The sequence below is a fragment of the Streptomyces sp. NPDC006516 genome, assembly GCF_040611875.1.
In the GTDB taxonomy this organism is placed as follows: domain Bacteria; phylum Actinomycetota; class Actinomycetes; order Streptomycetales; family Streptomycetaceae; genus Streptomyces.
Map to the genome: position 1 here is coordinate 167265 of NZ_JBEXPD010000008.1, position 55976 is coordinate 223240.

At 70.6% G+C, this 55976-nt stretch carries 48 protein-coding genes, 1 tRNA gene and 3 pseudogenes (2 of these 52 cut by a window edge); 27 read left to right on the forward strand and 25 right to left on the reverse strand.

Features of this window, described 5'->3' with window-relative positions; translation table 11 throughout:
* The 5 genes and pseudogenes from ABZY45_RS22355 to ABZY45_RS22375 all read left to right on the forward strand — a co-directional run.
* On the forward strand, nt 1–262 hold the 3' end of the coding sequence (locus ABZY45_RS22355) for a TatD family hydrolase (protein ID WP_356742321.1). Its footprint begins 605 nt before the window's first position; only the last 262 of its 867 coding nucleotides appear in the window; its start codon lies off the left edge, out of view; the stop codon is at nt 260–262.
* Between the two features lie 256 nt (nt 263–518).
* Nucleotides 519–869 (forward strand): annotated as a pseudogene (locus ABZY45_RS22360) (ubiquitin-like domain-containing protein); the annotation flags it as partial.
* A 75-nt stretch (nt 870–944) separates the two neighbouring features.
* A complete protein-coding gene (gene rsmA, locus ABZY45_RS22365) occupies nt 945–1817 on the forward strand; it encodes a 16S rRNA (adenine(1518)-N(6)/adenine(1519)-N(6))-dimethyltransferase RsmA (protein WP_356742322.1) in 873 nt (290 codons plus the stop codon).
* A complete protein-coding gene (locus tag ABZY45_RS22370) occupies nt 1814–2713 on the forward strand; it encodes a 4-(cytidine 5'-diphospho)-2-C-methyl-D-erythritol kinase (protein ID WP_356742324.1) in 900 nt (299 codons plus the stop codon). Before rsmA ends, ABZY45_RS22370 begins: the two co-directional genes overlap by 4 nt.
* A 73-nt stretch (nt 2714–2786) precedes the next feature.
* Nucleotides 2787–4172 carry an acyltransferase gene (locus ABZY45_RS22375; protein ID WP_356742326.1) on the forward strand — a complete coding sequence of 462 codons (1386 nt, stop codon included), beginning with the start codon at nt 2787–2789 and terminating at the stop codon, nt 4170–4172.
* Here ABZY45_RS22375 and ABZY45_RS22380 read toward each other — a convergent pair.
* The 3 genes from ABZY45_RS22380 to ABZY45_RS22390 form a co-directional block, all read right to left on the reverse strand.
* Nucleotides 4160–4420, reverse strand: coding sequence for a Txe/YoeB family addiction module toxin (locus ABZY45_RS22380; protein WP_356742327.1), 261 nt, complete (start codon nt 4418–4420; stop codon nt 4160–4162). The two genes, ABZY45_RS22375 and ABZY45_RS22380, sit on opposite strands and share 13 nt — an antisense overlap.
* Nucleotides 4417–4668, reverse strand: a complete 252-nt coding sequence (locus ABZY45_RS22385; RefSeq protein WP_356742329.1) for a type II toxin-antitoxin system prevent-host-death family antitoxin — start codon at nt 4666–4668, stop codon at nt 4417–4419. The genes ABZY45_RS22380 and ABZY45_RS22385 overlap by 4 nt, the downstream gene beginning before the upstream one ends.
* A gap of 89 nt (nt 4669–4757) precedes the next feature.
* Entirely contained in the window at nt 4758–5426 is a 669-nt protein-coding gene (locus ABZY45_RS22390; protein WP_356742330.1) for a lipoprotein, read from the reverse strand.
* A gap of 147 nt (nt 5427–5573) precedes the next feature.
* Here ABZY45_RS22390 and ABZY45_RS22395 point away from each other — a divergent pair, with 147 nt between their 5' ends.
* From ABZY45_RS22395 to ABZY45_RS22415, 5 genes are all read left to right on the forward strand, one after another.
* On the forward strand, nt 5574–7391 hold the full coding sequence (locus tag ABZY45_RS22395) for an ABC-F family ATP-binding cassette domain-containing protein (RefSeq protein WP_356742331.1): 1818 nt from the start codon (nt 5574–5576) through the stop codon (nt 7389–7391).
* A 62-nt stretch (nt 7392–7453) separates the two neighbouring features.
* On the forward strand, nt 7454–9307 hold the full coding sequence (locus ABZY45_RS22400) for a PQQ-binding-like beta-propeller repeat protein (protein ID WP_356742333.1): 1854 nt from the start codon (nt 7454–7456) through the stop codon (nt 9305–9307).
* Nucleotides 9308–9641: 334 nt separating this feature from the next.
* Entirely contained in the window at nt 9642–11459 is a 1818-nt protein-coding gene (locus ABZY45_RS22405) for a PQQ-binding-like beta-propeller repeat protein (protein WP_356742334.1), read from the forward strand.
* Between the two features lie 58 nt (nt 11460–11517).
* The gene (locus tag ABZY45_RS22410; RefSeq protein ID WP_356742336.1) at nt 11518–13422 is read left to right on the forward strand and encodes a PQQ-binding-like beta-propeller repeat protein; all 1905 of its coding nucleotides are present in this window, start codon (nt 11518–11520) and stop codon (nt 13420–13422) included.
* Between the two features lie 246 nt (nt 13423–13668).
* Nucleotides 13669–14361, forward strand: coding sequence for a LuxR C-terminal-related transcriptional regulator (locus ABZY45_RS22415; RefSeq protein WP_356742337.1), 693 nt, complete (start codon nt 13669–13671; stop codon nt 14359–14361).
* Between the two features lie 53 nt (nt 14362–14414).
* On the opposite strand, the gene ABZY45_RS22420 is transcribed toward ABZY45_RS22415, so the two are convergent.
* Together ABZY45_RS22420 and ABZY45_RS22425 are read right to left on the reverse strand one after the other, a co-directional pair.
* Nucleotides 14415–14702 carry a hypothetical protein gene (locus ABZY45_RS22420; RefSeq protein WP_356742339.1) on the reverse strand — a complete coding sequence of 96 codons (288 nt, stop codon included), beginning with the start codon at nt 14700–14702 and terminating at the stop codon, nt 14415–14417.
* A gap of 14 nt (nt 14703–14716) precedes the next feature.
* Nucleotides 14717–16387, reverse strand: a complete 1671-nt coding sequence (locus ABZY45_RS22425) for a sodium:solute symporter family protein (RefSeq protein ID WP_356742341.1) — start codon at nt 16385–16387, stop codon at nt 14717–14719.
* A gap of 236 nt (nt 16388–16623) precedes the next feature.
* Here ABZY45_RS22425 and galT point away from each other — a divergent pair, with 236 nt between their 5' ends.
* Genes galT through galK form a run of 3 tightly spaced genes read left to right on the forward strand, consistent with a single transcriptional unit; the run spans nt 16624 to nt 19828 of the window.
* Nucleotides 16624–17676: a galactose-1-phosphate uridylyltransferase gene (gene galT, locus ABZY45_RS22430; protein ID WP_356742342.1), complete on the forward strand. Its 1053-nt coding sequence runs from the start codon at nt 16624–16626 to the stop codon at nt 17674–17676.
* Nucleotides 17673–18656 carry a UDP-glucose 4-epimerase GalE gene (gene galE / locus ABZY45_RS22435; protein WP_356742344.1) on the forward strand — a complete coding sequence of 328 codons (984 nt, stop codon included), beginning with the start codon at nt 17673–17675 and terminating at the stop codon, nt 18654–18656. Before galT ends, galE begins: the two co-directional genes overlap by 4 nt.
* Nucleotides 18653–19828: a galactokinase gene (galK, locus tag ABZY45_RS22440; RefSeq protein ID WP_356742345.1), complete on the forward strand. Its 1176-nt coding sequence runs from the start codon at nt 18653–18655 to the stop codon at nt 19826–19828. The genes galE and galK overlap by 4 nt, the downstream gene beginning before the upstream one ends.
* Here galK and ABZY45_RS22445 read toward each other — a convergent pair.
* Nucleotides 19818–20255, reverse strand: a pseudogene (locus tag ABZY45_RS22445) (GNAT family N-acetyltransferase); the annotation flags it as partial. The gene galK and the pseudogene ABZY45_RS22445 sit on opposite strands and share 11 nt — an antisense overlap.
* Before the next feature lie 268 nt (nt 20256–20523).
* On the opposite strand from ABZY45_RS22445, the gene ABZY45_RS22450 reads away from it, so the two are divergent.
* On the forward strand, nt 20524–21321 hold the full coding sequence (locus ABZY45_RS22450) for a response regulator transcription factor (RefSeq protein ID WP_356742347.1): 798 nt from the start codon (nt 20524–20526) through the stop codon (nt 21319–21321).
* Here the strand turns inward: ABZY45_RS22450 and ABZY45_RS22455 are convergent.
* Nucleotides 21280–21777 (reverse strand): MarR family transcriptional regulator, encoded by a 498-nt coding sequence (locus tag ABZY45_RS22455; RefSeq protein WP_356742348.1) that lies wholly within the window; start codon nt 21775–21777, stop codon nt 21280–21282. The two genes, ABZY45_RS22450 and ABZY45_RS22455, sit on opposite strands and share 42 nt — an antisense overlap.
* Before the next feature lie 88 nt (nt 21778–21865).
* Here ABZY45_RS22455 and ABZY45_RS22460 point away from each other — a divergent pair, with 88 nt between their 5' ends.
* Entirely contained in the window at nt 21866–22666 is an 801-nt protein-coding gene (locus ABZY45_RS22460; protein WP_356742349.1) for a trans-aconitate 2-methyltransferase, read from the forward strand.
* A gap of 4 nt (nt 22667–22670) precedes the next feature.
* On the opposite strand, the gene ABZY45_RS22465 is transcribed toward ABZY45_RS22460, so the two are convergent.
* The 3 genes from ABZY45_RS22465 to ABZY45_RS22475 form a co-directional block, all read right to left on the reverse strand.
* Nucleotides 22671–23273 (reverse strand): Uma2 family endonuclease, encoded by a 603-nt coding sequence (locus tag ABZY45_RS22465; protein ID WP_356742523.1) that lies wholly within the window; start codon nt 23271–23273, stop codon nt 22671–22673.
* 100 nt (nt 23274–23373) lie between these two features.
* Nucleotides 23374–24060, reverse strand: a complete 687-nt coding sequence (locus ABZY45_RS22470; protein WP_356742350.1) for a TetR/AcrR family transcriptional regulator — start codon at nt 24058–24060, stop codon at nt 23374–23376.
* Complete coding sequence (locus ABZY45_RS22475; protein WP_356742352.1) at nt 24057–25043, reverse strand: fatty acid desaturase; 987 nt, start codon at nt 25041–25043, stop codon at nt 24057–24059. The genes ABZY45_RS22470 and ABZY45_RS22475 overlap by 4 nt, the downstream gene beginning before the upstream one ends.
* A gap of 316 nt (nt 25044–25359) precedes the next feature.
* Here ABZY45_RS22475 and ppc point away from each other — a divergent pair, with 316 nt between their 5' ends.
* Nucleotides 25360–28089, forward strand: a complete 2730-nt coding sequence (gene ppc, locus ABZY45_RS22480) for a phosphoenolpyruvate carboxylase (RefSeq protein ID WP_356742353.1) — start codon at nt 25360–25362, stop codon at nt 28087–28089.
* A gap of 27 nt (nt 28090–28116) precedes the next feature.
* On the opposite strand, the gene ABZY45_RS22485 is transcribed toward ppc, so the two are convergent.
* From ABZY45_RS22485 to ABZY45_RS22515, 7 genes are all read right to left on the reverse strand, one after another.
* Entirely contained in the window at nt 28117–28587 is a 471-nt protein-coding gene (locus ABZY45_RS22485; RefSeq protein WP_356742354.1) for a hypothetical protein, read from the reverse strand.
* A gap of 75 nt (nt 28588–28662) precedes the next feature.
* A complete protein-coding gene (pth, locus tag ABZY45_RS22490) occupies nt 28663–29256 on the reverse strand; it encodes an aminoacyl-tRNA hydrolase (RefSeq protein WP_356742356.1) in 594 nt (197 codons plus the stop codon).
* Nucleotides 29257–29367: 111 nt separating this feature from the next.
* Nucleotides 29368–29955, reverse strand: a complete 588-nt coding sequence (locus ABZY45_RS22495; RefSeq protein ID WP_356742357.1) for a 50S ribosomal protein L25/general stress protein Ctc — start codon at nt 29953–29955, stop codon at nt 29368–29370.
* Between the two features lie 217 nt (nt 29956–30172).
* A complete protein-coding gene (locus ABZY45_RS22500; RefSeq protein ID WP_356742359.1) occupies nt 30173–31150 on the reverse strand; it encodes a ribose-phosphate diphosphokinase in 978 nt (325 codons plus the stop codon).
* Nucleotides 31151–31269: 119 nt separating this feature from the next.
* The gene (gene glmU, locus ABZY45_RS22505; protein ID WP_356742525.1) at nt 31270–32745 is read right to left on the reverse strand and encodes a bifunctional UDP-N-acetylglucosamine diphosphorylase/glucosamine-1-phosphate N-acetyltransferase GlmU; all 1476 of its coding nucleotides are present in this window, start codon (nt 32743–32745) and stop codon (nt 31270–31272) included.
* 120 nt (nt 32746–32865) lie between these two features.
* Nucleotides 32866–32937 (reverse strand) — tRNA-Gln (locus ABZY45_RS22510).
* A gap of 15 nt (nt 32938–32952) precedes the next feature.
* Entirely contained in the window at nt 32953–33816 is an 864-nt protein-coding gene (locus tag ABZY45_RS22515; protein WP_356742360.1) for a hypothetical protein, read from the reverse strand.
* A gap of 154 nt (nt 33817–33970) precedes the next feature.
* Here ABZY45_RS22515 and ABZY45_RS22520 point away from each other — a divergent pair, with 154 nt between their 5' ends.
* Nucleotides 33971–35287, forward strand: coding sequence for a histidine kinase (locus ABZY45_RS22520; RefSeq protein WP_356742361.1), 1317 nt, complete (start codon nt 33971–33973; stop codon nt 35285–35287).
* Nucleotides 35288–35352: 65 nt separating this feature from the next.
* Here the strand turns inward: ABZY45_RS22520 and ABZY45_RS22525 are convergent, their stop codons facing one another.
* Together ABZY45_RS22525 and ABZY45_RS22530 are read right to left on the reverse strand one after the other, a co-directional pair.
* The gene (locus ABZY45_RS22525; RefSeq protein WP_356742363.1) at nt 35353–35871 is read right to left on the reverse strand and encodes an SUKH-3 domain-containing protein; all 519 of its coding nucleotides are present in this window, start codon (nt 35869–35871) and stop codon (nt 35353–35355) included.
* Nucleotides 35872–35881: 10 nt separating this feature from the next.
* Nucleotides 35882–36403, reverse strand: coding sequence for a YwqJ-related putative deaminase (locus ABZY45_RS22530; RefSeq protein ID WP_356742364.1), 522 nt, complete (start codon nt 36401–36403; stop codon nt 35882–35884).
* A 238-nt stretch (nt 36404–36641) separates the two neighbouring features.
* Between ABZY45_RS22530 and ABZY45_RS22535 the strand changes: the two genes are divergently transcribed.
* The 3 genes from ABZY45_RS22535 (at nt 36642) to ABZY45_RS22545 (ending at nt 41208) form a co-directional block, all read left to right on the forward strand.
* Entirely contained in the window at nt 36642–37619 is a 978-nt protein-coding gene (locus ABZY45_RS22535; protein WP_356742366.1) for an SMI1/KNR4 family protein, read from the forward strand.
* A complete protein-coding gene (locus tag ABZY45_RS22540) occupies nt 37616–40123 on the forward strand; it encodes an SUKH-4 family immunity protein (RefSeq protein WP_356742368.1) in 2508 nt (835 codons plus the stop codon). The genes ABZY45_RS22535 and ABZY45_RS22540 overlap by 4 nt, the downstream gene beginning before the upstream one ends.
* A 188-nt stretch (nt 40124–40311) precedes the next feature.
* Nucleotides 40312–41208, forward strand: coding sequence for a cellulose-binding protein (locus ABZY45_RS22545; RefSeq protein ID WP_356742371.1), 897 nt, complete (start codon nt 40312–40314; stop codon nt 41206–41208).
* Nucleotides 41209–41370: 162 nt separating this feature from the next.
* On the opposite strand, the gene ABZY45_RS22550 is transcribed toward ABZY45_RS22545, so the two are convergent.
* The gene (locus tag ABZY45_RS22550) at nt 41371–42813 is read right to left on the reverse strand and encodes an NCS2 family permease (protein ID WP_356742374.1); all 1443 of its coding nucleotides are present in this window, start codon (nt 42811–42813) and stop codon (nt 41371–41373) included.
* 331 nt (nt 42814–43144) lie between these two features.
* On the opposite strand from ABZY45_RS22550, the gene ABZY45_RS22555 reads away from it, so the two are divergent.
* Nucleotides 43145–43759, forward strand: a complete 615-nt coding sequence (locus ABZY45_RS22555) for an XRE family transcriptional regulator (RefSeq protein WP_356742375.1) — start codon at nt 43145–43147, stop codon at nt 43757–43759.
* A 25-nt stretch (nt 43760–43784) separates the two neighbouring features.
* Here the strand turns inward: ABZY45_RS22555 and ABZY45_RS22560 are convergent, their stop codons facing one another.
* Nucleotides 43785–45401 (reverse strand): MFS transporter, encoded by a 1617-nt coding sequence (locus ABZY45_RS22560; RefSeq protein WP_356742377.1) that lies wholly within the window; start codon nt 45399–45401, stop codon nt 43785–43787.
* Nucleotides 45402–45740: 339 nt separating this feature from the next.
* On the opposite strand from ABZY45_RS22560, the gene ABZY45_RS22565 reads away from it, so the two are divergent.
* Both ABZY45_RS22565 and ABZY45_RS22570 read left to right on the forward strand, forming a co-directional pair.
* Nucleotides 45741–46529: an ABC transporter ATP-binding protein gene (locus tag ABZY45_RS22565; protein ID WP_356742378.1), complete on the forward strand. Its 789-nt coding sequence runs from the start codon at nt 45741–45743 to the stop codon at nt 46527–46529.
* Complete coding sequence (locus ABZY45_RS22570) at nt 46526–49108, forward strand: FtsX-like permease family protein (protein ID WP_356742379.1); 2583 nt, start codon at nt 46526–46528, stop codon at nt 49106–49108. The genes ABZY45_RS22565 and ABZY45_RS22570 overlap by 4 nt, the downstream gene beginning before the upstream one ends.
* 83 nt (nt 49109–49191) lie before the next feature.
* On the opposite strand, the gene ABZY45_RS22575 is transcribed toward ABZY45_RS22570, so the two are convergent.
* Nucleotides 49192–49566: a type II toxin-antitoxin system VapC family toxin gene (locus tag ABZY45_RS22575; protein ID WP_356742381.1), complete on the reverse strand. Its 375-nt coding sequence runs from the start codon at nt 49564–49566 to the stop codon at nt 49192–49194.
* A complete protein-coding gene (locus tag ABZY45_RS22580) occupies nt 49566–49805 on the reverse strand; it encodes a type II toxin-antitoxin system prevent-host-death family antitoxin (RefSeq protein WP_356742382.1) in 240 nt (79 codons plus the stop codon). Before ABZY45_RS22580 ends, ABZY45_RS22575 begins: the two co-directional genes overlap by 1 nt.
* Nucleotides 49806–49985: 180 nt before the next feature.
* Here ABZY45_RS22580 and mfd point away from each other — a divergent pair, with 180 nt between their 5' ends.
* Nucleotides 49986–53516 (forward strand): transcription-repair coupling factor, encoded by a 3531-nt coding sequence (gene mfd / locus ABZY45_RS22585; RefSeq protein ID WP_356742384.1) that lies wholly within the window; start codon nt 49986–49988, stop codon nt 53514–53516.
* A gap of 45 nt (nt 53517–53561) precedes the next feature.
* Here the strand turns inward: mfd and ABZY45_RS22590 are convergent, their stop codons facing one another.
* Complete coding sequence (locus ABZY45_RS22590; protein WP_356742385.1) at nt 53562–53963, reverse strand: ATP-binding protein; 402 nt, start codon at nt 53961–53963, stop codon at nt 53562–53564.
* A gap of 62 nt (nt 53964–54025) precedes the next feature.
* On the opposite strand from ABZY45_RS22590, the pseudogene ABZY45_RS22595 reads away from it, so the two are divergent.
* Nucleotides 54026–54442, forward strand: a pseudogene (locus ABZY45_RS22595) (UTRA domain-containing protein); the annotation flags it as partial.
* Nucleotides 54439–55227 (forward strand): GntR family transcriptional regulator, encoded by a 789-nt coding sequence (locus ABZY45_RS22600; RefSeq protein ID WP_356742387.1) that lies wholly within the window; start codon nt 54439–54441, stop codon nt 55225–55227. The pseudogene ABZY45_RS22595 and the gene ABZY45_RS22600, both read left to right, overlap by 4 nt.
* Nucleotides 55228–55256: 29 nt before the next feature.
* Here ABZY45_RS22600 and ABZY45_RS22605 read toward each other — a convergent pair whose 3' ends face one another.
* The gene (locus ABZY45_RS22605) at nt 55257–55841 is read right to left on the reverse strand and encodes a TetR/AcrR family transcriptional regulator (protein WP_356742389.1); all 585 of its coding nucleotides are present in this window, start codon (nt 55839–55841) and stop codon (nt 55257–55259) included.
* A gap of 102 nt (nt 55842–55943) precedes the next feature.
* Here ABZY45_RS22605 and ABZY45_RS22610 point away from each other — a divergent pair, with 102 nt between their 5' ends.
* Nucleotides 55944–55976: the 5' end (the start) of a hypothetical protein gene (locus tag ABZY45_RS22610; RefSeq protein ID WP_356742390.1), read on the forward strand. Its footprint extends 834 nt past the window's final position; the window shows 33 of its 867 coding nt (coding positions 1–33); the start codon lies at nt 55944–55946; its stop codon lies off the right edge, out of view.

A 55976-nucleotide genomic window follows, 5' to 3' on the forward strand; every position in this document is an offset into this window, starting at 1 on the left:
CGGTTACTTCATGTCCTTCGCGGGCAACGTCACCTTCAAGAACGCGCAGCCGCTGCGCGACGCGCTGGCCGTCGTCCCCGCGGAGCTGGTGCTCGTCGAGACCGACGCCCCCTTCCTCACCCCTGCCCCCTACCGCGGACGGCCCAACGCGCCCTACCTCATCCCGGTCACCTTGCGGGCGATGGCCGAGGTCAGGGGGACCGACGAGGACAGCCTCGCGGCGGCCGTGTACGACAACACCGCGCGGGCGTTCGACTTCTGAGCGCTGCCGCCGCCGCCTCGCGACACGTTGGGTAATCGTACGACTTTGGAGGGTGACGGGACCTCGGCTATCGTGCCCGCGCAAACGGGTCGGCAGCCGGAGTCTCGGGAGCGTCGTGGGCCATTCGCAGGGCAGTCACCGTGCACCGCGCGGCGGGCCGCGTACGCGGCAGGCCCTGGCGCGGGTCCCCGCACCGGCGCCGCCGCGCTCCCTCCACGAGGAGCGGACGATCGTCGCCGTTCTCCGGCCCGGTCCCCTGCCCGTCCACGACCCGACCGTGCTGGACACCCCCCTCGTGCCACCACGGGAACCCGCACGGAGGAGGCCCGCCGGACACCGGGCCGCCCGGCACCGGAGCGGCCCGGAGAGCCTGCGGCGGCTCGTCCCCCGCGCCCTGGTCCTCGCCGTCCTGGCCGGGGGCACCGCCGCCTTCCTCGCGCAGGACAAGGCCGTCAGCGTCAGCGTCGACGGCAGCTCACGCACCCTGCACACCTTCGCGGACGACGTCGGGGAACTCCTCGACGCCGAGGGCGTCAGGCTCGGCACCCGCGACACGGTCGCACCCGCCCCGGGCACCGGGCTCGACGACGGCGACGAGATCGTCGTCCTCCGGGAGACGCCCGGCCCGGGGCCCGCGCCGGGCGGCGGAGGAAGGGGCCCGCGACGGCCGTAGGCTTGACGGGTGAGCACCACAGAGCCCGACGCCCTCCTGGGCCCCGCAGACATCCGCGAGCTGGCCGCAGCGCTGGGCGTACGCCCCACGAAGCAGCGCGGCCAGAACTTCGTCATCGACGCCAACACGGTCCGCAGGATCGTACGCACCGCCGAGGTGCGGCCCGACGACGTCGTGGTCGAGGTCGGACCCGGCCTGGGCTCACTCACCCTGGCCCTGCTGGAGGCGGCCGACCGGGTCGTCGCCGTGGAGATCGACGACGTGCTCGCCGGCGCCCTGCCCGCCACGGTCGCCGCCCGGCTGCCGGAGCGCGCGGGCCGCTTCGACCTCGTCCACTCCGACGCGATGCTCGTGACCGAACTGCCCGGCCCCGCGCCGACCGCGCTCGTCGCCAACCTGCCGTACAACGTCGCCGTACCGGTCCTGCTCACCATGCTGGAGCGCTTCCCCAGCATCGAACGCACGCTCGTGATGGTTCAGGCGGAGGTCGCCGACCGGCTGGCCGCCCGCCCCGGCAACAAGGTCTACGGGGTGCCCTCCGTCAAGGCCAACTGGTACGCCGACGTCAAGCGCGCCGGATCCATCGGCCGCACGGTCTTCTGGCCCGCGCCCAACGTCGACTCGGGCCTGGTGTCCCTCGTGCGGCGCACGGAGCCGATCCGGACCACCGCGAGCAGGGCCGAGGTCTTCGCCGTCGTGGACGCCGCCTTCGCCCAGCGCCGCAAGACGCTGCGCGCCGCCCTGGCCGGCTGGGCCGGCTCGGCGCCCGCCGCCGAGGCTGCCCTGACCGCCGCAGGCATCTCGCCGCAGGCCCGCGGCGAGGCGCTGACCGTCGAGGAGTTCGCCGCCATCGCCGAGAACAAGCCGGAGCCCTCCGCATGACCCACAGCGTCACCGTCCGCGTACCCGCCAAGGTCAACGCCCAGCTCGCCGTCGGCGCCGCCCGCCCCGACGGTTTCCACGACCTCGCCAACGTCTTCCTCGCCGTCGGTCTGTACGACGAGGTCACCGTCACCCCCGCCGACGAACTGCGCGTCACCTGCTCAGGGCCGGACGCGGACCAGGTCCCGCTGGACACCACGAACCTCGCCGCGCGCGCCGCGATCGCCCTGGCCGCCCGGCACGGCATCGAACCCGCCGTGCACATCCACATCGCCAAGGACATCCCCGTCGCGGGCGGCATGGCGGGCGGCAGTGCCGACGGCGCCGGAGCCCTGCTGGCCTGCGACGCCCTGTGGTCCACCGGCGCCACCCGGGACGAACTCCTCGCGATCTGCGCCGAGCTGGGCAGCGACGTACCGTTCAGCCTCGTCGGCGGAGCCGCACTCGGGGTCGGCCGCGGCGAGCAGCTGACCCCCCTGGAGGTCGGCGGCACCTTCCACTGGGTCTTCGCCGTCGCCGACGGCGGACTCTCCACCCCCGCGGTCTACGGCGAGTTCGACCGCCTCACCGCGGGGACCGACGTCCCGGAACCCGCCCCGTCCACCGCCCTCCTGGCCGCCCTGCGCGGCGGGGACACCACCGCCCTCGCGGACGCCCTCGCCAACGACCTCCAGCCGGCCGCGCTCTCCCTGCGCCCCTCGCTGGCCGGCACCCTCGGCGCGGGCACCGCGGCCGGGGCCCTGGCCGCACTCGTCTCGGGATCCGGGCCGACCACGGCCTTCCTGGTGTCCGACGCGGAGTCCGCGCACAAGGTCGCCGACGCGCTGCTCACCTCCGGCACCTGCCGCGAGGCCCGCACCGCCGTGTCCCCGGCACCGGGCGCCACCCTCGTCTGACCGCCGGTACTCAGACGGGAATTGAGTACGGTCGCGCTGCCACCCTCCGGGGGTCCGGCGCGACCGTGGGCGCATGGGATCACCTGTTCGTGAACTGGCCGAGGCCACGCCCGCCACCCGGGACCGCTACATCGACCTGTTGCGCGTCGCCTCGCTCGGCACGGTCGTCCTCGGCCACTGGCTGATGGCCGCCGTCACCACCGAGGGCGTCGGCAACCTCCTCGCCGTCGTACCGGGGCTCCAACTCCTCACCTGGGCCCTCCAGATCATGCCGGTGTTCTTCTTCGTCGGCGGCTTCTCCCACGCGCTGTCCTACCGCTCCCTGCTCCGCAGGCGGCCGGACGGCTCCACGGGGTCCGTGTACCCGTCCTTCCTGAGGGCCCGGCTGCAACGGCTCCTGCGGCCGACCATGGTCTTCGTGCTGGTGTGGGGCGTGGCCGCGCTCGTCGTCCAGCTCCTGGGCGGTGGCGGCGGACTGACCGGGGTGACCCTGCGGCTGGTGACCCAGCCCCTCTGGTTCATCGGGATCTACCTGGCGATGGTCGCGTTCACCCCCGCCCTGCTGAAGCTCCACGACCGCTACGGCTGGGGCGCGTTCGCCGCGCTCGCGGGAGCCGCGGCCGCCGTGGACCTGATGCGCTTCGCCGCCGGCGTCCCGTACGTCGAGTTCCTCAACTTCGCCTTCGTCTGGCTCGCGGTGCACCAGCTCGGGTTCCTGCGCGCCGACGCACGCATCCGCAGGCCCGCGCTCCTCGCCGGGGCCGGCCTGGCCGCCGCCGTCGCGCTGGTGGCCCTCGGCCCGTATCCGCTGTCCATGGTCGGCATGCCGGGTGAGCGGATCAGCAACATGGCGCCTCCCACGCTCGCCCTGCTCGGGCACGGCCTGTGGCTGGTGGGCGCGGTCGAGCTGCTGCGGGCCCCCGGCGCCCGGCTGGTCGCCCGGCCCCGCGTCTGGCGCGCGGTCGTGGCCGCCAACGGCCTCGCGATGACCGCGTTCCTGTGGCACCTCACCGCGATGCTCGGCGTGTACGGGGCGATGACCGCCCTCGGTCTGCCCCTGCCCGAACCGGCCACCGGCGCCTGGTGGGCGCAGGTGCCCGTGCGGATCCTGGCCGCGGTGGCGCTCACCGCGGCCCTGGTCGCGGCCTTCCGTACGTTCGAGCGGCCCGTCCGTGTCGTCCCCACCGGGGCCGAGCGCGGCGCCGGAGCCGTCTCCGCGCTCGGGGTGGCCCTCGCCCTGCTCGGGGTGCTGGGCCTGTCGATGGTCGGCTACGCGGGACTCCTGGAGGGGCGCACCGCGCTGCTGATCGCCTTCCACGTCAGTGCCCCGGCGGCCGTGGCGATGGCCCTGGGCGGCTGGCTGCTCGTCGAACGGGCGGGGCGGCGAGCCGGGAGGGGGGCGGCGGGGGTGGGGTGGCGGGGGTGGGGTGGTACGGGCGGAAGTGGTCAGCGACCGTAGTGGTAGCGGCACGAGACGATGCGTACTTCGTCCTCGACCACGCGGTAGATGAGCCGGTGCTCCTCGCTGATCCGACGCGACCAGTACCCGTGGAAGTCATGCCGGAGAGGCTCCGGCTTGCCGATGCCTTCGTTTCCGTTGCGGTCGATGTCCTGGAGCAAGGTGTTGATCCGCTTGAGGATCTTCCGGTCCTGGGTCTGCCACCACACGTAGTCCACCCATGCGGATTCGTGCCAGACCAGCTTCATTCGATGAGCTCCCGTACAGTGCCGCCGCCGTTTTCAAGATCATCGATCGCTGCCAGAACGCGACGCGCGTTCTCGGGACTGCGGTACAGGTAAGCCGTCTCCTTCATGGCCTCGTACTCGTCGAGTGCGACGATCACCACGGGCTCATGGCCGGCGCGCGTCACTATGACCTCTTCGCGGTCGTTGACCACGGAGCTCAGGGTCTCGGCGTATTTGGCGCGAGATTCGGTATAGGTCATCGTCCGCACAGCAGCCTCCTCATGGACGTACGGAATCCTGTACGTACAGAATAACGTACGCGGTATTCCGGTAGGCGGCAACGAGTGCGCAGGCGGCGTCAGCCCAGCTTCAGGGTCTTCCTCGCCAGCTCGTACGCCGGCAGCATCTCCTCGTGCTCCTGGGAGTCCAGCCCGCCCAGGTGCACCACGAGGGGCCCCAGGGGAGTGGCGACCGCGAAGGCGCGCTCGGTCTTCTGCTCGTCCAGGAGCTCGATGTCCACCGTGTAGGTGACCTCCGCCGCCGCCACCGACCCCGCTTCGGTCTCCTCGTACGAGGCCCCGGTCGCGTTCGGGTCGCCGGCCACGAAGTCCTCCAGCGCCGCGCGAGGGGCAGTACCGGCGCCCTTGCCCTGCCAGACGCGCAGGTAGCCGATGTTCCCCGCCGGCTTGGCGTCGATCTCGCAGACCATCGTGGCCGAGCCCTGCCGCCCCAGTTCCGCGAGCTCGGAGCCGGGCTCCACCTCCACGGCCCGCGGCTTCCAGCCCGCCGCCAGGTCGAAGGTCACCGGCAGCTCGCATGCCGAGCCGGGGGCGCCGAGCGTGCCCCCCTTCTCCGGGGCCGTGCCCTTCGCAGCCGTGCTCTCCGCGGCCTGCGAAGGGGCGCTGTCCCCGTTCTTGGCGCTGTCCGTGCCGGGATCCGTGCCGCCGCCGGACGACGAGGAGCAGCCGGCCAGCACCACCGTCGCCAGGACCGCGGGAAACAGAGCCCGTATCGCGTGCCGCATCATGAAGTCCCCACCCCATACATGTTCCGAACCGCTCCGACCTGGGGTTACTCCCCATGATCGATCGCCGCACGCTATCGCACCCCGCGCGGCGACTACTCTGGGACGTCGAGCGGTCCCCGACGCAGGGATCCCCGAGGCAGGAGTGAAATGGCCGTCAATCTGGTCAATGTCGAGCAGGTCAGCAAGGTGTACGGCACCCGTGCCCTGCTCGACGGTGTATCCCTCGGGGTGTCCGAGGGCGACCGGATCGGCGTCGTCGGCCGCAACGGCGACGGCAAGACGACGCTCATCCGGATGCTGGCCAAGCTGGAGGAGGCCGACACCGGCCGGGTCACCCACAACGGCGGGCTGCGCCTCGGCGTCCTCACCCAGCACGACTCGCTGGACCCGGAGGCCACGATCCGGCACGAGGTGATCGGCGACCTCGAGGACCACGAGTGGGCGGGCAGCGCCAAGATCCGCGATGTGCTGACCGGCCTCTTCGGCGGCCTCGCCCTCCCCGGCTTCGAGCACGGCCTCGACACCGTCATCGCCCCGCTCTCCGGCGGAGAGCGGCGCCGGATCGCGCTGGCGAAGCTCCTGATCGCCGAGCAGGACCTGATCGTGCTCGACGAGCCGACCAACCACCTCGACGTCGAGGGCATCTCCTGGCTGGCCGGACACCTGCGCGCCCGGCGCTCCGCACTCGTCTGCGTCACCCACGACCGGTGGTTCCTGGACCAGGTCTGCACCCGCATGTGGGACGTCCAGCGGGGCAGCGTCCACGAGTACGAGGGCGGCTACAGCGACTACGTGTTCGCGCGGGCCGAGCGGGAGCGCATCGCCGCAACCGAGGAGTCCAAGCGGCAGAATCTGATGCGCAAGGAGCTGGCCTGGCTGCGGCGCGGTGCCCCCGCCCGTACGTCCAAGCCGCGCTACCGCATCGAGGCCGCCAACGAGCTGATCGCCGATGTGCCGCCCCCGCGCGACACCAGCGAGCTGATGAAGTTCGCCAACGCCCGGCTCGGCAAGACCGTCTTCGACCTGGAGGACGTGACCGTCCAGGCCGGCCCCAAGACCCTGCTGACGCACCTCACCTGGCAGCTCGGCCCCGGTGACCGCATCGGCCTCGTCGGCGTCAACGGAGCGGGCAAGACCTCGCTGCTGAGGGCACTCGCGGAGGCGTCCCGCAGCCAGGGCGACGTCCAGCCGGCCGCCGGGAAGATCGTCGTCGGCAAGACCGTCAAGCTCGCCTACCTCTCCCAGGAGGTCGCGGAGCTCGACAAGAACCTCCGGGTCCTCGAAGCCGTCCAGCAGGTGCGCGACCGGGTCGACCTCGGCAAGGGCCGCGAGATGACGGCCGGCCAGCTGTGCGAGCAGTTCGGCTTCGCCAAGGAGAAGCAGTGGACCCCGGTGGGTGACCTCTCCGGTGGCGAGCGCCGCCGGCTCCAGATCCTGCGTCTGCTGATGGACGAGCCCAACGTCCTCTTCCTCGACGAGCCCACCAACGACCTGGACATCGAGACCCTGACCCAGCTGGAGGACCTCCTCGACGGCTGGCCCGGATCGATGATCGTGATCTCCCACGACCGGTTCTTCATCGAGCGCACCACGGACAAGGTGATGGCACTCCTCGGCGACCGCGCGCTGCGGATGCTGCCGCGGGGCATCGACGAGTACATCGAGCGCAGGCAGCGCATGGAGGAGACGGCCACCCCCGCCTCCGCCGCGGCGTCCTCCGCGCCGAAGGCCGCTCCCGTCGAGTCCGTCTCGCCGCAGGCGGCGCGTGCGGCGAAGAAGGAGCTGCAGAAGGTCGAGCGGCAGCTCGACAAGATGTCGACGAAGGAGACGTCGCTGCACGCGCAGATCGCCGACAACGCCACCGACTTCGAGAAGGTCGCCAAGCTCGACGCCGAACTGCGCGAACTGGTGGCCGAGCGCGACGTGCTGGAGATGCGCTGGCTGGAGCTGGCCGAGGACGCGTGATCCGCGTGGAGTGATCGCTGCCTGCGGGGAGTGATCACTGTGGTCCATGGGGCGGGTGGTGCATGGGTGGTACAAAGAAGCCCTGCCCGCTCCAGGGCACCGGACGCGAACGCACGAAGGGGGACGTGCTGATGACCCAGCCGCCCGGCCAGCAGCAACCGCCGCAGGGGGGCTTCGGAGCTCCGTACGATCCCCCGCCGGGCACGCCGCCTCCACCTCCGCAGCCCGGCCACGGCCACCAGCCCCCGTCGAACGGCCCCTGGACGCAGCCGAATCCGCAGGAACCGGGGCCGTACGCACAGCAGCCCGGCCCGTACACGCCCGCGTATCCGCAGCAGCAGCCAGGCCCGTACGCACAGCAGCCGCAGCAGCCCCAGGCGTATCCGCAGCAACCCGGCCCGTACGGACAGCAGGCGGGCTACGGCTACCCGCCCCAGCCGCCGACCGTCGTGGCGCCCCCGGCCACGGGCGGGCCCGGCGGCGGGGGCCGCCTCAAGGGCAGGACCGGTGTGCTCATCGGCGCCGTCCTCGCCGTGCTGCTGCTCGCCGGCGGTGGGGTCTGGCTGGCCACGGGCGACGGCGGTGACGGGAAGAAGCCCGTCGCGGGTCCGAGCGACGACGGGAAGAAACCCACCGGCTCACCCACCTCCGACGACGAGACGTTCGCCGGGCCGACCGCCGCCGAGCTCAACGCCGGGCGTGAACCGGGCGAGGCGAAGGTGGCCTGGCTCCAGGAGAACGGCGTCGACCTCCCGCAGTACGGCGAGGAGACGCACGGCCCCTGGTTCGCCGGGGACATCATCGCCAAGGGCATGTACCGCAAGGTGAGCGGCTACGCGGTGGACGACGGGACCGAGCGGTGGAGTCTGCGACTGCCCACCGACCTCTGCGCCTCACCCACCGCCCCCACGGCCGACGGCAAGGTCGTCGTCGGCATCGAGGACAACGTCTCGGAGTCGGAGGCGTCCTGCTCCGTCCTGCAGATGATCGACCTGCGTACCGGCAAGGCGGGCTGGAAGAAGACCGTCGACCGTTCCGGCCTGCAGGACGGCCTCTCGCACGTCGCCATGTCCATCAGCGGGGACACGGTCACCTTCGGGCGCGACACCGCGTCGAACGCCTTCCGGGTCAGCGACGGCAAGGAGCTCTTCGGCAGGCGTGAAGGCGTCTGCCAGCCCTTCGCGTTCACCGGCGGCGAGCGGATGCTCGCGGCCGTCAGCTGCCAGGCCGAACCCGCCGACCCGGTCCGCCAGCAGGTCCAGGAGGTCGACCCGGTCACCGGAGCGCCCAAGTGGACGTACGAGCTGAAGTCCGGCTGGTCGGTCGCACACATCTACTCCACGAGCCCGCCCGTCATCTCGATCAAGCAGCCGGAGAAGTGGGCCGTCGTCGTCCTGAACGACAGCGGGACCTACCGCTCGCAGGTGGTGGGCGAGGAGAACTACGGCGTCCGGTGCGGTGAGGAGTCCGTGCAGACCGGCAGCAACCTGGACGACTGCGCTGGGGTCGCCGCGGACGCGAGCAGGCTCTATCTCTCGACCCTTCCCGAGGAAGGGTCGAAGACCCAGACGAACAAGGTGGTCGCGTTCGACCTGGCCACCGGCACATCGGCGTGGAAGGCGCCCGCACCGGCCGGACGCCTCATGTTCCCCCTGCGCATGGAGGGCGGGAAGGTGCTGGTCCACGTGCAGTCCGTGTACCGCGAGGGCGGCGAGATCGGCACGCTAACCCCGTCCGCCGGGACCTACGCGACCCTGCTCAAGCACCCGGCGTCGGCGGCCGAGACGGAGAATTCGCTCTTCGCGCCGAGGGTCGCCTACCGCGACGGCCGGTCCTATCTGCTCCCGCAGAGAATCAGCCACGACGAGGACGAGGAGGAGAAGGCGGCGACCGCCGTCCTCGTCTACGGCAAATAGTGCCCGGACCGGGGGGATTCCGTGAAAACCGCCCCCCTGGGACGAACTTGACGGACCATCGGCCGAGCGGACCGCCACGCCCCCCGGTCAGGTGCGTAACGAGGGCATCACGGGCCGGTTCTCCCTTGGGTACAGGGGATGGACCGAGCCCGTGCCCCTCCGGTGCGGGTGGTACAAAGAAGCCCCGCTCGACTGTCTTGAAGCCGCGGAAGCCATGCCCGATTCGCTCCTTTCCGGGGGGAATTCAGAGATGTCTCGCACCTGACCTCTGAACCCAGCGGAATCGCGGGGGAGACCGGACCGGGCACCGGACCGCACGAAGGGGGACGTGCTGATGACCCAGCCGCCCAGCCAGCAACCGCCGCAGGGGGGCTTCGGAGCTCCGCAGGAACCGCAGGGCTCTCCTCAGCCGCCCCAGCAGCCGCCGTCACCACCGGCGGCCCCGCCGCAGATGCCGCCCACGCCCCCGCCCACGCAGCCCGGTTACGGCTACCCGCAGGCACCCGGTGCGCAGCCCGGCTACGGCTACCCGCAGGCACCCGGCCAGGCAGTGCCAGGCCCGTACGCCCAGCAGCCCGGCCCTTACGGCGCCCCGGCCGGTCCGTACGCCCAGCAGCCCGGCCCGTACGGCCAGCAGCCGACCGCCGGTTACGGCTACCCGCAGCAGCAGTACCCCGGCGCCCCCACCCCCGGCGGCTCCGGCGGCGGACCCTTCAAGGGCAAGCCCGCGCTCGTCATCGGCGCGGCGCTCGCCGCGCTCCTCGTCGTGGGCGGCGGCATCTTCGCCCTCACGAGCGGCGGTGACGAGGAGAAGAAGCCCGTCGCCAAGCCGAGCAGCGGCGCCCCGGCCCCGAGCGACTCGCCCACCGTCGACCAGGGAGACGGCAAGGGCGACGGCCGCGAGGCGAACGACGACCTCAACGCCGGGCGCAAGGCGGGCGAGGCCAAGGTCCTCTGGCTGACCACGAACGACGTCGACCTGCCGCGCAACGGCGCCGACGTCTACGGCCCCTGGATCGTCGGGGACACCCTCGTCAAGGGCATGTACCGCTCGGTCACCGGCTACTCGGTGGCCGACGGCAAGGAGAAGTGGACCCTGGCACTGCCCGCCGACATGTGCGCGGCACCCGCCACGGCCACCGCCGACGGCAAGATCGTCATCGGGGTGAAGAACGGCACCACGGACAAGGCCGACTGCGCCGACCTCCAGATGATCGACCTCAACACCGGCAAGGCCGGCTGGAAGAAGTCGGTCACCAAGAACGGCACCTGGGACCTGCTGTCGGACATCGGTCTGGCCATCAGCGGCGACACCGTGACCGTCGGCCGCACCAGCAACTCCAACGCCTACCGGGTCAGCGACGGCAAGGAACTGTTCGGCAAGCCCTCGGGCAACTGCCAGCCGTTCGCCTTCGCCGGCGGGCCCAAGCTGATCGCCGCGTCCAGCTGCCGTACGGCCGACGTGGACAACCCGCAGCACCAGATCCAGGAGGTCGACCCCACCACGGGGAAGCCTAAGTGGACGTACACCCCCAAGCGCGGCTGGGAGGTCGACAAGGTCTACTCGGTGAGCCCGCTCGTCGTCTCGCTGACCCAGTCCGAGGAGAAGAAGTGGTCCATCCTCGCGCTCAAGGAGAACGGAACGCTCCGTTCCCAGCTGGTCGGTGACAAGGAGGACAAGTTCTCCGTCGACTGCGGCCACGACTTCGCCATCTTCGGCCAGCAGCTCGAAGGGTGCAGCGGCCTCGCCGCCGACGCCAACACCTTCTACATGATGACCGAGGACGACACCAGCGGCACCGGCCGCACCAACAAGGTCATCGCCTTCGACCTGAACACGGGCAAGCCCAAGTGGAAGGCCGCGGCCCCCGCCGAGCGCACCATGAAGCCGCTGCGCATGGAGGGCGGCAACGTCCTGGTCTACCTGGAGCCTTCCTACGACAAGGGCGGGGCGATCGCCACGATCGCCCCCACCGGCGGCGCGCCCAAGGTACTGCTGCAGCACCCGGACTCGACGACGCAGATCGAGAACTTCTTCTCGTCCAAGATCGCGTACGCGGGCGGCCGGTCCTTCATCGTCAGCGAACGCGTCAGCGCGAGCAACGACGAGGAGGAGAAAGAGCAGACGACCATGATGGCCTTCGGCAAGTGACGGCCGAGCCCGGTAACCGCAGCCCCTCCTTCTCAGACCCCGCAGAGGTACGTACGCCATGAGCCAGCCGCCCAGCGAACCGCCCCAGGGCGGATTCGGCGCCCCCCAGGACCCGCCGCCCGGCGGATTCGGCGCGCCGACCCCGCCTCCCGCCGACCCGCTCGGCAAGCAGCCCCCGGCCACCCCGCCGACTCCTCCGGCGGGTGGCTACGGCGCCCCGCCGACCCCTCCGGCCGGTGGCTACGGCAGCCCGACGCCCCCGCCCGGCCAGCCGCAGCAGGGCCCGGCCTACGGATACCCGCAGGCGCCGCCCCCCGGCCAGCCGCCCACGCAGCCCGGTTACGGCTTCCCGCAGGCGCCGCCCCCCGGCCAGCCGCCGACGCAGCCCGGCTACGGCTTCCCGCAGGGCCCGCCCCCCGGGCAGCACGGCGTGCAGCAGGGGTACGGCTATCCGACCGCTCCCATGCAGCCGCAGTACGGCGCCCCGCAGCCGAGCGGCAACAAGAAGTTCAGCACCCAGATGCAGATCATCGTCGCCGCGGTCGTCGCCGTGGTGCTGATCGTCGGCGGCGGAGTCATCTACGCCTCCAGCGGCAGTGACGGCGGGAAACAGGACGAGGCCTCCTCCGGGGGGTCCACCGGCGGCGAGGGCAAGGGCGGCGAGGGCGAGGGCCTGAGCGGCGGCAGCGAGAAGGCTCCCGCCGACACCGCGTCCAAGGTCGGCTTCCAGCTCCCGCACCCGAAGGTCACCGACACCACGACCGTCGACGGCTCCTGGGTCACCGACAAGGCGTACGTGAAGACTGGCGTGTACGAGATCGTCGGCTACGACCTCGCCAAGGGCACCAAGCTCTGGTCCATCCCGCTGACCGGCCAGGTCTGCGCGGCGTCCCGGCACATGAGCAAGGACTACAGGACCGCCGTGGTCTTCGAGGAGGGCAAGCCGACCGCGGCCGACAAGTACCCCTCCTGCAACAAGGTGGGCGCGCTGGACCTGGCCACCGGCAAACTGCTCTGGAGCAAGTCGGTCACCTCCGCGTCCAACGGCGACGAGCCCATCAGGTTCAACGAGGTCACGCTCAGCGGCAGCACGGTCGCCGCGGGCGGCACCAGCGGCGGCGCGGCGTTCAACCTGGCCGACGGCGCCGAGCTCTGGAAGCCCCAGACCGACGCCAACAACTGCTCGGACCGGGGATACGGCGGCGGTGAAGCCCTCGCAGTCGTCCGCAGGTGCGGCAGCTACGACGAACCGCAGCTCACCATCCAGGCGCTGAACCCGACCACCGGCGCACCGCTCTCCTCGTACGAGATGCCCGCCGGTGTCGAGTACGCGAGCATCGTCTCCACCAAGCCGCTCGTCGTCGCGGCCGACGTCGGTGACACCGCCGGTGACGGCAGCGGCATCTCGGACTTCTTCTCCATCGACGCGGCGACCGGAAAGCTCCTCGTCCGGATCTCCGCCGACGCGGACAAGTACGCCGCCGAGTGCGGCTCCACCGAGGTCGAGACCTGCAGCTCCGTGGCCGTCGGCAACAACAGGCTCTACGTGCCGACCGAGGAGCACGAGGGCGGCGGCGAGTACGGCGACACCAACGAGATCGTCGCCTTCGACCTCACCACGGGCAAGCTCGTCGGCGGCAAGGCCGACGCGGGCGACCGCTACACGCTGACCCCGCTGCGCATGGACGGCTCCAACGTCATCGCGTACAAGCGGCCCCCGTACGACAAGGGCGGCCAGATCGTCTCCATCGACGGCTCCTCCTTCAAGGAGACCGTGCTGATGGTCAACCCGGACGACGAGACGGTCCGTGACGCGGAGACCAGCTTCTCCACCGACTACGCGGAGTTCATCTACGAGAAGGGCCGGCTGTTCATCTCCGAGAAGATGATCAGTGAGCCCAGCAAGAGCGCGAGCTCGCTGGACGACAAGCAGTACCTCGTCGTCTCGTTCACCACCGTCTGACGCCGCCCCCCCGTTCGCGGGACAGCGGTCACGGCCCTGCCGGTCGATCTTCCGACCGGCAGGGCCGATCGTTTTCTGTCGTGCAAGTAGCCCTGAATGCAGCAGAATTCGGCATTCTGGGGGGCTTCTGCCCGGGAGAGGGCGCGCGACGTCGAACAAGCGTGTAACTTGCCGGGTCAGAGGGGCCGGGGGGCCTGATCAGGTTCGCGCAGCGGTACGGCGCTGTACACATGGGGGCTATCTCGAATGGGCGTGCGGCTCATGGTGGTCGATGACCACCGTCTGCTCGCCGAGGCACTCGCCTCGGCGCTGAAACTCCGTGGTCACCGGGTGCTCGCCGCTGCCGCGCCGACGTCCGGATCGGCGGAACTCGTCGTCAGCCGGGCACCCGAGGTCTGCCTGTTCGGCACGGCGGCGCCCTCGCAGCCCGGAGTCTTCGACCCGATCGCGCGGATCGGGCGGGAGCGCCCTCAGGTGGCCGTGGTGGTACTCGGCCCGGTGCCCAGTCCTCGCGGCATCGCCGCCGCCTTCGCCGCGGGAGCGGCCGGCTACGTACGGCACGACGAACGCATCGAGGGCGTCGAGCGCGCGATGGTCAAGGCCCGCGCCGGTGAGGCCGCGGTCGCCCCGCAACTGCTCCGGGGGGCGTTTGCCGAGCTCCTCCATCCCGCGGTCCAGCCGGACGACGAGGGCCAGCGGCTGCTGCGGATGCTCACCCCTCGCGAGGTCGAGGTGCTGGTGCGGGTCGCCGAGGGCGAGGACACCCGGCTGATCGCCGCGGGGATGGGCATCGCGCCGAGCACCGCGCGCACGCACGTCCAGCGGGTGCTGATGAAGCTGGGCGTCGGCTCCCGCCTGGAGGCCGCGGCGCTCGCGGCGCGTACGGGGCTGCTGGACAGGGCGGTGGGAACGGCGCAGGGGCCGGACGGCCTCGCGTGAACGCGTGACGGTCCGGCCCCCGCGGGCTCCCGGCCGGCTCTCCGGCGTGCTGGTCAGCTCTCCGGCGTGCCAGGGGCCTCGTCCGGCACCTGGGCCGGGCGCAGCTTCATCCAGATGAGGAAGAACAGCCCGAGCGCCAGCATGGCCAGGCCGGTCCAGAGGTTGATGTGGACGCCTTCGGCCTTCTTCAGGTCGGCCTCGGACGGGTCGATCCCGGCGATGGTGACGATCACTCCGTAGACCACGAAGAGACCGCCGATGATCCGCCGGATGTCGAAGAGCCGGGCCGCGGTCGCGGACGTGCGCTCCAGTTCGGAGACTTCCTTGTGCAGGTCGGACATGGTGATGCCTCCGATCAGAGCGAGTAGGGCAGGTAGCAGAGGGTGGCGAGGACGATGGCGCCCCAGCCGAGCAGAGCGGGCTTGCGGTACCAGGCGTCGTCGCCCTGCTCCGGCGCCTCGTCGGCGTCCGGGGACTCCGTCCCGTAGACCAGACCGGCCAGTTCGGCCTCGGGCTTGGGAGCGGTGAAGAGGGTGACGGCGACCATGACGACCGCGCCCGCCACGAATCCGACGATGGCGGACACGAAGTTGGCGCCCTGGTCGGACGGGATGTCGATGATCCCCTGCTTGTAGATCACGAAGTAGTTCACCATCGCGGCCGTGGTGCCCGCGACGAGGCCCCAGACACCGGACTTCATCGAGGCGCGCTTCCAGAACATGCCGATGATGAAGACCACGAACATCGGGACGTTGAAGAACGAGAACAGCGTCTGGAGGTACGTCATGATGTTGGAGAAGCTGGCGGCGATGAACGCCGTGCCGATCGAGGCCAGTACACCCACCGCGGTGATCAGCCGCCCGAAGCGCAGGTAGTACGCGTCCGGCTGGTCCTTCTTCACGTACCGCTGCCAGATGTCCGTGGTGAACACCGTGTTGAACGAGGACACGTTGGCAGCCATACCGGCCATGAACGCGGCCAGCAGACCCGTCACCGCGATGCCGAGCACACCGTTGGGCAGGAGCTCCTGCATCAGCAGCGGGATCGCGTCGTTGTAGGTGAGGTCCGAGCCGGGGGTGCCGATCTTCGGCACGACGACGGCGGCGACCAGACCCGGGATCATCACCGCGAAGACGATGAAGATCTTCGGGAAGGCGGCGATCAACGGGGTGCGCTGGGCGGCCGACAGGTTCTTCGCGGACAGCGCGCGCTGCACCTCGGCGAAGTTGGTGGTCCAGTAACCGAAGGAGAGGACGAAGCCGAGGCCGAGGATGATCGTCAGCCAGTTGGCACCGAGCGGGTTGGCGTCACCGATGCCGGTGCCGCCCCAGGCGGACATGAAGTCCGTGCCGTGCTGCTTCTCCAGCGAGCCGCTGAGTCCGTCCCAGCCGCCGACACGCTTGAGGCCGAGCAGGGTCAGGGGTATCAGGGCGGCGAGGATGACGAAGAACTGCAGCACCTCGTTGTAGATCGCCGAGGAGAGACCGCCGATGGTGATGTAGACGAGGACGAAGAGCCCCGCGACGACGATCGCGACCCACTGCGGCCAGCCCAGCAGCGCCTCCACGACGATCGACAGGGCGTAGAGGTTCACACCCGCGATCAGGATCGCCGCGAAGGCGAAGAGTATGGAGCTCAGCAGGTGCGCCGACTTGTCGAAGCGCTGGAGCAGGAACTCCGGCACCGAGCGGACCTTCGACCGGTAGTAGAAGGGCATCATCACCAGGCCGAGGAAGACCATGGCCGGGATGGCGCCGATCCAGTACCAGTGGACGACCGCGACGCCGTACTGCGCGCCCGTCGCCGCCATGCCGAGGATCTCGGTGGCCCCGAGGTTCGCCGCGACGAACGCCAGACCGGTCACCCAGGCGGGCAGGGACCGGCCTGAGAGGAAGAAGTCGAGACTCGTCTTCACGCTGGCCCGGGCGGCGAAGCCGATGCCGAGCACCACGACGAAGTAGATCGCCAGGATTGTGTAATCGAGCCCGTTCGTGGGGAGCCGGAGCCCTTCGGCCAGATAGTGCATGGGGGGTACTCGCTTCGTTGCGCGAACTGAACCCGTCGGAACCTACGCCTTTGTGTTCAGAAAATGAACAGGTCGAGTGGCGTTCTTTGTTTGATCGTGATCGAGCGAGTGGAAATGTCCCTTCTGGTCACCGAGATCCCCGGTGACTTCAGAGGAACCGACGCCATTGACGCGCCATGTTTACTTGTGATTTGTTATGTGCGGTTCTGTTTGAGGGCGTCACATGGAGGAGCCTGGTGAAGAAGACGGTCACGACCCTCGCCGACGGCCGGGAGCTGATCTACTACGACTCGGCCGACGACACCGTCCGCGACGCCGTCGACCTGCGGCCCCTGGACGCCGTCTCCGCGTCCGAGGGGGCCTCGGAGATCCGCCGCGACCCGCTGCTCGGCGACTCGGTGGCCATCGCCTCGCACCGGCAGGGGCGCACCTACCACCCGCCGGCCGACGAGTGCCCGCTCTGCCCCTCGCGCGACGGGCGGCTCAGCGAGATCCCCGACGCCGGCTACGACGTCGTCGTCTTCGAGAACCGCTTCCCCTCGCTCGCCGGCGACTCCGGCCGCTGCGAGGTCGTCTGCTTCACCTCCGACCACGACGTGTCCTTCGCCGGCCTCACCGAGGAACAGGCCGCCCTGGTCCTGGAGGCGTGGACCGACCGCACCGCCGACCTCGCCGAGCTCCCCCAGGTCGCCCAGGTCTTCTGCTTCGAGAACCGGGGCGCCGAGATCGGCGTCACCCTCGGCCACCCGCACGGACAGATCTACGGCTACCCCTTCGTCACCCCGCGCACCGAGCAGATGCTGCGCTCGATGGAGAGTCACCGCGCCGAGACCGGCCGCAACCTCTTCGACGACGTCGTCGCCCGCGAGCTCGCCGACGGCGAACGCGTCGTCCTGGAGAGCGAGCACTGGGTCGCCTTCGTGCCCTACGCCGCCCACTGGCCCTACGAGGTGCACCTCCACCCGCGCCGCCGTGTGCCCGACCTGCGGGAGCTCGACGAGGGCGCCCGCACAGAGTTCCCACAGATCTATCTGGAACTCTTGAGGCGATTCGACCGGATCTTCGGCCCCGGCGAGCCGCCGACCCCGTACATCTCGGCCTGGCACCAGGCTCCCTACAGGGCACCCGGCCGCGAGGAGTTCGCGCTGCACCTGGAGCTTTTCACCATCAGGCGGACCTCCGGCAAGCTGAAGTTCCTCGCGGGCTCCGAGTCCGGCATGGGCGCGTTCATCAACGACGTGCCGCCGGAGGCCGCGGCCCAGCGACTGCGAGAGGTAGCGAGCGAATGAGCAGCAGCACCGGCAAGAAGTACCTGGTGACGGGCGGTGCCGGATACGTCGGCAGTGTCGTCGCCGCGCACCTGCTGGAGGCCGGCCACACCGTGACCGTCCTCGACGACCTGTCGACCGGCTTCCGCGAAGGCGTCCCCGCGGGCGCCGAGTTCATCGAGGGCCGCATCCAGGACGCCGCCAAATGGCTCGACGCCTCGTACGACGGGGTGCTGCACTTCGCGGCGTACTCCCAGGTCGGCGAGTCCGTCGTCGACCCGGAGAAGTACTGGGTCAACAACGTCGGCGGGACGACGGCCCTCCTCGCGGCGATGCGCGACGCCGGGGTCCGGACCCTGGTCTTCTCCTCCACCGCGGCGACCTACGGCGAGCCGGTCTCCAGCCCCATCACGGAGTCCGACCCCACCGCGCCCACCAGCCCGTACGGCGCCTCCAAGCTCGCCGTCGACCACATGATCAGCGGCGAGGCGACCGCCCACGGCCTGGCCGCCGTCTCCCTGCGCTACTTCAACGTCGCGGGCGCCTACGGCAGCTGCGGCGAGCGCCACAGCCCCGAGTCGCACCTCATCCCGCTGGTCCTCCAGGTCGCACTGGGCCGGCGTGAGTCGATCTCCGTCTACGGCGACGACTACCCGACCCCGGACGGCACCTGCGTACGCGACTACATCCACGTCGCCGACCTCGCCGAGGCCCACCTGCTCGCCCTGGAAGCGGCCACCGCGGGTGAACACCTCATCTGCAACCTGGGCAACGGCAACGGCTTCTCCGTACGCGAGGTCATCGAGACCGTCCGCCAGGTCACCGGCCACCCGGTCCCCGAGACCGCCGCACCCCGGCGCGGCGGCGACCCCGCCGTCCTCGTCGCCTCCGCAGCCACCGCCAGGGAGCGGCTCGGCTGGCAGCCGTCGCGCGCCGACCTGGCCGCCATCGTCGCCGACGCGTGGACGTTCGCCCGCCGAGAGGAGCCCACCGCACCATGACCGACAACGCCGAGCTCACCGCTTCCTTCACCGAGCTCTACGGAAGCGCACCCGAGGGAATCTGGGCGGCACCCGGACGAGTGAACCTGATCGGTGAGTACACCGACTTCAACGACGGCTTCGTCATGCCGCTCGCCCTCCCGCACCACGCCCGGGCCGCCGTCGCCCGCCGCACCGACGGGCAGCTGCGCCTGCACTCCACCGACGTTCCGGGCGGGGTCGTCTCCCTGCGCGTCGACGAGCTGGTCCCGCACTCCGGCCACGGCTGGGCCGCCTACCCGGCAGGCGTCGTCTGGGCGCTCCGCGAGGCCGGCCACGAGATCACCGGTGCGGACATCCAGCTCACCTCCACCGTGCCCGTCGGCGCCGGCCTCTCCTCCTCGGCCGCCCTGGAGGTCGTCACGGCGCTCGCCCTGAACGACCTCTTCGGACTGGGCCTGAGCGCACCGGAGATCGCCGTGCTCGGCCAGCGAGCCGAGAACGCCTTCGTCGGCGTGCCCTGCGGCGTCATGGACCAGATGGCCTCCGCCTGCTGCACCGAGGGCCACGCCCTGTACCTCGACACCCGCGACCTGACCGTGCGCCAGGTCCCCTTCGACCTGGCCGCGCACGGGCTGCAGCTGCTGGTCGTCGACACCCGCGTCAAGCACGCCCTGGGCGACGGAGCGTACGCGGAGCGCCGCGCCGGCTGCGAGGCGGGCGCCCGGGCGCTCGGCATCGGGACCCTCCGTGACCTCCCGTACGAAGGGCTGGAGGCGGCGCTGGAGGCCCTGCGGGCCGCGGGCGAGGACGAGTCGGTCGTGCGCTACGTCCGCCATGTGGTGAGCGACAACCACCGGGTGGAGCAGGTCATCGCCCTGCTCGACGCGGGGGACGTACGGGCCGCGGGCCCCGTGCTCGACGCGGGTCACGTCTCGCTCCGCGACGATCTTCGGGTCTCCTGCGCCGAGTTGGACCTCGTGGTCTCGGCGGCGACCGAGGCCGGGGCGCTCGGCGCCAGGATGACCGGGGGCGGCTTCGGCGGCTCGGCGATCGTGCTGGTGGAGGAAGCGGTCGCGGACACCGTCGCCAAGGCCGTGACGGAGGCGTTCACCTCCGCCGGCCACGCCACCCCGGGAATCTTCCCCGCCGTTCCCTCTGCGGGCGGCCGGCGGCTTTCCCCAGCTGCTTGACCAGGATGAACTCCACGACGCCCGGCGGGTAGTTCTCGACCGTGCCGACCACTTCGTACCCCTGCTTCCGGTAGAAGGCCGGGGCCTGGAAGTCCCAGGTCTCCAGCCGGGAGCGGAGGCAGGAGCGGTCGTCGCGGGCGAGGCGCTCCGCCTCGGCGAGCAGCCGCGCACCGTGGCCCAGGCCGCGGTGGCGGTCGTCCACCCAGAGCAGGTCCACATGGAGCCAGTAGGCCCAGGTCCGTCCGCTCAGTCCGCCGGCCAGCGCCCCCTGGTCGTCCAGCAGCCACACCTCCAGCGGGACTTCGTGTTCGGCCGGGGTGCTGTGCAGGGCGCGCAGCCGCGGTGACCCTTCCCAGTTGTCCTCGTGCAGCCGGCGGCCAAGCAGAATACGACGTTCCTTGTCGACTTCCGTCTCAAGACGGAACATGCACAACACCCCAAACACCTCGTGTGGTCAGTTCTGCGAATCGCCTTCCGCCGCCCACCGCCCGCCGTACGCTGTGCACAACACCGGTGGGGGCCGGTGTCGTTTCAGGGGACGAGACAGTCGGACGCGACGCCCGGGGCGGGTGGCGGCCGGCACACGGCGGCGGCCGTGGCCGGTGGTCACCGGAGTGCTCCGGGCGTCGTGTCCGCCGTGATCCTGTCCTCGTCGGGGCAGGCCATGCACGCCGCGCCCCAGGAGCTCACACAGCATGGGGGTGTCTGTGGCGCGTATCCGGGTTCTGGTGGTCGACGACCACCGCATCTTTGCCGAGTCCCTCGCCGCGGCCCTGGCGGCCGAACCGGACGTCGACGTGTCGGCGGCGGGCAGCGGTCCCGCCGCGCTGCGGTGTCTGGAGCGCGCGGCCGCCGAGGGGCGCCGCTACGACGTGATGCTCGTCGACGCCGAACTGGGCATCCTCACCGCGAACGGCGTGCGCACCGTGCCCGCGCCGCGCGAGGCACCGGAGGGCGGGCCCGGGGCGGGCGGTCCGGTCGACGGCATCGCGCTGGTGACCGGGGTCCGGTCGGGGTATCCGCACATCCGGACGGTGGTGCTCGCCGAGAAGGACGACCCGCGCAGGGCTGCGGCGGCGCTGCAGGCCGGTGCCTCGGGGTGGGTCGCCAAGGACTGCTCGCTGCAACGGCTGCTGACCGTCATACGCGGTGTGCTGCGCGACGAGACGCATCTGCCGGCCGCCCTGCTGACCGGGGTCCTGCGGGAGCTGACCGCGGCCCGCAAGCACCGCACCGAGAGCGAGCAGCTCGTGGAGTCGCTGACGCCCCGCGAGCGCGAGGTGCTGCGCTGCATGGTGGCCGGCCTGGGCCGCAAGGCGGTCGCGGAGCGGCTCTTCCTGTCCCCGCACACCGTGCGTACCCACATGCAGAACGTGCTGGGGAAGCTGGGAGTGCACTCGACGCTCGCCGCCGTGGCGCTCGCCCGGCGGGCCGGGGTGGGTCCGGCCCAGCTATCCGGGGACGTTGTCGAACGGGGCGGTCAGCTGGCGTAGCAGTCCGGCCAGTTCGGACCGCTGCTGGGACGACAGCTCGCCGAGGATGGCCCGCTCCTGGTCGAGCAGTCCGGCCAGCGACTGGTCGGCCTTGTCACGGCCCCGCTCCGTCAGCCGGACGAGGACACCCCGGCGATCGCTCGGGTCGGGGAGCCGTTCCACGAGGTTCTTCTTGGTCAGCCGGTCGATGCGGTTCGTCATCGTGCCCGAGGTGACGAGGGTCTGGGTGAGGAGCTGCCCGGGGGAGAGCTGGTACGGAGGGCCCGCGCGCCGCAGGGACGTCAGGACGTCGAATTCCCAGGGCTCCAGCTCATGCTCGGCGAAGGCGATCCTTCGGGCCCGGTCCAGGTGCCGTGCCAGGCGGGAGACGCGGCTCAGCACCTCGAGTGGTTCCACGTCGAGGTCGGGGCGCTCACGGCGCCATGCAGCGACCAGACGGTCGACCTCGTCCTCCATGACGATCAGTGTAGAGGGTCCCTCGACATGAAGTCTCTTGAATTCAAGTGTCTTGACATCAAGAGACTTGCCTGGTGATCCTGAGACCATGACCCCGCCCACCTGGGACCCCCTCCAGTACCTCCGGCACGCGGACCACCGCACCCGCCCCTTCCACGACCTCCTGGCCAGGGTCGGGCCCCTGCCCCACGAACCCGCACCCCGCATCGCCGACCTCGGCTGCGGCGCCGGCAACGCCACCGCCGTCCTCGCCGAACGCTGGCCGGACGCCCACGTCACCGGCTACGACAACTCGCCCCGGATGCTCGAACGCGCCCGCACCACCCACGCCGGCCCCCGCCTCGACTTCACCGAGGCCGACGCCGCCACCTGGACCCCCACCGAGACGTACGACCTCATCGTCTCCAACGCACTGCTCCAGTGGGTCCCCGGCCACACCGCCCGCTTCCCCCACTGGCTCGACGCACTCACCCCCGGCGGCACCCTCGCCTTCCAGGTCCCCGGCAACTTCGGCGCCCCCAGCCACATGCTCATGCGCGAACTCGCCGAGTCCCCCCGCTGGCACGGCCGCATCGGCGGCCTCCTGCGCCACGAGGACGCCGTACACAGCCCCGCCGCCTACCTGGAGCACCTCACCGCACCCGGCCGCACCGTCGACGTCTGGGAGACCACCTACCTGCACCTGCTCCAGGGCGAGGATCCCGTACTCGACTGGGTCAAGGGCACCGGCCTGCGCCCCCTCATCGACGCCCTCACCGACGACCCCGAAGCCCGGGACGCCTTCCTCATCGAATACCGCGACCGGCTCCGCACCGCCTACCCGACAGGCCCGCACGGCACGGTCTTCCCGTTCCGCCGGATCTTCGCGGTGGCCCGGACCGCAGGGTGACCGCTCAGAGCCGGTCGAGTGCCTCCGCCGAGATGTCGACGTCGACGGGGAACGGAACCCCGGTCTTGAGCCGGTCGTGGTGGATACCCGTCAGGGCGTACGCCTTGTTCACCGGGTCCAGCTCGTAGACCCGCACGACCGGGTGCTTGTCGCTCCCGGCCATCTCGACCAGCCAGAAGTTCGGGATGCCGGCCGCCGCGTACTTCTGCGGCTTGGTGTCACGGTCCCGCGCCTCGGAGTCCGGGGAGACCACCTCGACGGCGAGGAGCACGTCGGCCGCCTCGAAACGGGTCTGCTCCCGGCCGGTCACCGCTCCCGCCCGGACGACGCAGAGGTCAGGCTCGGGGGCGTTGCGGCGATCGAGGACCACGGTCATCTCTCGGCGTACCCTCATCTCCGGCGGAGCGCTGTGCCGGAGGCCTGTCACCAGAAGGTCGATCATCGTGCTGTGGAAATCACGCTGTGGACTCACAAAGACCAGGCTCCCGTCGAGCAATTCCGTGTGCGGCGGGAGATCGGGCAGCGTGAACAGGTCGTCCACGGTGTATCCGTCCTGCGGGGGCACCGGCCAGCGGCTGCTGTGCCCGGTGATCGGCTCGGCGGTCATGGTTCCTCCCATGGACGGGATCCTGGTCCTGCCCCACCACAGTAAGGTCCGGTTCGCGACTCCGTCATCACAACGAGTGATCACGCGCTGACCGGCGGGGTCAGCTCTTCCGGTGGCCTATCAGCCGCGGCTTCGACTCCAGGTTCTCCAGCCCGTGCCATGCCAGATTCACCAGATGCGCGGCCACCTCGGCCTTCTTCGGCTTCCGCACGTCCAGCCACCACTGACCGGTCAGCGCCACCATCCCCACCAGCGCCTGCGCGTACAGCGGCGCCAGCTTCGGGTCGAAGCCCCGGGCCTTGAACTCCAGGCCCAGGATGTCCTCGACCTGCGTCGCGATGTCACTGATCAACGACGCGAACGTGCCCGTGGACTGCGCGACCGGGGAATCGCGGACCAGGATCCGGAAACCGTCCGTGTACGTCTCGATGTAGTCCAGCAGCGCGAACGCCGCCTGCTCCAGCAGCTCCCGGGGATGCCCCGCCGTGAGCGCACCCGTCACCAGATCCAGCAACTGGCGCATCTCACGGTCGACCACCACGGCGTAGAGCCCCTCCTTGCCGCCGAAGTGCTCGTACACCACCGGCTTGGAGACCCCGGCACGCGCCGCGATCTCCTCCACCGATGTGCCCTCGAAACCCTTGTCGGCGAACAGGGTGCGGCCGATGTCCAGGAGCTGCTCGCGGCGCTCCTTACCCGTCATACGGACCCGCCTGGCCCGCCGGGTGGGGACAGGCATGCTCTTCTCGCCGCTGGTGCTTCCGTCGGTCGCCACGTCGTCAATCATGCCGGGTCGACGGCCGCGGACTTGCGGCGGGAGGCGATACGAGACGCATCCGGCCACCGCACGTCGTGCGCCCAGCCCAGCTTCTCGAACCAGCGGATCAGCCGGGCACTGGAGTCGATCTGGCCCTTCATCACCCCGTGCCGCGCGCTCGTCGGATCCGCGTGGTGCAGGTTGTGCCAGGACTCACCGCACGAGAGCACCGCCAGCCACCACACGTTCCCCGACCGGTCACGCGACTTGAAGGGGCGCTTGCCGACCGCGTGACAGATCGAGTTGATCGACCACGTCACGTGGTGCAGCAGCGCGACCCGCACCAGCGAGCCCCAGAAGAACGCCGTGAACGCACCCCACCAGGACCACGTCACCAGGCCGCCGACCAGAGGCGGGATCGCCAGCGAGAGGACCGTGAAGCTCAGGAAGTGACGCGAGATCGCACGGATCGCCGGGTCCCTGACCAGGTCCGGCGCGTACTTCTGCTGCGGCGTCTGCTCCTCGTTGAACATCCATCCGATGTGGGCCCACCACAGCCCCTTCATGAGCGCCGGCAGGTTCTCGCCGAACCGCCACGGCGAATGCGGGTCGCCCTCCGCGTCGGAGAACCGGTGGTGCTTGCGGTGGTCGGCCACCCACCGCACGAGCGGGCCCTCCACCGCCATCGAACCCGCGACGGCCAGAGCGATACGGAGCGGACGCTTCGCCTTGAACGATCCATGCGTGAAGTAGCGGTGGAAACCGATCGTCACGCCGTGGCAGCCCCAGTAGTACATGACCACCAGGAGGCCGAGGTCGAGCCAGCTGACCCCACGGCCCCAGGCCAGCGGCACCGCCGCGACCAGAGCCGCGAACGGCACCACGATGAACAGCAGCAGCGCGATCTGCTCGATCGAACGCTTCTTGTCGCCACCGAGCGTGGCCGAGGCGGACGCGCGACCGCCCGCTTCCGTCGGCAGGCCGTCGTCGATCACATCAGGACTGGTGGGCATGGCGAGTCCCCCGTGGGGTGAGGAGATAGGACGAAATGAGCGGGCTACGCTTCCGTAACCTACGGCAACGTAAGTATGGCAGCGACCAACCCCGCGACACGAGAGCGTCGCCGTCGCAACCCTTGGGAGAACCGGTCCGCGACACCGCCACGGACCACCCCCAAGGGCAACGAGCACGCCCGCCGCCAGGACACCTATCCTGGGGGCGTCGGACAGCGCGGTCCGCACTCTGCATATCCGGGGTGCCCCCGTCAGCACCGCGAGCGCCCCGGCCCCCCTGACAGACGTGCTCAACCACTGCAAGGAGCCGCACACTGTGAGCAGTGCCGACCAGACCCCTGCCGCCAGCACCGAACTGCGGGCCGATATCCGCCGCCTCGGCGACCTGCTGGGCGAGACCCTCGTACGACAGGAGGGCCAGGACCTCCTCGACCTCGTCGAGCGCGTCCGCGCCCTGACCCGCACCGACGGCGAGGCAGCAGCAGAGCTCCTCGGCGACACGGACCTGGAGACCGCCGCACAGCTCGTGCGCGCCTTCTCCACCTACTTCCACCTCGCCAACGTCACCGAGCAGGTCCACCGCGCCCACGAGATGCGCGACCGCCGGTCAGCCGAAGGCGGACTCCTCGCCCGCACCGCCGACCGCCTCAAGGACGCCGACCCCGAGCACCTGCGCGAGACGGTCAAGAACCTCAACGTCCGGCCCGTCTTCACCGCACACCCCACCGAAGCCGCACGCCGCTCCGTACTCAACAAGCTCCGCCGGATCGCCGAACTGCTCGAAACACCCGTCATCGAGGCCGACCGCCGCCGCCAGGACATCCGGCTGGCGGAGAACATCGACCTCATCTGGCAGACCGACGAACTCCGCGTCGTCCGCCCGGAGCCCGCCGACGAGGCCCGCAACGCCATCTACTACCTCGACGAACTCCACGCCAACGCCGTGGGCGACGTCCTGGAGGACCTGGCCGCAGAGCTGGAGCGCGTCGGCGTCGAACTGCCCGCCGGCACCCGCCCGCTCACCTTCGGCACCTGGATCGGAGGCGACCGCGACGGCAACCCCAACGTGACGCCCGCCGTCACCTGGGACGTCCTCATCCTCCAGCACGAGCACGGCATCACCGACGCCCTCGAACTCGTCGACCAGCTGCGCGGACTGCTCTCCAACTCCATCCGCTACACCGGAGCCACCGACGAGCTCCTCACCTCGCTCCAGACCGACCTGGAGCGCCTCCCCGAGATCAGCCCCCGCTACAAGCGGCTGAACGCCGAAGAGCCCTACCGGCTCAAGGCCACCTGCATCCGCCAGAAGCTCGTCAACACCCGCGAGCGCCTCGCATCCGGCACCCCCCACCGCCCCGGCTGCGACTACCTCGGCACCGCCGAACTCATCGCCGACCTGGTCCTCATCCAGACCTCCCTGCGCGAACACCGCGGCGGACTCTTCGCCGACGGCCGCATGAACCGCACCATCCGCACCCTCACCGCGTTCGGCCTCCAGCTCGCCACCATGGACGTCCGCGAACACGCCGACGCCCACCACCACGCCCTCGGCCAGCTCTTCGACCGGCTCGGCGAGGAGTCCTGGCGCTACGCCGACATGCCCCGCGACTACCGGCAGAAGCTCCTCGCCAAGGAACTCCGCTCCCGTCGCCCCCTCGCCCCGACCCCTGCCCCGCTGGACGCCGCGGGCGAGAAGACCCTCGGGGTCTTCCACACCATCAGCCAGGCATTCGAGCGCTTCGGCCCCGAGGTCATCGAGTCCTACATCATCTCGATGTGCCAGGGCGCCGACGACGTCTTCGCCGCCGCCGTCCTCGCCCGTGAGGCCGGCCTCATCGACCTCCACGGCGGCTGGGCCAAGATCGGCATCGTCCCGCTCCTGGAGACCACCGACGAGCTCAAGGCCGCCGACGTCATCCTCGACGAGATGCTCGCCGACCCCTCCTACCGCCTCCTCGTATCACTCCGCGGCGACGTCCAGGAGGTCATGCTCGGCTACTCCGACTCCTCCAAGTTCGGCGGCATCACCACCTCCCAGTGGGAGATCCACCGCGCCCAGCGCCGCCTCCGCGACGTCGCCCACCGCTACGGCGTACGCCTGCGCCTCTTCCACGGCCGCGGCGGCACCGTAGGCCGAGGCGGCGGCCCCTCCCACGACGCGATCCTCGCCCAGCCCTGGGGAACGCTCGAGGGCGAGATCAAGGTGACCGAACAGGGCGAGGTCATCTCCGACAAGTACCTCATCCCCGCACTGGCACGGGAGAACCTGGAGCTGACCGTCGCGGCCACCCTCCAGGCCTCCGCCCTGCACACCGCGCCCCGCCAGTCCGACGAAGCCCTCGCCCGCTGGGACGCCGCCATGGACACGGTCTCCGACGCGGCCCACGACGCCTACCGCAAGCTCGTCGAAGACCCCGACCTGCCCGCCTACTTCCTCGCCTCCACCCCGGTGGACCAGCTCGCCGACCTGCACCTGGGCTCGCGGCCCTCCCGCCGCCCCGGCTCGGGCGTCTCGCTCGACGGCCTGCGCGCCATCCCGTGGGTCTTCGGCTGGACCCAGTCACGGCAGATCGTCCCCGGCTGGTTCGGCGTCGGCTCCGGCCTCAAGGCACTGCGCGAAGCCGGACTCGACACCGTCCTGGAAGAAATGCACGAACAGTGGCACTTCTTCCAGAACTTCCTCTCCAACGTCGAGATGACCCTCGCCAAGACCGACCTGCGCATCGCCCAGCACTACGTCGACACCCTCGTCCCCGACGAGCTCAAGCACGTCTTCGACGTCATCCGGGCCGAACACGAACTCACCGTGCAGGAAGTCCTCAAGGTCACCGGCAGCAAGGAACTCCTCGGCACCAGCCCGGTGCTCCAGCAGACCTTCGCCATCCGCGACGCCTACCTGGACCCGATCTCCTACCTCCAGGTGTCCCTGCTCGCCCGCCAGCGCCAGGCCGCCGAACGCGGCGAGGAAGCCGACCCGCTGCTCGCACGCGCCCTGCTGCTCACCGTCAACGGCGTCGCCGCGGGCCTGCGCAACACCGGCTGACCCGCACGGGAAGCGGGTGCGGAACCCTCACAGGGCGATGAACGTCGCCGTCAACAGGGCCGCACCCGCGATCCCCGTACCCCACGCCGTCCGCGTCAGCCGCATACCGCCGCCCATCACCAGGGCGGCCAGCACCAGCGCACCACCCAGCGGAACCCAGGCGTGCAGAAAGCCCGGGACCCCGGTACGCACGACGTGCCCGGTCCCGGGCTTCACCACGACGGGGAAACGCTCCCCCTTCTCCGCCGCGACGGACCGCTCGATCGTCACCGCCGCCCGGTCCCGCGCATCCGCGTCCGGCGAGAACGACCCCGTGCAGGCGTCCTCACCGCACGACGTCACCGCCATCGTCCCGTGCTCACGCCCCTTGGCCAGGATGATGTGGTGCGCGCTGTCCCACGACGACCACACCCCCGCCGCCAGCAGCAACAGGACGACACAGCCCGCCGCGAACGTACGGCCATGGGCCATCAGCCGGTGGGAGGAACTCCGCTTCATGGGGGCCGATCCTTGGGCAGAGCCCTGCAGTCGGTCAACCTGTGGCCGGAAAACACCCAAGAAGCAGCAGAAATGTCAGGAGTTGTACGCGGACTGAGCCCGCTCCAGCCCCTCCGCCAGCAACGACTCCACCGCATCAGCCGCACGGTCCACCAGATACGCCAGCTCCTTGCGCTCCGCCGACGAGAAATCCTTCAGCACGAAATCAGCGACCTGCATCCGCCCCGGCGGACGCCCGATCCCGAACCGCACCCGGTGATAATCCGGACCCATCGCCTTCGTCATCGACTTCAGCCCGTTGTGCCCGTTGTCACCGCCACCCAGCTTCAGCCGCAGCATCCCGAAATCGATGTCCAGCTCGTCGTGCACCGCCACGACATGATCCGTCGGCACCTTGTAGAAGTCCCGAAGCGCGGTGACCGGCCCACCCGACAGATTCATGTACGACATCGGCTTCGCCAACACCACACGCCGGCTCAGCGGCCCGGGCGGACCCATCCGCCCCTCCAGCACCTGCGCCTGCGCCTTCTGCGCCCGCTTGAACTTCCCGCCGATCCGCTCCGCCAGCAGATCGGCCACCATGAAACCGACGTTGTGACGGTTCGCCGCGTAATCAGGGCCGGGATTACCGAGGCCCACGATCAGCCAGGGGTCGGTGGCGTCGGACATCAGAGCTCGGTCTCCTCGCGGTGCGTACGTACCGGTCGATACAGGGAAACGGGGCGGCGGAACCCCCGGAAGGGAACCGCCACCCCGTCAGTCAAGCAGGTGGAGCGAGGCTCAGGCCTCGGCACCCTCGGACTCGGTGCCCTCGGCGGCCGGCTCCTCGGCCTGCGCCGAGACGACCTGGAGCACCACGGCGTCCTCGTCGCCCGCCAGCACCGAACCCTTGGGGAGCGGGATGTCCTTGGCGAGGATCGAGTCACCGGCGTCCAGGCCCGCCACGGAAACCGTGACCGACTCGGGGATGTGGGTGGCCTCGGCCTCGACGAGCAGCGTGTTCTGCACGTACTCGAGAAGGTTGCCGCCCGGGGCCAGCTCGCCCTCGACGTGCACCGCGATCTCGACGTTGACCTTCTCGCCGCGCTTCACGGTCAGCAGGTCGACGTGCTCGATGTTGCCCTTGATGGCGTTGCGCTGAACGGCCTTCGGGATCACCAGGGCGTCCTTGCCGTCGATCTCCAGACCGATCAGGACGTTGGCGGTACGGAGCGCGAGAAGCAGCTCGTGACCCGGGAGGTTGATGTGAACCGGCTCGGCACCGTGGCCGTAGACGACTCCGGGAACCAGGTTGGCGCGACGGGTGCGACGGGCAGCGCCCTTGCCGAACTCCGTGCGGACCGTTGCGTCGAGCTTGATCTCAGCCATGCTGCACTCCTCGTAAGGTGACGAAAAACCGATGGTCACCCGGCCCACGACAGGCCTGCTACGAAGAGCGCGTCGATAACGGACCACCGGACCCATGCCTGCGCATGAGAACGGCCTCCCTCGCCGAGCAACTCACTGAGTCTACCCGGCGGGGAGGCCGCACCCAAAGTCGATCACCCGCAGGCGGTCGTCCCGGAGCCAACGGCCCCGGAAGTGACTACTCCTGCTCCTCGAAGAGGCTCGTCACCGAACCGTCCTCGAAGACCTCACGCACCGCACGCGCGATCGTCGGCGCGATCGAGAGCACCGTGATCTTGTCGATCTCCAGCTCACCCGGCGTCGGCAGCGTGTCCGTGAACACGAACTCGCTCACCTTCGAGTTCTTCAGCCGGTCCGCCGCCGGACCCGACAGCACACCGTGCGTCGCGGTCACTATGACGTCCTCGGCACCGTGCGCGAACAGGGCGTCCGCAGCGGCGCAGATCGTGCCGCCCGTGTCGATCATGTCGTCGACCAGCACACACACGCGGCCCTCGACGTTACCGACGACCTCGTGCACGCTCACCTGGTTCGGCACGTCCTTGTCGCGGCGCTTGTGCACGATCGCCAGCGGGGCGTCCAGACGGTCGCACCAGCGGTCGGCGACCCGCACACGGCCGGCGTCCGGAGACACCACCGTCAGCTTGGACCGGTCGACCTTCGCGCCCACGTAGTCCGCGAGGATCGGCAGAGCGAACAGGTGGTCCACCGGGCCGTCGAAGAAGCCCTGGATCTGGTCCGTGTGCAGGTCCACCGTGAGGACACGGTCCGCACCCGCCGTCTTCATCAGGTCCGCCACCAGGCGGGCCGAGATCGGCTCACGGCCACGGTGCTTCTTGTCCTGACGGGCGTAGCCGTAGAACGGCAGGATCACGGTCACCGACCGCGCCGACGCGCGCTTCAGCGCGTCCAGCATGATCAGCTGCTCCATGATCCACTTGTTGATCGGAGCCGTGTGGCTCTGGATCAGGAAGCAGTCGGCGCCACGGGCGGACTCCTGGAAGCGGACGTAGATCTCACCGTTGGCGAAATCGAAGGCCTTCGTCGGCACGAGACCGACACCCAGCTGGTGTGCGACCTCCTCGGCCAGCTCGGGGTGGGCGCGGCCGGAGAAGAGCATCAGTTTCTTCTCGCCGGTCGTCTTGATCCCGGTCACAGCACAGTCTCCTCAGACGTGTATCTGGCACCGCGCGCATGTGTCCCGATGAGCGACGAGCCAGCCGAAATGGGTGAGCATCTATCACGGTACGCCGCCTTTGGCGCACCTGTTTCCGGTCAGCTTTCGCCGTCGGTCTCCTGCGCGGCGGCCTGAGCGGCCTGAGCCGCCGCGCTCCCGGGGCGCTTCCGGGCGACCCAGCCCTCGATATTCCGCTGCTGGCCCCGGGCGACGGCCAGCGAACCGGCCGGTACGTCCTTGGTGATGACCGAACCCGCCGCCGTGTAAACGCCGTCCCCGACCGTGACAGGCGCCACAAACATATTGTCCGACCCGGTCCGGCAGTGGGACCCGATCGTGGTGTGGTGCTTGGCCACCCCGTCGTAGTTCACGAAGACGCTGGCCGCACCGATGTTGGTGTGGTCGCCGATCGTCGCGTCCCCGACGTAGCTCAGGTGCGGCACCTTCGTGCCCTCGCCGATCGTCGCGTTCTTCATCTCGACGTACGTACCTGCCTTGGCCTTCGCTCCCAGGCGGGTGCCCGGACGCAGGTAGGCGAAGGGGCCCACGGTCGCTCCAGGGCCCACCTCCGCGCCGTCCGAGACGGTGTTGTCCACCCGTGCGCCCGCGTGGACGACGGTGTCCTTCAGCCGGGAGTTCGGGCCCACCTCGGCGTCCTCCGCGAGGTGCGTGGTCCCGAGCAGCTGCGTGCCCGGGTGCACGACCGCGTCACGCTCGTACGTCACCGTCGCGTCGATCAGCGTCGACGCCGGGTCAACCACCGTCACGCCGGCCAGCATCGCCCGCTCCAGGAGCCGCTCGTTGAGCAGCCGGCGGGCCTCGGCCAGCTGGAGCCGGTTGTTGATCCCCAGGATCTCCCGGTGGTCGCCCGCGACCGAGGCGCCGACGCGGTGCCCGGCCTCACGCAGGATCGACAGCACGTCGGTGAGGTACTCCTCGCCCTGGCTGTTGTCCGTGCGGACCTTGCCGAGCGCGTCGCTCAGCAGCCGGCCGTCGAAGGCGAAGACGCCGGAGTTGATCTCCCGGATGCCGCGCTGGGCGTCGGTGGCGTCCTTGTGCTCGACGATCTCGGTGACGGCGCCGGTGGCCGCGTCCCGGACGATCCGGCCGTAGCCGGTCGAGTCCGGGACCTCGGCGGTCAGGACCGTGACGGCGTTCGCGTCGGCCGCGTGGGTGGCGGCGAGCGCGGAGAGCGTCTCGCCGGAGAGCAGCGGGGTGTCCCCGCAGACGACGATCACGGTGCCGTCGACGGTGCCGCCGAGCTCCTCCAGGCCCATCCGGACCGCGTGGCCCGTGCCGTTCTGCTCGGCCTGGTAGGCGGTGCGCACGGGGGTGTCCCCGGCGGAGAGGTGCGCTGTGACCTGCTCGCTGGCGTGGCCGACGACCACGACGAGGTGCTGCGGGTCGAGCTCACGGGAAGCGGCGACGACATGTCCGACGAGCGAGCGCCCGGAGATCTCGTGCAGGACCTTGGGAGTCTTCGACTTCATGCGGGTGCCCTCACCCGCTGCGAGGACGACGACGGCTGCCAGTGGGGCATCCCCTGTTCGAGCGGAGCCGAGAACTTGGGGAATGTTGGCGCTCACGGATGTGCCCTTCGGCTTCGGGTGGTGGACATCCGCAGGATACCGGGGGCGTATATGCCCGAAACTGGCGCGGGCCCCGACCGGTGAGGTCGGGGCCCGATGCGTGGGCTCCGCCGGCTGGATTCGAACCAGCGTCTCAAGGCTCCAAAGGCCTGCGGGATGCCGCTACCCCACGGCGGATCACTGCGTCAGACCCTACCTGAGGTGGAGTTGGGCCTGATCCACGATTCCGCGCCACCAGCCCTCGACTCGACGATACAACTCGGCTCCTTGCGCGACACGGATCACCAAGCATCCGTGGTAGGTCTCGCCCGTGTTCTTCCGTGAGGTCTTGGGGTTGTGCTTCTTCAGCGTCGTCTTTCGGAGCGCGGAGGCGTCGATGCCCACAAGCTTTGCCCAGTAGCGTTCGGCGGCCTCGATGTCGGCTGTCTCGTGGATCATGACCCGGAAGCAGATACGGTCGGGCGTGACCCCCACCACGGCCAGCCAGGCCAGATAGGTCTCGATCATGCCCGGGTCGCTATTGACGAATGTCAGGTTCTCTCGTCGGTCGTACGGTTTGTCCTTCGCCCCCTCGGACCAGTAGAGACCTACGCCAACAAGGAGAAGCTCCCGGTCCGTGAGGCCGCCGATCTCTGCCTGTGCAGCGGTCTTCGTCCGCTGTCGCTCCTCGTCGCGCACGGCCAGTTCGTGGTCCCAGCGCAGGCGCCCGGCGGGCCGGGCCTGTTCGATGGCACTTCGGCTGCGCTCTGGCTTAGGCAGGTCCCGCACCCATAGCGAGATGGAGCCTTTCGAGCAGCCCAGCTCCACCTGGATCTGGTCGTAGGTCATGCCCTGGAGCCGCAGCTCCCGGGCCCTGTCACGGAGGTCGTCCTTGGCGTTGGGGCGCTTCGTCCACTCCGGGGCCGGCTCGCCCTCCAGGAGACGGTTCAGGATGTCGTTGTTGTCGACGTACAGCCGGTCACGGATCTGGCGGCGGCTGAGCCCCTCCCGCCGAAGCGCGATCGCCCGCTCCCGCAGCCCCTCGAAGTCCGCGTACTTGCCGGTGGCATGTGTCATAAGGACAGCCTCGTCCGGAATGCGGACGACCGGGTCAAAGGGTGCGCGGTTCGCCGGATCGGGCGATCTGCGTGCGTTCATGGCGCGACCGGTCACTTCCTGTGCTGTCGGAGTCTCCGGAAAATGAGATGCTTGCGCCCGTACGCTGGATGCCATGACCGCAACGGGGGCAGACCAGGAAGCGGCGGGGTCGACCACCCGCGGCTACTGGTGGTGGGAGCGGCGGCGCGGTGTCGCCCTGGACGTGGGGCTGGCGCTGGTCTCGGCGCTGGAGTGTGCGCTGGAAGGGGTGACGTTCGCCGGGGACACCGGGCTGCCGGTGCCGCTCGGGGTGCTCTTCGGGCTGCTGGCGGGCTCGGTGCTCGTGCTGCGCAGGCGCTGGCCGATCGCGGTGGTGCTGGTGTCGATAGCGACGACGCCGGCCGAGATGGGCTTCCTGATGGGGATCGTCGGGCTGTACACGCTGGCGGCGTCGGAGGTGCCGCGCAGGATCACGGTGGTGCTGACGGGGATGACGCTCGTCGGCACGTTCATCGTGTCGTACGTGCGGCTGCGGCAGAGCGTGAGCGGGGACACGGACTTCGGGCCGGGCGACTGGTACGTCCCGGGGGTGTCCCTCTTCATGTCGCTGGGGCTGACGGCGCCCTCGGTGCTCTTCGGTCTCTACGTCGGGGCCAGGCGCAGGCTGATGGAGAGCCTGCGGGAGCGCGCGGATTCGCTGGAGCGGGAGTTGTCCCTGCTCGCGGACCGGGCGGAGGAGCGGGCCGAGTGGGCGCGTACGGAGGAGCGGACCAGGATCGCGCGGGAGATGCACGACGTGGTGGCGCACCGGGTGAGTCTGATGGTGGTGCACGCGGCGGCGTTGCAGGCGGTGGCCCCGAAGGATCCCGCGAAAGCGGTGCGCAACGCGGCGCTGGTGGGGGACATGGGGCGGCAGGCGCTGACGGAGCTGCGGGAGATGCTCGGGGTGCTGCGGAGCGGGGACGCGCTGGTGGCTCCGCGGGCGGGCCGGGTGCCGCTGGCTTCGGTGGGGCGGGTGGCGGCTGCCGCGGCGGCTGCCGCGGTGGAGGACGGGCCGCGGTTGCGTGAGGTGGAGGCCCTGGTCGCGCAGTCCCGCGAGGCGGGGATGACGGTGGAGCTGTCGGTGGAGGGGGAGCTGCGTCCGTATGCGCCGGAGGTGGAGCAGACGGCGTACCGGGTGGTGCAGGAGGCGTTGACGAACGTGCACAAGCACGCGGCGGGCGCGAAGACGTGGGTGCGGCTCGCGCATCGGGGGGCCGAGGTGGCGATGCAGGTGGAGAACGGTCCTTCGGACGGTGCGACGGCTGACGCGGGGCTGCCGAGCGGGGGGAACGGTCTGGTGGGGATGCGGGAGCGGGTGCTGGGGCTCGGTGGGGTGTTCGTGTCGGGTCCGACGGATGCGGGGGGATTCCGGGTGTCGGCGGTGCTGCCGGACGGTGACGCGGCCTGAGCCGGCCGTGCGGGGCTCTGTGCGAAGTCGGGTCCAGCCTGACGGGAGGCGGGCCGTGCCGGGTCTCAGCCGGAGGTGAGGCGGGCGGGCTGTACGCCGGTCATGAGGGTTTCGAGGGCGCGGTCGATGTCGGAGCCGAGGTACCAGTCTCCGGTGTGGTCGATGGAGTAGACGCGTCCTTCGCTGTCGATGGCGAGGACGGCCTGGCCGTCGGCTTCCTCTCCGAGCGGGGCGACCTCGGTCTCGAGTGCGCGTCCGAGGTCGCCGAGGGTGCGTGCCAGGTGGAGGCCGCTGAGGGGGTCGATGCGCACGGTGGCGGTGGCGATCTGCCGGCCGGGTGCGGTCGAGGTGATGCGGAGTCCGCCGAATTCGGCCCAGGCCTCGACCGCCGCGGGGAAGACGGCGTGCTGGTGTCCGGCGGGGGAGGCGTGGAGGCGGAGGGCGTCGGCCCATTCCTCGGCCTGGCGGATGTCCCAGCGTCCGGGCTGCCAGCCGGCGTCGCGGAGTGCGGCGTCGACGGCGACGGGGAAGCGGGTGGTAGAGGTGCGGTTCTGCTGGGCGGGTACGTCGGGTCGTCCGTGCATGGTGCTGTGCTCAGCCCTTCTCGGCTGTGGTCGCCGTACCGGTGGTGAGGTCGACGGGGCGTACGCCGAAGTGGGCGAGCATCTCCGTGCAGGAGCGGCAGGGGGGCGCGTAGCTGCCGTGGAGGGGGTCGCCGTCCTCGCGGATGCGGCGGGCGGTGAGGCGGGCGTGCTTGAGGGCGCGGCGGGCTTCACCGTTGGTGAGGGGCTTGCGCTGGGCGCGTTTGGAGCGGCTCGCGTCGGCCGCGGTGAGCTGGCGTGACAGGAGTATGGCTTCGGGGCAGCGTCCGGTGAAGCGTTCGCGCTGGTTGCTGGTGAGGGTGTCGAGGAAGTCCTGTACGAGGGGGTGGAGGACGGGTGGCTGGTCGCCTTTGCCCGCGGTGCAGGTGAGTGTCTCTCCGCGTACGGACAGGGCTGCGGCCACGGCGGGCAGGATGCCGTCGCGGCGGTGGTGGAGCTGGGGTGGGCGGTTGGGCTCGGTGGTGCTCCAACTGAGTCGAGGATCTCCGGATGTGACTGGTTGTGCTGTGTGCATGGCGCTGGTGTCCCTCCCTGCAATCCCCCGAGTTGCGGGGGACAGCCTGCCAAATGTGCAGCGTGGTCGGGAAGCTGGGTGGGCGAAACGGGGGCGCGTGTCGCGGTGGGGCGGCCTGGTTGTCGCGCGTCCGTCACGCGCCGGTGACGTTCGGTGAGTGGTGGTGCGGGGGCGGGGGGCCTTGTTGCGCCACCGCATAGGCTGTGCGGAACACCAGACGCAGCAGGGGGCAACCGCCATGACGACAGGTCGGCTCGGGCAGCAAGCCGCGCCACCGAACGCGGCCTATGCCGGGCAGGTCGTGCATTTCCCGGATCCCGTCCGGGCGTCCCGCCACCCCAGGGGTGTGCATGTGGACGGGAACGGCTTTCCGGTGCTTTCGCCGTACGCGCGTGCCGCCGCGGAGATCGCGGATCCTCCTCCGGGTTTCGGGATCGACGAGCTGCGGCTGACGGACTACGTGTCGGCGAACGCGGCGCTGGCGGCGAGCGGTCATGAGCTGTGGGACACGATTCCCGCGGTGGCGACCCCGCACGGCTGGACGTGGCATCACGTGGCGGGTGGCCGGCGGATGGAGCTGGTTCCGGTCGAGGTGAAGGCGCTGCTGCGTCATCACGGTGGTCTGGCGACGACTCCGGTGGATCAGCACCGGCGGGGTACGCGTCCGTTGCAGGAGACGCGTCCGGCTCATTTCCGGCTGCCGAAGGGCGCTGTGGCGGTGGGCGAGGAGCAGATTCTCGGGGTCGAGGAGGATCTGGGGTACCGGCTTCCCGGTCCGTACCGGTCGTTCCTGAAGGCTGCGGGTGGTTCGGCTCCGGTGGGTGCCGCTTTGGACGCCGAGCTGGGGCTGCTGGTGGATCAGCCGTTCTTCACCGTGCGTGAGGAAGCGGCGATGAATGACCTGGTGTACGTGAACAAGTGTCTGCGTGATCACTTCACGAAGGATTTCCTGGGTGTGGCTTTTGTCCAGGGCGGGATCCTGGCGGTGAAGGTGCGGGGTGCTGACGTGGGGTCGGTGTGGTTCTGCGCGTACGACGACGCGCGGGATCAGGACGGCTGGGGTGTGCAGGATCGGGTGGATCGGCTTCTGCTGCCGTGTGGTGAGGACTTCGATGCTTTCCTCCAGCGGCTCGCGGGTAATCCGCCGGAGCTGGAGACGGTGGCGAACCTGATGGTGGACGGTGGCTTCGCGCGGGCCGTCCCGGTGGAGGGGTGAGCGCGGTGGTGACGTTCGCGCAGGCGCAGGAGCGTGCGGATGAGTGGGTCAACGGTGGTGTGCCCGCGTATCAGCACCGTGAGGTCCGGGTTCGTGAGTTCGAGCTGGGTTTCGTGGTGTGGGCGGAGGACCGTGCCGAGGGCCCGGTCTCGGACGGTGGCCGTCAGCGGCTGGTGATCGCCCGTGACAGCGGTGAGGCCACGTTGTGGCCGGGGCTGCCGGTGGGTGAGGTGATACGGCGGTACGAGGAGGAGTACGGGGCGCCCGCGGGTGCGGAGCCTGCTCCGGAGCCGCCGCAGCGTATCGATCTGAATCAGACGTCGTTCCTGCTGAGTCCGCCGGAGTGGCTTCAGGAGGCGGCGGACAAGCTGGGGATTCCGGACCGTCGTGCGGCGTCGGAGGAGTCGTCCTCCGGCGGTGCCGGTCCTGCTTCTGCACCGTCCGCCCCCCCTGTTCCCTCCGCGCCTTCCGTTCCCGCGCGGGCGGCTGCGGACGACTGGCCGGTCGCTGTTCCCGCTCGTGCGGATGACTGGCCGGCTGCCGGTGGGCAGACGGATCATGAGCCGACGGCGTCGGACGGGGTGCCTGCCGGGGGGACTCCCTGGGCGGGTACGGACACGAACGCGGGCGTGGACGAAGGGAGCGTGCCTCTTCCGGCGACGGTCTTCGCTCCGCCGCTCTCGGGGTCGGACGACGACGGGACGCCGCCGCCGGTGGTCTCGGCGGAGGCTCCGACGGCGTTGATGTCGGGCGGGAGTCAGCTGCCGCCGACGGCGCTGGTTCCCGGGCTCGCCCCGCATGCGCCGACGCCCGGGCCTCGCGGTCCCGGCCCGGCTGCTCCCGCGGCGCCGGCCGGCCCCGGTGGGGGCGACATCGCGGACGCGGCGACGAGCAAGGCCGCCGTGCCGCCGAGGGGTGGCCGGGGGACGGGTCCGACGCCTCCGCCGCCGCCGGGTGCGCCGGGTACGCCCGGGGCGCGGCCGGGGGCGACCCCGCCGCCTTCGGGCCCGGGTGCGCCGGGTGTGCCGGCCGGTGGGTACGTGCCGACGCAGATGGTCTCGCAGCTCGGCCCTCCCGGTGCTCCGGGTGCTCCGGGTGCGACGCCGCCTCCGGGTGTGCCGCAGCCGCCTGCTCCTCCGGGCCCTCCTGGTTCCACGCCGCCTCCGGGTGGTGGGATGCACCAGGCGGCGACGATGTTCGCCGATGCGAGCATCGGCGGCCCGAACGCGCCGCGTCCTCCGGGCCCGCCCGGTCCTCCCGGTCCTCCGGGTCCTCCTGGTGCTCCTGGTGCGATGCCGCCTCCGCCCGGCTCCACGCCGCCTCCCGGTCCTCCGGGTCCGCCCGGGCCTCCTCCTGGTGCGACGCCGCCTCCGGCTGGTGGGGTGCACCACGCGGCCACGATGCTCGCGGGCCCTGGGCAGATGGGGCCGGGGGCCATGCCGCCGCCCGGTCCTCCGGGTCCTCCCGGTGTGCCTGGGCCGCACACTCCGCCGCCTCCCGGTGCGTACGGGTATCCGCAGCAGCCGCAGGGGCAGCCGACGGTGGGTCCGGGGTATCAGGCCGTGCTGCGCTTCCGTGCGGCCGACGGCAGTGAGCAGCAGCTGATCCGGCGTTCGGCGCCGGGTACGCCGCATCCCGAGTGGCAGATGCTGCACGAGCTGCGTGCGATGAACGTGCCGCCGCAGCAGGTGATCGAGCTGCACACGGAGCTGGAGTCGTGTGAGCTGCCCGGTGGTTACTGTGCGCGGATGATCCGGGAGACGTGGCCGCAGGTCCGGATCACGAGTGTGGCTCCGTACGGCACCGATCACGCGAGCCGGCAGCAGGGCATGCAGCATCTGCTGACGCATCAGGGTGAGCTGCATCAGGTGGCGGACGGTCCGGCGCGTCCGGCTCCGGTGCGGGCGCCGTTGCCGCAGATGCCGCCTGCGATGGCGGTGCCTCCGGAGGCGCTGGCGGAGGAGTTGCACGGGGCGTTCGGTCCGGGTGTGCTGCGGTTCGACCAGCGGGCGGTGTCCCGTCAGGGTGTGCCGGAGCTCGTGGCGCAGACGTTGGTGTGGGCGGGGCTGCCTGCTGATTTCGGGCCGTTCTTCTGGGCGCAGCCGGGGCATCCGGTGGTGCCGACGCTGGCGGAGCTGGCGGCGCAGCGGCAGGTGCAGCCGGCGTCGGACGCGGGTTCGTATCTGGTGATGGGTTCGGACTTCGGCCGGGCGATCTGTGTGCAGTACGGGACGGCGAACATCGTTGCCGTGCCGGTGGAGGCGGGCCCGGGTGGTCAGCCGGTGCCGCCGCAGTTCGTGAACACGGGTCTGCCGGAGTTCGTACGGTCGATGGCGTTGCTGGGCCGGATGTGGCGGCTGCGGTTCGGGCTGAATCCTGAGCAGGCGGGTCGCTGGACGGTCGATTTCCAGGCGCAGCTGGTGGCGATCGATCCGGCGGCGCTGGCGTCGCCGGAGAGCTGGTGGTCGGTTCTGCTGGAGCAGATGTGGGACGGTCTGCTCTGATCCGGCCGGTTGTGTGCGAGAGGCGTCCGTTCCCTGTGGGGGCGGGCGCTTTTTGCGTGCGCTTCTGTGATGCGGAACGCTTCCGTCCTGAAAGCGGCTGATCGATTCCGACTTCCGTGCCAATTACCGCATCCTTGACGTATTGCGTCAGGGCCGGGTGTCGGAGAGCGGGAAAGAGGGCTTCAGGGATGAGTGGTGGACCGGTGTCCGGGCTCGGTTTCGTCGGTGTACGGGGGCGTGGGTATCGCCCTGAGCAGGTGGACCGGGTGGTGGCCGAGCTGTCCGCCGAGCGGGACGAGGCTCTGGATCGCCTGTCGCGGCTGACGGACCTGGCCGGTGAGCTGGCTGTGGAGTCGGCGCGGCTGGGTGAGGTGGTGGCTTCTCTCGCGCCGCAGACGTATCAGTCGCTGGGGGAGCGGGCGCGGCAGATCCTGGCTCTGGCGGAGGCCGAGGCGGAGTCGGTGCGGGGGGCGGCGCTGGAGGAGGGGCAGGCGCTGCGGGACGCGGCGGACGCGGCGGGCCGGGAGCTGCGTGAGGCGGCGCGTGAGGACGCGGGGGCGGTGCGGGCGGCTGCGGATGCCCGTGCGGAGGAGTTGCTGGCCGAGGCGCGGGGCGCGGCCGGTGCTCTGCTGGAGGAGGCGCGTGCGGAGGCTGCCGGGCTGCGGGGGGCGGCGGAGGCGGAGATGGCGCAGACGCGTCGCCGTACGGCGGGTGTGCTGGCGCATCAGGAGCAGGAGCACGGTGAGCGGGGCAAGGCCGCGGAGGCGGAGTTCGCCGCGGCTCAGGCCGCCGCGGCGGAGCGCGAGGCGGAGCTGACGGCCCGGGGTGAGGCGTTGCTCGCGCGGGCGCGGCGGGAGCTCGCGGAGGCGGAGGAGGCGGCCCGGCACGGCCAGGAGGACGCGGAGGCCCGGGCGGCGGAGCTGCTGGCGGGGGCGAGGGTGGCGGAGGAGCGGGTGGCGCGGGAGACGGAGCGGATCCTGCGGGAGCACGAGGAGGGCCGCGAGGAGGTGCAGGCGCACATGGCGCACGTGCGTAATTCGCTGGCGGCGCTGACGGGGCGTGCGGCTGTGGGGCCGGCGGAGTAGTGCGGGTCTGACGCGGCGGTCTGCCGGGCGGGGTGACCGGTGGGGCGAGCGGTCCCGGCCGGTCCCTGGTGGCGGGTGGCCGGGGGCCTCGTGGAGGCGGGCCCCCGGGGGACGGCGCGGTGCGCGTACCCCCGGGGGCCCGTTTCGTGGTGGAGGGCCGGTTTACTTCAGGCCGAGGATCTGTTCCAGCGGGTCGATGGCGAAGTAGACGAGGAAGAGCACCGCGGTGCCCCAGAGCAGCCAGTGGACCTCGCGGGCCTTGCCCAGGCAGGCCTTGATGACCACGTAGGCGATGAAGCCGGCGCCGATGCCGTTGGTGATGGAGTAGGTGAACGGCATGACGACGATGGTGAGGAATGCGGGGACCGCGAGTTCGTAGCGGTCCCAGTCGATGTGCTTGACCTGCGTCATCATCAGGAATCCGACCGCGACGAGCGCGGGGGACGCGGCCTGCATCGGCACGATGGTCAGGATCGGGGTGAAGAAGAGGGCCAGGGCGAACAGGCCGCCGGTGACGAGGTTGGCGAAGCCGGTGCGCGCACCCTCACCGACGCCCGCGGCGGACTCGATGTAGGTGGTGGCGGACGAGGAGGAGGCGGCGCCGCCGGCCACGGCTGCCGCGCCGTCGATGAGCAGGACACGGCCCAGGCCGGGGACCTGGCCCCGTTCGTCGAGGAGTCCGGCCTCGGCGGTGACGCCGACGACGGTGCCCATGGTGTCGAAGAAGTCCGACAGGATGAGGGTGAAGATCAGCAGGACGACGGTGAGGACGCTGATCTGGCCGAAGGAGCCGAGCAGGTCGAACTGGCCGAGCAGCCCGAAGTCGGGGGCGGCGACGGGCTTGTCGGGCAGGGTGGGGGCGGTCAGGCCCCAGGACGTGACCGTGGCGAGCTGGTTGACGACGATGGAGAGCACGGTCATCAGGACGATGCTGATGAGGATGGCGCCCTTGACCTTGCGGGCGAGGAGGACGACCGTCAGGATCACGCCGAGGCAGAACACGAGCATGGGCCAGCCGGTGAGTGCGCCGGTGCCGAGCTGGACGGGCACGGTGGTGTTCGCGGCGTCCGGGATGCGGGTGACGAAGCCGGCGTCGACGAAGCCGATGAAGGCGATGAACAGGCCGATGCCGACGCTGATGGCTTGCTTGAGTGCCTGCGGGATGGCGGTCATGATCGCCTCGCGCAGACCGGTCATCACCAGTACGCAGATCAGCAGACCCTCGAACACGATGAGGCCCATCGCGTCGTCCCAGGCCATCAGGGGTGCCACCTGGTAGGCCACGACGGCGTTGATGCCCAGTCCGGCGGCCAGGGCGAGCGGCAGGTTACCGCCCACGCCCATGATCAGGGTCATCACCGCGGCCACGAGGGCGGTGGCGGTGACCAGCTGGACGGGGTCCAGCTGCTCGCCGAACTTGTCCTTCGCGCCACCGAGGATGATGGGGTTGAGCACGAGGATGTACGCCATGGTGAAGAAGGTGGCGAAGCCACCGCGTACTTCCCGGCCGTAGGTCGATCCGCGCTCGGTGATGCGGAAGAACCGGTCGAGAGCACCACCTGATCTGTTCGGTGGTATGTCGGCCGGGCTGGTGCTGGGGTGCATGACGGTTTCTCCTGGGCCTGCGATCGATGGAAATCAGGGAACCGCCACTGCCCGACAGGCGGCAGGCAGTTGTGCGAACACACATACGGCGGCTTGCGAGCGGATCATATGTGCACCGCGGCTGTCCACAAGTCCCTTGCGGTTGCAGGAAGTTGCCGTTGAAGCAGTTCTGTCGGTTCCTACGGAATCGGCGGTGATCTATCCCTCCAAACCGCCATGCAGGCGACAGCGCCCATGGATTTTTCCGTCACGCTCCCCTTACGTTCTGTGCGTGCACCCTCCACTCCCCTTCAATGCGCGTGCTGCCCGAGCCCTGCGTGAAAAGCTCGGGATGGCACACGGTCACGTCGCCTACGGCATGCGGGCCTCCTTCGGGATGGCCCACGTCGGTCCCGAGCACGTCGAGGCCTGGGAGCGCGGCTCGGCGCTGCCCGACCCGAACGAACTCGCAGCGCTCGCAGGGGCGTTGTGGTGTCACCCCCGCGAACTCATGGGACGACCGCGCACGTTGCGCGAGCACCGCATCGCGCAGGGGATCGCGCCTGAGGACGTCGCCCGGGGTACGGGTCTGTCACTGGACGCCTACCTCCGCATGGAGGAGGCCGGCCAGTGGTCGGGGGACAGCCGGCAGTCGGCGAAGCTCGGCAGTGTGCTCAGGCTCCCTCCGCGTGACTTCGTCGCCGTCACCGGACTCGAGGGCGAGCTCGCCCGGCTGCTCACCGAGGCCGTCACCACCCGGTGGCAGGCGCACGTCCGCGCCATCGCCAAGCTCCTGTCCGTGGAGCGCAAGGAACTGCACAAGCCGCTGGACAGCATGTGCCAGGAGTACCAGGCACTCATGGCGGCCACGCTCAGCCGGGCCGGTGGCACCACCGCCTCCGGCGAGGACGGACGGCGTTACCTGGAGGAGATCGTCGACCACTTCTGGGCGCGGATCCCCGAGTAGCCGTGCCCGGCCGGGACGGGGCCGCTCAGCCCTGGGAGATGGGGGCGGTGTCCTCGTGCTCGTCCAGTACCGGGAAGCGGCGCGGGGCGACGAACACCACGACCAGCAGGGCCAGTCCGGCCGCCACGCCCGCGCCGACGAAGACGTGGTCGACGGCGGTGTCGACGGCGCGTCGCAGATAGTCGATCGCCTCCGCCGCCAGGCCTCCTGGTTCCTCCAGGGCGTGGGACATGCCGTCGAGGTCACCGGGAAGGCCGGCGACGGGGGCGTCCGCCAGCCGTGAGGCGAGCGTGGCGTTGGCCACCGCCCCGAAGAGCGCCGCGCCCAGACTCTGGCCGACCTGGCGGCAGAACAGCACGGACGCCGTCGTCGTCCCCCGCTCCGTCCAGCCGACCGTCGACTGGACGCCGACGATCAGCGGGAGCTGGAAGAGGCCGAGCGTCGCGCCGAGCAGCAGCATGAGCAGGGCGGGCTGCCAGGCGGCGCCGGGGTAGGGCAGCAGGGGGAAGCAGAGCAGGACGACCAGGGCGCCCGACATGCCGGTCATCGCCGTGCGGCGGAAGCCGATGCGGTTGTAGACGCGGTCGGATAGGGCCGCGGCGACCGGCCAGCTCAGGGTCATCACCGACAGGACGAAACCGGCGGCGATCGGGCCCAGCCCGAGGACGGACTGGGCGTAGGTCGGGAGGAAGACGGTCGGCGCGACCATGAGCAGCCCCATCGCGCCGAGGGCGAGGTTGACCGAGGCGATGGTGCGTCGGCGCCAGACCCAGCCGGGGATGACGGGTTCGGCGGCGCGGCGCTCGATGACGACGGTCAGCGCGGCCATCACGGCGCTCGCCCCCAGCAGTCCGAGCGAGGGGGCGGAGAGCCACGGCCAGGCGACACCGCCCTGGACGAGCGCGGTCAGCAGGAGCGCGCCGGTGGCGAAGATCGCGAGGGCGCCCGCCCAGTCGACCCGGGGGCGGACGGCGGGGCGCGGCCGGGCCGGTTCGTGGAGGTGACGGACCACTAGCCAGAGGGCGACGGCGCCGACCGGCAGGTTGATCAGGAAGATCCAGCGCCAGTCGGCGTACGCGGCGAGCAGTCCGCCCACCGCGGGGCCCGCCACGGCCGATGTGGCCCAGACGGTGGAGAGTTTGGCCTGGATCTTCGGGCGTTCCCGGAGCGGGTACAGGTCGGCGGCGATGGTCTGCACCGTGCCCTGGAGCGCGCCGCCGCCCAGCCCCTGCACGACGCGGAAGGCGATGAGGGCGGCCATGTTCCAGGCGGCGGCGCACAGCACGGAACCGGCCAGGAAGAGGATGATGCCGGCGACCAGGACGGGCTTGCGGCCGAAGGTGTCGGAGAGCTTTCCGTACACCGGGAGCGTGACGGTCACGGCGAGCAGGTAGCCGGAGAACAGCCAGGAGAAGACCGCGAAACCGCCGAGGTCGCCGACGATCTGGGGTACTGCCGTGGCGACGATGGTTCCGTCGATGGCGGCGAGGCCCATGCCGAGCATGAGGGCCGCGGCGACGGGTCGGCGTCCCCGTGCGGTGTCCTGCGCCGCCTCGGGGGTGGCCGCCCCGTGCACCGCTCCCGTGCTGTCCGTGCCGCCGGTACGGTCCTTGCCGCCCACAGAGTTCCCTTCCCTATGCATCTATTTTCTGGAGGCCACTGTCTCACCGCCGGTGGATTCGCGGGAGGCGTAGGCCGAAAGCGTGGGTCCCCTACTCAGGTCTCGTCCTGGGGGCCCGGACCCCTAGGGGGAGCTACGTAGTTGTGTCCAGGGGTCGTTCCTCCCGGCGGAGGACGAGACGCGGGGGCCCTGTTCCTTACCGTGTTCCTACATCGCTGATGTGGCCCGCCGCAGGGGGAGGGGTGGGGAAAACCCCACATGAAGACTGCGCCGGGCACCAGCGCGCCGGACCCCCTTCGCGACCCAGACTCGGAACGTACCCAGAGACGTCCGCGCATCGACCGACATAGGAGACTTACCGTGACAACGGCTGTGACCATTCCCAGGCACGGGGACACTGGAGGGCGTACGGCCGTCGCCGCGCGAGCTCGGCAGGTCGTCAAGGCGTACGGCGCGGGGGAGACCCGGGTCGTGGCGCTCGACCACGTCGATGTGGACATCGCCCGCGGGCAGTTCACGGCGATCATGGGCCCCTCCGGGTCCGGCAAGTCGACGCTGATGCACTGCCTGGCCGGCCTGGACACCGTGACCTCGGGGCAGATCCACCTCGCCGACACCGAGATCACCGGCCTCAAGGACAAGAAGCTCACGCAGCTGCGCCGGGACCGCATCGGTTTCATCTTCCAGGCGTTCAACCTGCTTCCCACGCTGAACGCGATCGAGAACATCACGCTGCCGATGGACATCGCGGGCCGTAAGCCCGACGCCGACTGGCTGCGGCAGGTCGTGGAGACCGTCGGCCTCTCCGAGCGCCTCAAGCACCGGCCCACCCAGCTCTCCGGCGGTCAGCAGCAGCGCGTCGCGGTGGCCCGGGCGCTCGCCGCCCGCCCCGAGATCATCTTCGGGGACGAGCCCACCGGGAATCTGGACTCCCGTGCCGGCGCCGAGGTGCTGTCCTTCCTGCGGAAGTCGGTCGACGAGCTCGGCCAGACCATCGTCATGGTCACCCACGACCCGGTGGCCGCCTCCTACGCGGACCGGGTGCTCTACCTCGCCGACGGCTCCATCGTCGACGAGATGCAGAACCCGACGGCCGAGCAGGTCCTGGACCGGATGAAGGACTTCGACGCGCGCGGGCGGACCTCATGACCGTGTGGAAGACCTCGATGCGCAACTTCCTCGCGCACAAGGGGCGGATGGCGCTCTCCGCCGTCGCGGTCCTGCTGTCGGTGGCGTTCGTCTGCGGCACGCTCGTCTTCACCGACACGATGAACACCACCTTCGACAAGCTCTTCGCGGCGACCTCCGCCGACGTGACGGTCAGCCCGAAGGCGGCGGGCGGCGCCGACGACGTCCCGGAGAACGGCAAGCCCGAGGCGCTCCCCGCCTCCGTCGTGGCCGAGGTCGCAGGCGCCGACGGCGTGAAGAAGGCCGAGGGCGCGGTCACGAGCATGGCCGTCACCCTCGTCGACAGCCGCAACAAGAACCTCGGGTCCGACACCGGTGCCCCGACGATCGCGGGCAACTGGACCGAGAACGACCTGCGGTCCATGGAGATCACCTCCGGTCACGCCCCGCGCGGTCCCACCGAGGCCATGATCGACGCCGACACCGCGCAGAAGCACCACCTGAAGCTCGGCGACGAGGTGCGCACCATCGCCGTCACCGGTGACATCAGGGCCACGATCAGCGGTATCGCCTCGTTCACCGTGACCAACCCCGGCGCGGCCGTCGTCTACCTCGACACCGCCACCGCGCAGCAGATGCTGCTGGGTGCCCCCGGCGTCTTCACGCACATCTCGGTCACGGCCGAACCAGGGGTCGGCGACACCGAGTTGAAGCGCAACGTCGCCACGGTCCTGGGCGGCTCGGGCGCGTACAAGCTCCAGACCCAGAAGGAGGCCGCGGCGGCCAACAAGGACTCGATGGGCTCCTTCCTGGACGTCATGAAGTACGCCATGCTCGGCTTCGCCGGGATCGCGTTCCTCGTCGGCATCTTCCTGATCGTCAACACCTTCTCGATGCTGGTCGCCCAGCGCACCCGTGAGATCGGCCTGATGCGGGCCATCGGGTCGAGCCGCAAGCAGGTCAACCGTTCCGTGCTGGTCGAGGCGGTGCTCCTGGGCATCGTCGGGTCGGTCCTGGGCGTCGGGGCCGGCATCGGGCTCGCCGTCGGGCTGATGAAGCTGATGGGCGCGATGGGCATGGAGCTGTCCACGAAGGACCTCACCATCGCCTGGACGACACCGGTGACCGGGCTGGCGCTCGGCATCGTCGTCACGGTCCTCGCCGCGTACGTCCCGGCCCGGCGGGCCGGAAAGGTCTCCCCGATGGCCGCCCTGCGCGACGCCGGTACCCCGGCGGACACCCGGTCCGGCTGGGTACGGGCCGCACTCGGCCTGGTCCTCACCGGCGCGGGAGCGGCCGGGCTGTGGGCGACGGCCCAGGTGGACGAGGCGAGCGAGGGTTCGCTCTACCTCGGCCTGGGCGTGGTCCTCACCCTCGTCGGCTTCATCGTGATCGGTCCGCTGCTGGCGGGCGTCGTGGTCCGGGCCCTGGGCGCGGTCGTCCTGCGGCTGTTCGGCCCGGTGGGCCGGCTCGCCGAGCGCAACGCGCTGCGCAACCCGCGGCGTACGGGAGCGACCGGTGCGGCTCTGATGATCGGCCTGGCGCTGGTGGCCTGTCTGTCGGTCGTCGGCTCGTCCATGGTCGCCTCCGCCACCGACGAGCTGGACAAGTCGGTCGGCACCGACTTCATCGTCCAGTCGAACACCGGTCAGCTCATCGTGCCGCAGGCCGCCGAGGCCATCGAGAAGGTGCCGGGCATCGAGTACGTCACGAACTACAAGGTGCTGGCGGCGAAGTTCACCAATCCCGACGGCTCCACCGCCGACGAGCACGTGACCGCGGCGGATCCGACGTACCCGCGGGACCTGCGGCGTACGACCGTCTCCGGCGACCTGGCGAAGGCGTACGGCGCGAACGCCATGTCCGTGGGGTCCGACTACGCCGCGCTGCACAAGATCGAGGTCGGTGACGAGATCACCGTCGCCTTCAAGGCCGGCGGCACCGCGAAGCTGAAGGTCGCCGCGATCACGTCGGACGACACCAACGTGGACCAGGGGGCGATGTACACCAACATCACCACCGCCGAGCGCTTCGTCGACGCCGACAGCATGCCCAAGAACATGATCATGTTCGCCGCGGCGGAGGACGGCAAGGAGAAGGAGGCCTACGCGGCCCTCAAGAGCTCGCTCGCCGCGTACCCGCAGTACAAGGTGCAGAACCAGGCCGACTTCAAGGAGGACCTGAAGGACCAGATCGGCCAGTTGCTGAACATCGTGTACGGCCTGCTCGCCCTCGCGATCATCGTCGCGGTGCTCGGTGTGGTGAACACCCTGGCCCTGTCGGTCGTCGAGCGGACGCGTGAGATCGGCCTGATGCGGGCGATCGGTCTCTCCCGCAGGCAGCTGCGCCGCATGATCCGGCTGGAGTCCGTGGTCATCGCCCTGTTCGGCGCGCTGCTCGGGCTCGGCCTGGGCATGGGCTGGGGGACCTCCGCCCAGAAGCTGCTGGCGCTGGAAGGGCTCGGGGTCCTGGAGATCCCGTGGCCGACGATCCTCACGGTCTTCGTCGCCTCGGCCTTCGTCGGGCTGTTCGCCGCCCTGGTCCCGGCCTTCCGGGCGGGCCGCATGAACGTCCTGAACGCGATCGCCACCGACGGGTGACGGCGGCGGACGTAGGATGACTGATCCGGCCCCGGGGCGTTCCTCCAAACGCCCCGGGGCCGGTTCGCGTCCGGCTTCCGTCCTCAGGCGTGCATGACCGGCACGTCGTACTGAGGGATCCACTTGTCGCGGGTGACGACCGTCAGCCCTTCCGTCTGGGCCTGGGCGACGATGATGCGGTCGAAGGGGTCGCGGTGGAGCGGGGGGAGGCGGCCGGCCTTGACGCCGTGCCCCGCGGTGATCGCGAGGCTGGTCAGCTGGCAGTCGCGGACCCGTTCGGCCAGATCATCGGGCCCTGCCAGCTTCCCCGCTGACTGCTTGATGGCAATCTCCCACGGAGTCGCGGCGCTGAGGTAGACCGCCGGCTCCGTGTCGATGAGGTCCTTCAGCTCGTCGGAGAGCTCACAGGAGTCGTCGAGCCACCACAGGGCGACATGGGTGTCGAGCAGCAGGCGCATCAGCGCATCCCGAAGGCGTCGGCGATGTCGTCCGGGAGCTCGTCGAAGTCCTCGGGGATGTGGATCTGTCCCCGGAGAGATCCACGACCGGTCCGGCGGACCTTAGGGTGGAGGGGCACGACCTTCGCGACGGGCTCGCCCGCCCGGCTGATGACGACCTCCTCGCCGGTCTCGACCTGCTGCAGTATGCGCGAGAAGTGGGTCTTGGCCTCGTGCACGTTGTACTGCCGGGCTGCCATGACGCCTCGCTCGGGCCGGAAGTGGACTAGCTACGGACTAAGGCTAGCCCCGCTGCCGCCGTACGGACAACGGCGTTCCCTCGCGCGGGTGACACACCGGCGTCGTACGCTGGAGGCCCCGGCCCGTCCCACGTGTCGGGCCCTTCGCGTTGCTCACTCGCCACACCGGACGGAACCTTCATGAGCCTGCACGGTCTGCTGGACGTCGTCGTCACCGACCCGGCGCTCTCCGAAGCGGTGAAGGCCGCGACCGACGGCCACCGGCCCCAGGTCGACCTGGTCGGCCCGCCCGCCGCGCGCCCGTTCGCCGTGGCCGCGCTGGCCCGGGAGGCCGGGCGCACGGTGCTGGCCGTCACCGCGACCGGCCGCGAGGCCGAGGACCTGGCGGCGGCGCTCCGGACCCTGCTGCCGCCCGACACCGTGGCGGAGTTCCCCTCCTGGGAGACCCTGCCGCACGAGCGGCTCTCGCCCCGCTCGGACACCGTGGGCCGTCGCCTCGCCGTGCTGCGCAGGCTCGCTCACCCCCGGCCCGACGACCCGGAGACCGGGCCGGTGAAGGTGGTCGTCGCCCCGGTCCGCTCGGTGCTCCAGCCCCAGGTCAAGGGCCTCGGCGACCTGGAGCCCGTGGCGCTGAGCAGCGGGCGGAGCGCGGATCTGGGCGAGGTCGTGGACGCCCTCGCGGCAGCGGCGTACGCCCGTGTGGAGCTGGTCGAGAAGCGCGGCGAGTTCGCTGTGCGCGGCGGGATCCTGGACGTCTTCCCGCCGACCGAGGAGCACCCCCTCCGGGTGGAGTTCTGGGGCGACGACGTCGAGGAGATCCGGTACTTCAAGATCGCCGACCAGCGGTCCCTGGAGGTCGCCGAGCACGGGCTGTGGGCCCCGCCCTGCCGTGAGCTGCTGCTCACCGAGGACGTACGCGGCCGGGCGGCGGCGCTGGCGGAGGAACACCCGGAGCTGGGTGAGCTGCTGGGGAAGATCGCGGAGGGCATCGCCGTCGAGGGCATGGAGTCGCTCGCACCGGTCCTCGTCGACGAGATGGAGCTGCTGCTCGACGTCCTGCCGAAGGGCTCGATGGCGGTGGTCTGCGACCCCGAGCGGGTGCGGACCCGGGCGGCGGACCTCGTCGCGACGAGCCAGGAGTTCCTCCAGGCGTCCTGGGCGGCCACCGCGGGCGGCGGCGAGGCGCCGATCGACGTCGGCGCGGCCTCGCTGTGGGGTATCGCCGACGTCCGGGACCGGGCGCGTGAGCTGGGCATGCTGTGGTGGTCGGTCTCGCCGTTCGCGGCGGACGACGAGCTGGACGACGACACCCTGAAGCTCGGGATGCACGCTCCGGAGGCGTACCGGGGCGACACCGCCCGCGCGCTGGCGGACACCAAGGGGTGGCTGGCCGAGGGCTGGCGCACGGTGTACGTCACCGAGGGGCAGGGGCCCGCCTCCCGTACGGTCGAGGTGCTCGGCGGAGAGGGCATCGCGGCCCGGCTCGACCCGGAGCTCGGCGAGATCACGCCCTCGCTCGTCCACGTCTCGTGCGGTGCCGTCGACCACGGCTTCGTCGACCCGGGCCTGAAGCTCGCCGTGCTGACGGAGACGGACCTGACGGGCCAGCGCACGGCCAGCAAGGACCTGGGCCGGATGCCGGCCCGGCGCCGGAAGTCCATCGACCCGCTGACCCTCCAGGCGGGCGACTTCATCGTCCACGAGCAGCACGGTGTCGGCCGCTACATCGAGATGGTCCAGCGCACCGTGCAGGGCGCGACGCGCGAGTACCTCCTCGTCGAGTACGCCCCCGCCAAGCGCGGCCAGCCCGGCGACCGCCTCTACATCCCGACCGACCAGCTGGAGCAGGTCACTAAGTACGTCGGTGGCGAGGCCCCGACCCTGCACCGGCTGGGCGGCGCCGACTGGACGAAGACGAAGCAGCGCGCCAAGAAGGCGGTCAAGGAGATCGCCGCCGACCTGATCAAGCTGTACTCGGCGCGGATGGCGGCCCCGGGGCATGCCTTCGGCCCGGACACCCCGTGGCAGCGCGAGCTGGAGGACGCCTTCCCGTACGCGGAGACGCCCGACCAGCTGTCCACGATCGCCGAGGTCAAGGAGGACATGGAGAAGTCCGTCCCGATGGACCGGCTGATCTGCGGCGACGTCGGCTACGGCAAGACGGAGATCGCGGTGCGGGCCGCGTTCAAGGCGGTCCAGGACGGCAAGCAGGTCGCGGTGCTCGTGCCGACGACGCTCCTGGTGCAGCAGCACTACGGCACGTTCACCGAGCGGTACGCCCAGTTCCCCGTCAACGTGCGGGCGCTGAGCCGCTTCCAGTCGGACACCGAGTCGAAGGCGACGCTGGAGGGGCTCAAGGACGGGTCGGTGGACCTGGTCATCGGCACGCACCGGCTGTTCTCGTCGGAGACGAAGTTCAAGGACCTGGGTCTCGTCATCGTCGACGAGGAGCAGCGCTTCGGCGTCGAGCACAAGGAGCAGCTGAAGAAGCTCCGGGCCAACGTGGACGTGCTCACCATGTCGGCGACCCCCATCCCCCGTACGCTCGAGATGGCCGTCACGGGCATCCGCGAGATGTCGACGATCACGACGCCCCCGGAGGAGCGGCACCCCGTCCTCACCTTCGTCGGGCCGTACGAGGAGAAGCAGATCGGCGCGGCGGTGCGGCGTGAACTCCTGCGTGAGGGCCAGGTGTTCTACATCCACAACCGGGTCGAGTCGATCGACCGGGCCGCGGCGCGGCTGCGCGAGATCGTGCCCGAGGCGCGGATCGCGACGGCGCACGGGCAGATGGGGGAGAGCCAGCTGGAGCAGGTGGTCGTCGACTTCTGGGAGAAGCGGTTCGACGTCCTGGTCTCCACGACGATCGTCGAGTCCGGCATCGACATCTCGAACGCCAACACGCTGATCGTGGAGCGCGGCGACAACTTCGGTCTCTCCCAGCTGCACCAGCTGCGCGGCCGTGTCGGCCGTGGACGGGACCGGGGTTACTCCTACTTCCTGTATCCGCCGGAGAAGCCGCTGACGGAGACCGCGCACGAGAGGCTGGCGACGATCGCCCAGCACACCGAGATGGGTGCGGGCATGTACGTGGCGATGAAGGACCTGGAGATCCGCGGCGCCGGAAACCTGCTCGGGGGCGAGCAGTCCGGCCATATCGCGGGGGTCGGCTTCGACCTGTACATCCGGATGGTCGGCGAGGCGGTGGCGGACTACCGGGCGGCGGTGGACGGCGGGGTCGAGGAGGAGCCGCCGCTCGAGGTCAAGATCGAGCTCCCGGTCGACGCGCACGTCCCGCACGACTACGCCCCGGGGGAGCGGCTGCGCCTCCAGGCGTACCGTGCCATCGCCTCCGCGAATTCGGAGGAGGACATCCGGGCGGTGCGCGAGGAGCTCACCGACCGCTACGGCAAGCTGCCGGAGCCGGTGGAGAACCTGCTGCTGGTGGCGGGGCTGCGGATGCTCGCCCGGGCCTGCGGGGTGGGCGAGATCGTGCTCCAGGGCCCGAACATCCGGTTCGCCCCGGTGGAGCTGCGGGAGTCGCAGGAGCTGCGGCTGAAGCGGCTGCACCCGAAGACGATCTTCAAGCCGGCCGCACACCAGATCCTGGTACCCCGGCCGACGGCGGGCCGCATCGGCGGCAAACCGGTGGTGGGTCGTGAACTCCTGTCGTGGACCGGGGAGTTCCTCACGACGATTCTGGGGTCGTAGGGGGCGTGACTCCCGCTGGCGGCGCCCCGGCGGCGGGAGTCCGTGTCATGAGGGCTGCGGCGTCGACGGCTTCTTGAACACTGCCCAGACGGTCTTGCCGACTGTGTGATGCCGGACGCCCAGTTCAGCCGCCAGCTGGTGGGCGATGTGCAGGCCGCGCCCCGAGCAGCTCGCACTGTCCGGTTGCCGGCAGACGGGGGTGCCGTCGCCACTGTCCCGGACCTCGAGCCTCACGAGGTCATCCGTGGTGCTCAGTTGTACGGCGAACTCCCTGCCAGGAGGTGCTCCGTGCAGGAGGGCGTTGGTCGCGAGCTCGGAAACGCAGAGCCGCATGTCCTCGATCAAGGGGGTCAGTCGCCATTCGGTGAGGACATCGGTGACGAAGTCGCGGGAGGCACGGACGGACGTTTTCCGTCGGGCGAAGCGTCGTTGCTGCGACAGAGACACGGTGGTTCTCCCCCGCCCGCACGATCCGCTGGCTGCCTCGCCGTCCCGCAGCTGCCGCCTCGGCGGCCCAGGTGGCAGCGTCCGACCGCGTGGCCGACCTGCTCGGTGCAGCCCGGGGTGCGTCCGTTGTCGAGCGGCGGCGGATCATGTATCTGGACGATGTGCCGTGCGAGTTGACCGACACCTACTACCCGCTGGAGATCGCCCGGGGCACCGCGCTGGCCGCGACCGCCAAGATCCCGGGGGGTGCGGTGGGGCTGCTCGCCGGACTCGGGCACGTCGGCGTCCGGGCCCGGGAGGATGTCGCCGCGCGGCTGCCCACCGGGGGTGAGCGGGAAGCCCTGGCGCTGGAGGAGGGGCAGCCGGTCCTGGAGCTCGTCAGGCTCACGCTGGGCGCCGAGGACAGGCCGATTCAGGTGGACGTGATGGTCATGCCCCCGCGCGGGCAGAGACTGCGGTACGAGATCAGGATCCGATGAGCGCACCCGGACGCGACGTGGAGCATGAGGACCGGCGGTCGCTCCACGAGCGGATCGCCGCCGACCTGCGGGAAGAGATCATGTCGGGTGACCTGGCCCCCGGCGCGAGTCTGCCGTCCACAGCCCAGTTGAAGGAGCGGTTCGCCGCCTCGAACGCCACGGTCCAGAAGGCCCTGCAACTTCTCAAGGGTGAGCGGCTGGTCGTCGGCAGGGCCGGAGCGGCGGTGACCGTTCGCGACCATCGGCAGCGGACGATACGACCGGCCGCGTACATGGCGCCGGTGGCCGAAGGGGAGCCGTACCGCTGGCTCACCGAGGCGGCCGAGTCGGGAAGCCGGGCGCACAGCACCCTGGTGGAGGTCGGCGAGGCTGTTCCCCCGGCGGACGTGGCCGATGCGCTGGGGCTGAGTCAAGGGCGCACAGCGGTCCTCCGGCGCCAGGTGCTGTCGATCGACGGCGAACCCGCTGAACTCGTCGCTTCCTACTACCCGTCGGAGATCGCCGAGGGAACCGCGCTTACGCAGTGCCGCCGGATTCCCGGCGGCACGCCCACCCTCCTGGCGGCGTTGGGTCATCCTCCCCGGCTCAGCGTGGACCGCGTCTCGGCGCGGGTGGCCACGCAGGAGCAGTACCGACTGCTTCAGCTTCCGGGCGACCTGCCTGTACTGCGGACTCTGCGGGTGGTGTTCACCGATCACGAACGGCCCATCGAGGCGACGGTGATGGTCAAGGCGGGGCATCTCTGCGAGGTGCAGTACGAGTTCACGTCCGGGCCGCCCGACTGACTCCGGTCCCGGTCCGGGGTGGGCGGATCTCAGTCGCCGGTGCCACCGGATCGCCGTGCGAAGACCAGGCCTGCGAGGGTGCGGAAGACGTCTTCCGGCGTGCGGCCCTCAAGGGCGTCCGTCAGGTTGCCGCTGAGCAGCAGCGTCGCGAAGCCGTGGGCCAGGGACCACGCGGCGATGCCGGCGAGGCGGGCCTCGTCGCCGTGGGCGGTGTGCGGGAGTTCGCCGATCCCGGCGCGCAGTTCCTCGGTGGCGCGGGACTTGGCGGCGAGCAGGGCGGGGTCGTCGGCGCGGAGGAGCTCCGGGCGGAACATCACCTGAAAGTGCGCGGGGTGGTCCGAGGCGAACCGGACGTAGGCGACGCCTCGCTCCCGTAGGCCCGCTGCGTCCGCCAGGGCGTCGGCGAAGAGTGCGTAGCCCTCGGCGGCGACGGCGGTGAGCAGGCCGGTGCGGTCCTTGAAGTGGTGGGCCGGTGCCGCGTGCGAGACGCCCGCCCGCCTGGCCAGGTCGCGCAGGGACAGGGCGTCGGGCCCGTCAGCCTCGATGACGTCGAGGGCGGCGGTGAGGACGGCCCGCCGCAGGTCGCCGTGGTGATAGGTGCGCTCACTGGTCATGGGACGTACGGTACGCGGAATCTAGGCATTGACAAGTTCGCGGAGCGGGCGCACCCTGGATATCTAGTCACTGACAAGATGTGGCCGAGCGGGAGGTTGGACATGTCCGACGATCTGGGTTCCGTACGCCGGATG

Excerpts from the sequence above, each read along its gene's own strand:
- ABZY45_RS22395 (WP_356742331.1), top strand. The coding sequence starts at position 5,574 with ATGGCCGTCAATCTGGTCAATGTCGAGCAGGTCAGCAAGGTGTACGGC.
- ABZY45_RS22605 (WP_356742389.1), bottom strand. The coding sequence starts at position 55,841 with ATGACCAGTGAGCGCACCTATCACCACGGCGACCTGCGGCGGGCCGTC.
- ABZY45_RS22370 (WP_356742324.1), top strand. The coding sequence starts at position 1,814 with ATGACCCACAGCGTCACCGTCCGCGTACCCGCCAAGGTCAACGCCCAG.
- ABZY45_RS22450 (WP_356742347.1), top strand. The coding sequence starts at position 20,524 with ATGGGGGTGTCTGTGGCGCGTATCCGGGTTCTGGTGGTCGACGACCAC.
- galE (WP_356742344.1), top strand. The coding sequence starts at position 17,673 with ATGAGCAGCAGCACCGGCAAGAAGTACCTGGTGACGGGCGGTGCCGGA.
- ABZY45_RS22515 (WP_356742360.1), bottom strand. The coding sequence starts at position 33,816 with ATGACACATGCCACCGGCAAGTACGCGGACTTCGAGGGGCTGCGGGAG.
- ABZY45_RS22580 (WP_356742382.1), bottom strand. The coding sequence starts at position 49,805 with ATGGCAGCCCGGCAGTACAACGTGCACGAGGCCAAGACCCACTTCTCG.
- ABZY45_RS22425 (WP_356742341.1), bottom strand. The coding sequence starts at position 16,387 with ATGCACTATCTGGCCGAAGGGCTCCGGCTCCCCACGAACGGGCTCGAT.
- ABZY45_RS22485 (WP_356742354.1), bottom strand. The coding sequence starts at position 28,587 with ATGAAGCGGAGTTCCTCCCACCGGCTGATGGCCCATGGCCGTACGTTC.
- galK (WP_356742345.1), top strand. The coding sequence starts at position 18,653 with ATGACCGACAACGCCGAGCTCACCGCTTCCTTCACCGAGCTCTACGGA.
- ABZY45_RS22380 (WP_356742327.1), bottom strand. The coding sequence starts at position 4,420 with ATGAAGCTGGTCTGGCACGAATCCGCATGGGTGGACTACGTGTGGTGG.
- ABZY45_RS22455 (WP_356742348.1), bottom strand. The coding sequence starts at position 21,777 with ATGGAGGACGAGGTCGACCGTCTGGTCGCTGCATGGCGCCGTGAGCGC.
- ABZY45_RS22420 (WP_356742339.1), bottom strand. The coding sequence starts at position 14,702 with ATGTCCGACCTGCACAAGGAAGTCTCCGAACTGGAGCGCACGTCCGCG.
- ABZY45_RS22400 (WP_356742333.1), top strand. The coding sequence starts at position 7,454 with ATGGGTGGTACAAAGAAGCCCTGCCCGCTCCAGGGCACCGGACGCGAA.
- ABZY45_RS22405 (WP_356742334.1), top strand. The coding sequence starts at position 9,642 with ATGACCCAGCCGCCCAGCCAGCAACCGCCGCAGGGGGGCTTCGGAGCT.
- ABZY45_RS22470 (WP_356742350.1), bottom strand. The coding sequence starts at position 24,060 with ATGATTGACGACGTGGCGACCGACGGAAGCACCAGCGGCGAGAAGAGC.
- pth (WP_356742356.1), bottom strand. The coding sequence starts at position 29,256 with ATGTCCGACGCCACCGACCCCTGGCTGATCGTGGGCCTCGGTAATCCC.
- mfd (WP_356742384.1), top strand. The coding sequence starts at position 49,986 with ATGAGCCTGCACGGTCTGCTGGACGTCGTCGTCACCGACCCGGCGCTC.
- ABZY45_RS22475 (WP_356742352.1), bottom strand. The coding sequence starts at position 25,043 with ATGCCCACCAGTCCTGATGTGATCGACGACGGCCTGCCGACGGAAGCG.
- ABZY45_RS22520 (WP_356742361.1), top strand. The coding sequence starts at position 33,971 with ATGACCGCAACGGGGGCAGACCAGGAAGCGGCGGGGTCGACCACCCGC.
- ABZY45_RS22530 (WP_356742364.1), bottom strand. The coding sequence starts at position 36,403 with ATGCACACAGCACAACCAGTCACATCCGGAGATCCTCGACTCAGTTGG.
- ABZY45_RS22555 (WP_356742375.1), top strand. The coding sequence starts at position 43,145 with ATGGCACACGGTCACGTCGCCTACGGCATGCGGGCCTCCTTCGGGATG.
- ABZY45_RS22560 (WP_356742377.1), bottom strand. The coding sequence starts at position 45,401 with ATGCATAGGGAAGGGAACTCTGTGGGCGGCAAGGACCGTACCGGCGGC.
- ABZY45_RS22375 (WP_356742326.1), top strand. The coding sequence starts at position 2,787 with ATGGGATCACCTGTTCGTGAACTGGCCGAGGCCACGCCCGCCACCCGG.
- ABZY45_RS22465 (WP_356742523.1), bottom strand. The coding sequence starts at position 23,273 with ATGACCGCCGAGCCGATCACCGGGCACAGCAGCCGCTGGCCGGTGCCC.
- ABZY45_RS22410 (WP_356742336.1), top strand. The coding sequence starts at position 11,518 with ATGAGCCAGCCGCCCAGCGAACCGCCCCAGGGCGGATTCGGCGCCCCC.
- ABZY45_RS22390 (WP_356742330.1), bottom strand. The coding sequence starts at position 5,426 with ATGATGCGGCACGCGATACGGGCTCTGTTTCCCGCGGTCCTGGCGACG.
- ABZY45_RS22415 (WP_356742337.1), top strand. The coding sequence starts at position 13,669 with ATGGGCGTGCGGCTCATGGTGGTCGATGACCACCGTCTGCTCGCCGAG.
- ABZY45_RS22575 (WP_356742381.1), bottom strand. The coding sequence starts at position 49,566 with ATGCGCCTGCTGCTCGACACCCATGTCGCCCTGTGGTGGCTCGACGAC.
- ABZY45_RS22545 (WP_356742371.1), top strand. The coding sequence starts at position 40,312 with ATGAGTGGTGGACCGGTGTCCGGGCTCGGTTTCGTCGGTGTACGGGGG.
- ABZY45_RS22495 (WP_356742357.1), bottom strand. The coding sequence starts at position 29,955 with ATGGCTGAGATCAAGCTCGACGCAACGGTCCGCACGGAGTTCGGCAAG.
- ABZY45_RS22525 (WP_356742363.1), bottom strand. The coding sequence starts at position 35,871 with ATGCACGGACGACCCGACGTACCCGCCCAGCAGAACCGCACCTCTACC.
- ABZY45_RS22600 (WP_356742387.1), top strand. The coding sequence starts at position 54,439 with ATGAGCGCACCCGGACGCGACGTGGAGCATGAGGACCGGCGGTCGCTC.
- ABZY45_RS22535 (WP_356742366.1), top strand. The coding sequence starts at position 36,642 with ATGACGACAGGTCGGCTCGGGCAGCAAGCCGCGCCACCGAACGCGGCC.
- ABZY45_RS22550 (WP_356742374.1), bottom strand. The coding sequence starts at position 42,813 with ATGCACCCCAGCACCAGCCCGGCCGACATACCACCGAACAGATCAGGT.
- ABZY45_RS22570 (WP_356742379.1), top strand. The coding sequence starts at position 46,526 with ATGACCGTGTGGAAGACCTCGATGCGCAACTTCCTCGCGCACAAGGGG.
- ABZY45_RS22460 (WP_356742349.1), top strand. The coding sequence starts at position 21,866 with ATGACCCCGCCCACCTGGGACCCCCTCCAGTACCTCCGGCACGCGGAC.